Origin of the sequence: Serpens gallinarum, from assembly GCF_014836765.1 — a bacterium.
GTDB lineage: Bacteria > Pseudomonadota > Gammaproteobacteria > Pseudomonadales > Pseudomonadaceae > Serpens > Serpens gallinarum.
The window spans coordinates 878,070-924,928 of record NZ_JACSQG010000001.1 but is presented as its reverse complement, the minus strand read 5'-3'; the positions used below and the strand labels follow the sequence as shown (position 1 = coordinate 924,928).

Below are 46,859 nucleotides of genomic sequence, written 5' to 3'. Positions count from 1 at the left end.
AAGGTCGTAGGTTCAAATCCTGCTCCCGCAACCAGATACAGAAAAAGGCCACTCAATCGAGTGGCCTTTTTCGTTTCCGCCGATCGGTTTTCTGCGCAAGTTGTTGATTCGTAAAAACTATCGGTTGACACGTCCTCATCAATCAGTAGAATGGCCGGCGCGGGATGGAGCAGTCTGGTAGCTCGTCGGGCTCATAACCCGAAGGTCGTAGGTTCAAATCCTGCTCCCGCAACCAGATACAGAAAAAGGCCACTCAATCGAGTGGCCTTTTTCGTTTCTGGAGCTGCGGTCTTATGGCGCTCAAGAGCGCTCACGTCGCTTCGCCTCTCGCCTTAAAAAAAGCGGCGGAAGGCCTGGATGAATGGTGGAAAAGCTGAAAAGCTGCCGTTAACATTGCGCACTTTTTTTTCGCGCAGCGGCGCTTGTCAAGCACGCCCCTTGAGGTCATCCATGTCCACCACCGCTCCTAAAGTCGGCTTCGTTTCCCTGGGCTGCCCTAAGGCCACCGTCGACTCCGAACGCATCCTTACCCAACTGCGCATGGAAGGTTACGAGATCGTTCCCACCTATGAAGATGCAGATGTGGTGGTGGTGAACACCTGCGGCTTTATCGACAGCGCCAAGGCCGAATCCCTGGACACCATCGGCGAAGCCATCGCCGAAAACGGCAAGGTGATCGTCACCGGCTGCATGGGGGTCAATGAAGGCAATATCCGCGACGTACACCCCAGTGTGCTGGCGGTGACCGGCCCGCAGCAGTACGAGCAAGTGGTCAATGCCGTGCACGAAGTCATCCCGCCGAAGACCGACCATGATCCCTTCGTTGATCTGGTGCCACCGCAAGGCATCAAGCTCACCCCACGCCACTATGCCTACCTGAAGATTTCTGAAGGCTGCAACCACAGTTGCGCCTTCTGCATCATCCCCTCGATGCGCGGCAGGCTGGTCAGCCGCCCAGTAGGCGACGTGCTCAGCGAGGCCCAGCGCCTGGTCAAGGCCGGGGTCAAGGAGATCCTGGTGATTTCCCAGGACACCAGCGCGTACGGCGTCGACCTCAAGTACAAGACCGATTTCTGGGACGGCCAGCCGGTCAAGACACGCATGAAGGAATTGTGCGAGGCCTTATCGAGCATGGGCGTGTGGGTGCGCCTGCATTACGTCTATCCGTACCCGAACGTGGACGACGTGATTCCGCTCATGGCCGAAGGCAAACTGCTGCCGTACCTGGATATCCCCTTCCAGCACGCCAGCCCCAAAGTCCTCAAGGCCATGAAACGCCCGGCCTTCGAGGACAAGACCCTGGCGCGCATCAAGAAATGGCGCGAGCTCTGCCCGGAACTGACCATCCGCTCGACTTTCATCGTCGGTTTCCCCGGCGAGACCGAGGAAGACTTCCAATACCTGCTCGACTGGCTGAGCGAAGCGCAACTGGATCGCGTCGGTTGCTTCCAGTATTCCCCCGTGGACGGTGCGCCGGCCAACGACTTGGGCCTGGAGCCGGTGCCGGATGCAATCAAACAGGACCGCTGGGAACGTTTCATGGCGCATCAACAGGCCATTTCCGCTGCCCGTCTACAGCGCAAGATCGGTACCGTGATCGAAGTGTTGGTGGATGAAGTCGACCATGAAGGCGCAGTGGCCCGCTCTGCCGCCGACGCGCCGGAAATCGACGGCAGCGTCTTCATTGGCGATCCCAGCTTGCAAGCGGGCGAGAAGGTACGCGTGCGCGTGATTGACGCCGATGAATACGATCTCTGGGCGGAACGCGTGTAGGTCGGACTGCCAAAACCCGTGCGATGAGAGAGGCGGGATAACTCCCGCCCACTCTCAGTCGTTTGCCCGAGAGCCTTGATTCGCCTACTTGATATCGTTGATCAAATCCCGGCGCACCATGGACTTGATCTTCAGCAGGTGATCGTCTTCCTGGGTCTTGGCCTTTTCGAAGCTCTTGGCGATATTCGGATGACCGCCCGCCTCGGCCAGTTCTATAAGCAACTCCCAGGCTGCGTTGTCCTCCAGCTCTGCGGTCAGGAGCGCGCCGAGCCCCTGCGCAACGTTGGTCCTTGGGTCGGTCAGCACTTGCATCAAGCCCATTGATTTGACTGCGGCGACATCGGCGCATGGGGTCTGCGCCGTGGGGTCCGCACCCAGGGTCTTGATCGCATCCTCGACCAGCAGCATGTGCTCGAACTCTTCGTCACGGATGTGCTGGAGTACGCTCACCAGATCCGAACCGACGACATTCATGGCTTTGACCTTGGCGATCATCGCGTCGTACAGGCGAACCCCGCTACGCTCGAATGCCAGGCGCTCGCCAAGCTTGTCGACCAATAGCTCCGGGCTTTTACCCTTGATCATGTCGAAGGTCGATTTGAGCATGCCCTTGGCCGAGCCAGGAATCGGCACAGAACCAATACGCTCGGCCTCTTCATTACGTTTGACTCGCTCGGTCGCGAGCAGAGCGTCATCACCCGGTACATCGGGAAGGATTTGCTCAACGGCTTCCATCAGCCGCTCCGTATCTTTGGGGGACATCTGTATGCCGGTGAGATTGCTGCCCAACTTTGCTGCAGTCGCCATGTTCGTTCTCCTTCAAGAAATCTTGCGGAAAAGTTCGCCACCCGGTGCCCACTGATAGCCCGCAGACACGATGTCCGATGCGAGCCCTTCCGAGGCCAGGTGCTTGCGATAGTCGAGCGAGGACTTGGGCTCCTTGTCCTTATTGACGTAAACGGGGCCGGCTGTGCGCAGATCCACCTCGGCAGCCAGAACCTGGCGCACGAAGTCGCGCTGACTCTTGAACTCCACCATTTTCGGCAGCGGGCCGGCGAGAATCTCTGCTGGGTCGCGACCTTCAATTTTCTTGAACCATTCGCACGCGACATTCAGGTGTCCCAACTCGTAGTCGAGGAAACGCTCCCAGATGGCCTTGATCCGCGGGTTGGTCTCCTGCTCCGCACAGCTGGCGTACATGTAGACCTCCATCGCCTCATGCACGATCCACTTCTCGATATGACTCTCGGTGGGGTCGGACAATGCGCCATATTGAGTCACGTGCTGCTCTTCAACCGAGGCAATTTCAGCGTAGAGCTGGCGGGCCACGGGATCGGCAAACAATGGGCCAATGTTCATGTAGTAATCGTGGGTCTGGTACTCAGCTCCGGTGATCAGCGCGGCATGGATCTTGGTGATCAGCGCTGCGGTGTTCTTTTCGTAGTTGTCGCGAATGTCATTCTCGGGATGACGATGATGTTCTGAGGTTTTGCGCCCCGGAACGATGTCGGTATAGCCCTGCAGGATATTGTTGGCATCCTTGCCTTCCAGGCGATCGAGCATCGCCGAGTAGCGATACAGGTGATCGAAATCCTCAAGCAGACCGAAGCGATAGGTTTGCGCTTGGTAGGGGTCAGGTTCGACCTGGGCTACCGCTGCAGTGACTTCGATAGCCACCTGCTCATAGGCCACGGTTGTTTCCAGCGGTGAGTGGTCGGCACCGATTAGCCAGTTGATCATGGTGGCCTGGTGTTGTTCGGTGCGGCGCACCTGGGCCAGCGGCAGGCGCAGCTCCTTATTGAAGCGGGCAATGCCGTGCTTGAGGCGCAACGCGTCGATTTCTACACCATTCATGAGGATGATGCGCACACGGGTAAACGCATCGTCGTCAAGCTTGCTGATCGGCTTGCCAGCCAGTTCCTTCCACGTGAATTTCTGTTTTTCCAGGGGCGTGCCTTTGTTATCGAAGATACCGGCAATGGTATTCATGGAGCCTCCATATCATGCGTGGATCTCAGCATCAGGGTTGCCGCCCGTAACGGACGACGTCTTAAGGGGACTGGAAGCTCCCACGCTGAATTCAGTCAGCCCGACAGAAGAGCACCTAAAACAGCCATTACGGACCGACGGTCTTGGGCTGCTGGATAGAGCGAAGCCGACACAGAACTTTCGCAGCACAGCCAGTTGGGCAAAAAAAGCGATACCCTTTCACTCTCACGCGTTGCCACGTCGCCTCGTTCTACTCCTGGGCATAAAAGGGAACCCGTTCACGGCACCAATCGGTGAAGAAACTCCAGACTGCAGGCCCTGTGCTGACCGGCACGTGATTAACAAGGACGCTCCATGGAACACAACCTGATCCTCCAACCGCTGTTCGCTTTGATCATGCTGACCGCCATTGTCTGGATATTTATGTATGTACGCCGCCTCGCCTTCATACTGAATAACCGCATAGATCCACAACGTATTGCGACCCCCGAGCAACTAAATTCCGTCCTGCCTGCTGAAATCAACAATTCATCCAATAACCTGAAAAATCTGTTCGAACTGCCGACCCTCTTTTACATCCTTTGCCTGATACTTTTTGCAACGCAACATGTAGACATGATCTTTCTTTACTCAGCCTGGGCTTATGTAGGACTACGGGCGATTCACAGTCTGATTCACTGCACAACCAATGTGGTAAATCTCCGCTTTGCCGCCTATTTTCTGTCCAGCCTGGTGCTTTGGTTCATCACCGTCCGCCTTGCAGTCTCTGTGCTTTAATCCGCTGCGACGTTTTTGGGCCACCAACCTTAATCTGGAGTTCATTGATGGATTCGCATTACATTTTCTTCCCCATGCTGGCGCAAATAGCGCTTACGCTGGGAATGTACGTCCTATTGGCCTTGCGTAAGGCCCAGGCACTCAGGGCTAAAACGTTGAAAATCAAGGAAGCGGCTCTAGACAATAAGGCCTGGCCGGATGCCGTGGTCAAGGTGTCAAACAATATCGCTAACCAGTTTGAAACTCCGGTGCTCTTCTATGCCTTGTGCCTGATTCTTTTTACCATCAATGGCGTTACCCTTCTCAGCATTGCCCTGGCCTGGATATTCATTGCCTTGCGATATATGCATGCTCGCATACACATAGGCACCAACCATGTACCTAAACGCATGCGCGTATTTGTGATGAGTTGCGGTGTTCTTATGGCGATGACGGCTCTGGCAGCCTGGCAACTGGCCTCTCTGATTTCAACGTGATTGGCCTTTAAATCGGCTTATCAATTGGGTTACGCACAAAAGCGCCGCTTGGAAAACATAGGCAGTCGTGAAGTAATCCCATAGAAGCCAGATAACTGATTGAACCTGAATGCATCGATACGCTACCCTTCGGTGCATTTTTCAACATGAGGTCAGTATGAAAACCGTTCTTAAAGCCGCCGTTTTTGCAGTCGGGCTTGCGACACTTGCCAGCGCACAGGCTCAGATGGGGCCCTATGTTGGCGCCAACATTTCGAGAGTAGAAATCGATCACGCCGATCTCACTTCCCTCGGTTACAAGCTGGGCTATCAAGCCAATCAGAACTTTGCTGTCGAAGCGCGCCTGGGCACTGGCCTGTTTGATGACTCGGTAGATCATCGCACCTATGAGATCGACAATTATGCCGGCCTCTATGCCAAAGCCATTCTGCCGCTGAACCACAATTTTTCCGTATATGGTCTGGTCGGCTACAGCCGTGCCGAACTGAAAACCTATACCCGTTACGGCATGGTGAATGACTGGTCCGATCGGGACGTCAGCAGCGGCCTCGGACTGGATATTGGCATTGAGCGCAACCTGTCCATCAACCTGGAATGGATCAATCTGGTTGAGGATGTCGACCTGCTGTCGTTTGGTATCAATTACGGATTCTGACGTTGCGCCGGTTTTCCGGCGAGCTCCGGCTCATGCCGCCTCCCTTTGATAGGACCAGGCCATGAGCCGGTACCCCACCGCAGACACGTCGATTAAATGACCACGGTGACTACCATGCGCTTTGCTGGCTTATGCCTGATTGCCTTTATCCTGGCCGGTTGCGCCACCGTGCCCGTTCCCGCTCCGGTCCCGGGTGAGCCCGTGATCTATCGCGGCCACTTGGTCATGACACCGGAAATGCAGGTCATCGTGCCCTGCAATACCGAGGAGCCGCTTTGGGTGGTGGCCGACGAGAAGACTCAAGCGTATCTGCTGAGTCGTTACCCCAGTCTGGTCAACGAAGCCGATGAAGAAGCCTTCGCCGTCCTACAGGGGAAGCCTGGGCCTACCTTGGATTGCCCGCTGTGCCGCGATTTCCCGGGCAGTTTCCAGGTCCAAAAAGTGCTCGAATACCGCAAGGCGACCCCAGACGATTGTCATTAACAGCGTATGCGGTTGGTTGAGCCCGGTGCCGTAATTGACCAGACAGACCACCAGCCTCAAGTGCCAAACCCAGCGGCGCGCATGAATAGGCGAAGCAGATAAGCCAGCCCGCCCAGTGCCAGCACACTGGCACACCAAAGTCCCAATAACCAGGCCAGCCGCTGCCACAGTGGCCTGGCCTCATGGCTGTGCTCGTGCTTCATACGCCCTGGTCTCTGATGCTCAGTGATAGCCGCTCTCCGGGGTGACTTTGCCGCGGAACACGTAATAGCTCCACGCGGTGTAGACCAGAATCAGCGGAATGATGAACAGCGCGCCAACCAGCGTAAAGGCCTGGCTTTTCGGCGAGGCGGCGGCGTCCCAGATACTCACCGACGGCGGAATGATATTTGGCCACAGACTGATACCCAAGCCACTGTAGCCGAGGAAGATCAGCGCCAAGGTCAGCAAAAAAGGCGTGTAATGGGCATTTCTGCGAATAGCCCGCAGCAAGGCGTAGGTACAGAGCAGCACCAGAATCGGCACAGGTAGAAACCAGAACAGATTGGGCAGGCTGAACCAGCGGGCGGCGATCTCCTCATGGGCCAACGGGGTCCACACGCTGACAATTCCGGTCACCACCAGTACCGCCCAGACCAGAGGAGTCCCCAGGTCGTGCATGCGCTGCAGCAGCGCACCGCTGGTCTTGATCATCAGCCAAGTACAGCCCAGCAATGCATAGGCGACGATCAACGCCAAACCGCAAAACACCGAAAACGGCGTCAGCCAGTCCAGCGCGCCACCGGCGTAGGTGCGATCGACTACTGGCAAACCATCGATGAAGGCCCCCAGCACCACGCCTTGGGAGAAGGTGGCGAGCAATGAGCCGCCAATAAACGCCTTGTCCCACAAATGTTGCTGCTCCTCGCTGGCCTTGAAACGGAACTCGAAGGCGACGCCCCGGAAAATCAAGCCGATCAGCATGAAGATAATGGGCAAATACAGCGCCGACAGCACCACCGAATACGCCAGTGGAAACGCTGCGAACAACCCAGCGCCACCCAGCACCAGCCAGGTTTCATTGCCGTCCCAGACCGGCGCCACAGTGTTCATCATCACGTCTCGGTCACGGCTATCCGGGACGAAGGGAAAAATGATCCCGATACCCAGATCGAAGCCATCCATCACCACATACATCATCACCCCAAAGATGATGATCACCGCCCAGATCAGAGACAGATCGATGGCCATGGCTCAGTTCCTCGCGCCGAGTTGGTCGCTGCGTCCTTCCGGAAAACCTTCATCGGCCGCCGAAATCGGCCGGGCCGGCGTGCGCGGACGACCTGGGCCGCCGCTGCCGGTTTCACGGCCTTCATCGGGTACCGGTCCTTTGCCCACCAAACGCAGCACGTAATAGAAGCCGACGCCAAATACCGCGAAGTAGACCACCACGAACATCACCAGGGTCAGGCTCATTTGCGCCACACCATGGGCGGATACGGCGTCGGCGGTGCGCAACAGTCCATGCACCACCCAGGGCTGACGGCCAATCTCGGTGGTGAACCAGCCGGCCAGCAGCGCGATCAACCCGGACGGTCCCATCCACAGCACCAGGCGCAGGAAGGGGCGAGACGTGTACAAGCGTTCCTTACGGCGTAGCCACAGGCTCCATACGCCCGTGACAATCATCAGCAGGCCAAGCCCGACCATCACCCGGAAGGTCCAGAACACGATGGTCGAATTGGCGCGATCCTCGGGGGGAAAGTCCTTCAGGGCAGGCACCTGTTCAGTCAGGCTATGACGCAGGATCAGACTGCCCAGGTAAGGGATTTCCACCTTGAAGCGGGTTTCCTCGCGCTGCATGTCCGGCCAACCAAACAGGATCAACGGCGTTGCTTCGCCCGGCACGTTTTCCCAATGGCCCTCGATGGCGGCAATCTTTGCAGGCTGGTATTCAAGGGTGTTGAGGCCGTGATAATCACCCACCACCGCCTGGATCGGCGTGACGATCAGCGCCATCCACATGGCCATCGACAGCATCTTGCGCACCGCCGGATTGTCGCGCTCACGCAACAGGTGCCAAGCTGCCGAGGCGCCGACGAAGAACGCCGTGGCCAGAAATGCCGCGATCGCCATATGCGTCAGTCGGTAGGGAAAGGACGGGTTAAAGATCACCAGCAGCCAGTCCACCGGTACCGCCCGGCCATCGATGATTTCATGACCCTGGGGGGTATGCATCCAGCTGTTCGACGCGAGAATCCAGAAGGTGGAAATCAGCGTACCGAGGGCCACCATCAGCGTGGAAAAAAAGTGCAGGCCCGGCCCTACGCGATTCCAACCGAATAGCATGACTCCCAGAAAGCCCGCCTCCAGAAAGAACGCGGTGAGCACTTCATAGGTCAGCAAGGGGCCGGTGATATTGCCCGCGAAATCGGAAAATACGCTCCAGTTGGTGCCGAACTGGTAGGCCATGACCAGCCCCGAGACCACGCCCATGCCGAAGTTGACGGCAAAGATCTTCGACCAGAAATGGTAGAGATCGCGGTAGACGGTCTGATGCGTTTTCAGCCACAGGCCTTCAAGCACCGCCAGGTAACTGGCCAGGCCGATGGTGATGGCAGGGAACAAAATGTGAAATGAAACCGTGAAGGCAAACTGGATTCGCGCGAGCTCAAGAGCCTCCAGACCAAACATGGACTCATCCTCGTGTGTCCGGGAACCGGCATACAGCAACAGACCGCCGTTTTTTCAATCAGTGCAGTGTTTTCCCGGCATCGCCCGTCGAGAGCAGCCCTGGAGCGCGTCGGCAGCAAGGTCCGCCGGTGTACTTTTTTGTACAGGCAATGGTGTCGTGCCTGCTGAGCTCACCATCCTGACGGGCTTGGGGCGTCAATCTGATCCGGTTTTAAATGACAAATCTGGGTCTGTTATCCAATCAACGTGGCCTCCACTATTACCGCCCATCATTTACCTGATGGAAGTCGCCATGACCGAGCGCATCCCCGCCAAGATCGTCGAGACTCTCGACCCAAGCCAGCCCCTGCGCCTGCCCCCCGCCCAGTTGGGAGGTCCCATTCACACCCGCAGCTTTACGGGCCTGTTTCGCAATCTGCGCCTGTTCGGTTCAGGTTTCCTGTTTCTGTTGTTCTTCGGTACCGCCTGGCTGAATTGGGGTGATCGCCAGGCCGTGCTCTGGGACCTGGCTGAGCGCAAGTTTTATATTTTCGGCGCTACCGTCTGGCCGCAGGACCTGATCCTGCTGTCGGCGCTGTTGATCATCTGCGCCTTCGGCCTGTTCTTCATTACCGTGTTCGCCGGACGCGTCTGGTGTGGCTACACCTGCCCGCAAAGCGTGTTCACCTGGGTGTTCATGTGGGCAGAAAAAGTCACCGAAGGCGACCGCAACCAGCGCATCAAACTCGACGCTGCCCCCTGGTCAATCAACAAGCTGCTGCGTCGCTCGGCCAAGCACGGCCTTTGGTTGGCCATCGGCCTGTCGACGGGCATCACCTTTGTTGGCTACTTCACGCCGATTCGTGAACTGGTAAGCGAGCTGGTCACGCTGCAACTGGGTCTGACCACAGCCTTCTGGGTGGCTTTTTTCACCACTGCCACCTACCTGAATGCCGGCTGGCTGCGTGAAAAAGTGTGTCGCGACATGTGCCCCTATTCGCGCTTTCAGAGTGTGATGTTCGATGCCGACACACTGGTCGTCTCCTACGATGCCGCCCGAGGCGAGGCGCGTGGCCCGCGACGCAAGGATATCGATCATCGCGCAAGCGGCCTGGGCGACTGTATTGACTGCACGATCTGCGTACAGGTCTGCCCTACCGGGATCGATATCCGCGACGGCCTGCAACTGGACTGCCTGAGCTGCGGGGCGTGCATCGACGCATGCGACGAGGTGATGGACAAGATGGGGTATCCACGCGGCCTGGTGCGCTACAGCTCCGAACATGCGCTGGCTGGCGGCAAGACCCGCCTGCTGCGTCCACGGCTGGTCGGTTACGCCGCCATGCTGCTGGTGATGTGTGCGGCCTTCGTCTGGGCCTGGCAAGCCCGCCCGCTGCTGTCCCTGGACATCACCAAGGATCGCGGCCTGTATCGGGAAAACACCGCCGGACAGATCGAGAACATTTATCGTCTGAAGATCATCAACAAGACCCAGCAGCCGCACCGCTACGCCGTGTCACTGCTCGAGCCTGGACCTTTTGTCCTGCAGGGCACCCGTGAAGTGCAATTGAACGCGGGAGAAATCCTCGACCTGCCGGTGAGTGTGGCGCTGACCACCGAACGGGCCGCCAGCCCTACCCAGCCTGTGTATTTCCAGGTAATGGAGGTGGATCAGCCGGAACATAAGGTCAGCGCTAAAAGCACGTTTGTCGCACCCATGCATCGCTAGGCTGCGTTGTCGTTTCGCTATGCATCACCGGACGCTACCGATGCACGTCTAAAAGCCCGCTTGGCGCGGCCCTCGCTCAGGGGAATTAACCCACGTTCCTCTGAGCGTGCCTTGCGCGGCGTAAACAGACATCAGGAACGATATCGCATGGCAACGCATCAACCGGTAGAGTGGCAGCCTCCCTCCGCCATTCAGCAAGACACGATGAAGCGCTACGAACGGTTAGCCGATGAAATTGCCGGCCTGATCCGCAGTGGCGTATTAGCTCCCGGCGAAAGAGTGCCGTCGGTACGCAATGCCAGCCGCATCTATGGCGTCAGCCCCTCCACGGTGTTCCAGGCCTATTACCTGCTGGAAGACCGCGGGCTGATCCTTGCGCGGGCACGTTCGGGGTATTTTGTACGCGAACATGCCCAACGCCCGCTGCCAGAACCGGAGATCGGCCCACGTTCTACAGGCGCGACCGAAGTGGACGTCAGCGACCTGGTCTTTTCCGTACTGGATTCACTGAAAGACCCCAACACAGTGCCATTCGGCTCGGCCTTTCCGAGCCCTGACCTGTTTCCTCTCGCTCGCCTGGCCCGCTCGATGGCGCAGAGCATCCGCGCACTGCCCCCCCATGCGGTCATCACCGACATGACCACCGGCAATCCCGATCTGCGTCGTCAGTTGGCCCTGCGTTATATGGTCAGCGGCGTGATGTTGCCGCCCGAGGAACTGGTGATTACCACCGGGGCGATGGAAGCGCTCAATCTCTGTCTGCAGGTGGTGACCGAACCGGGCGACCTGGTGGCCATCGAAGCGCCGGCCTTTTATGCCACCTTGCAGGTATTAGAGCGCCTCAAGCTCAAGGCCGTGGAAATTCCCGTGCACCCGCGCGACGGCATCGATCTGGGCATCCTGGCCGACCGACTGGCCCAGCTGCCGATCAAGGCCTGCTGGTTCATGAGCAGTTTTCAAAATCCACTGGGCGCCAGCCTGGACGCTGAGAAAAAACGCCGGCTGTATGCATTACTGCAGCGCCATCAGGTGCCGATGATCGAAGATGATGTGTACGCCGAACTGTATTTCGGCATTCAGCCGCCACGTCCGGTGAAAAGTTTGGATGATGAGGGCCTGGTAATGCATTGCGGCTCATTTTCCAAATGCCTGGCACCCGGCTACCGAGTCGGCTGGGTGGCAGGCGGCCGCTACGCCGAGCAGATCAGCAGACTCAAGCTGATGACCACCATTTCCCCGTCTGTGCCAATCCAGGCCGCCTTGGCCGACTACCTGCAGCACGGCGGCTACGACCGGCATCTACGCAAGCTGCGCCACGCCCTGGAAACGCAACAGGCATCGATGCTGGCCTCGGCGGCTCGGCACTTTCCCCCCAACACGCGAGTGACTCGACCCGGCGGCGGGTATTTCCTCTGGTTCGAATTCCCCCAGCAGGTCGACTCACTGCAACTGTTCCAACAGGCGTTGGCCCAGGGCATCAGCCTTGCACCGGGGCCGATCTTTTCCGCCACCCGACGTTTCGGCAATTGTGCGCGCCTGAATTACGGCCATCCTTGGGATGTCCGCAGCGAACAGGCCATGGCCGTGCTGGGGCGCATCATCGCGTCGTTTTGAGTTCGCAGAACAGGTCGGCACAGAATGGGGCCCTCAGGCACCATCCTGTTGATTACGCCTTGGGCAGGGTGACGCCGGTCTGACCCTGATATTTGCCGCCGCGATCCTTGTAGGACACTTCGCACGGCTCGTCAGACTCTAGGAACAACATCTGCGCCACACCTTCATTAGCATAGATTTTCGCCGGCAGGGTGGTGGTGTTGGAGAACTCCAGGGTTACGTGACCTTCCCACTCCGGCTCCAGCGGCGTGACGTTGACGATGATGCCGCAACGCGCATAGGTGCTCTTGCCCAGGCAAATGGTCAACACATTGCGGGGAATGCGAAAGTATTCGACGGTACGAGCCAAGGCGAAGGAGTTCGGCGGAATGATGCACACCGGCCCCTTCACGTCGACGAAGCTTCGTTCATCGAAATTCTTCGGGTCGACCGTGGCCGAGTGAATATTGGTGAAAACCTTGAATTCGTCGGCGCAGCGAACGTCGTAGCCGTAGCTCGAAACACCGTAGGAAATCAGCCGCTCGCTGCCTTCGGTGCGCACCTGGCGCTCGACGAAGGGCTCGATCATGCCGTGTTCCTGGGCCATGCGGCGAATCCACTTGTCCGATTTGATACTCATGGTGCGATGCCTGCCACTGTCAATAAAGCGCGTATCGTAACCGGGCTGGGGCTTCTGCCGCAAAGCCGGGACATGCGAAACGGGTACTGCCTCAAACCGGCCCTGACCTGAGCGCTCAGCCGTGCGGTGTCTCCGTTGCCGCGGCAATAAAGGCGGACGAATTATCACTTCGCGCGGTCGATTGTCGATGAATGAAAAAAACACTGGTGTTCCCGTAAAAATCGGGTACTGTGTGTCCCTAGCTGCTGCTGCATGTGTCACCGCGAATCGCGACATGTTTAGATTTCGATCCATTCATTGCTTCGACTCCTTGTACTCCTTGCACACAGTTCCAGTTCGGGCTTTTCCGAGCATCTTTTCAAAATCCGTTCAAGGAGACATTCACATGTCCAATCGCCAAACCGGTACCGTTAAGTGGTTCAACGATGAAAAAGGCTTCGGCTTCATCACTCCGCAATCCGGTGACGACCTCTTCGTACACTTCCGCGCTATCCAGAGCGACGGTTTCAAGAGCCTGAAAGAAGGCCAGCAAGTCTCTTTCGTCGCTACCCGCGGCCAGAAAGGCATGCAAGCTGAAGAAGTCCAGGTTATCTAACCTGAGCTTTAACGCTTAAAAAAAACCCGCTTCGGCGGGTTTTTTTATGCCTGTCGTTCCATGCCTAGGCTTCGGGTGGCAGGCGCGCCGCCACCCGAAGCAGGTTTTCAGTCGTCGCTGATTTCGATCTTAGGCATCGACTGCGCAACGATCTGCCCACTTTGGGCGATACGGGCACCCACTGTGCGCGCCATCTGCTGGTAGATCATCGCGATCTGGCTTTCCGGATCGGCAATCACCGTCGGCGTGCCGGCATCCGACTGGCTGCGAATCGCCATGGACAGCGGTAGCGAGGCCAGCAGCTCGACGTTGTACTGCGTCGCCAGCTTCTCACCGCCACCTTCGCCAAACAGATGCTCGGCATGACCACAGTTCGAGCAAATATGCACGGCCATGTTTTCAACCACGCCCAGCACTGGAATGTTCACCTTGCGGAACATTTCCACCCCCTTCTTGGCATCCAGCAGCGCCAGATCCTGTGGCGTCGTGACGATTACCGAACCGGTAACCGGTACCTTCTGGGACAGGGTGAGCTGGATGTCGCCCGTGCCCGGCGGCATGTCGATCACCAGATAATCCAGATCGCTCCAGGCAGTCTGGGTGATCAACTGCAGCAGCGCACCGGAAACCATTGGCCCGCGCCACACCATGGGCGTCTTGTCGTCGGTCAGGAATGCCATGGACATGACCTGCACGCCATGGGCTTCCAGCGGCACGAACCACTGCTGATCCCTGACCTGCGGGCGTGTCCCCTCGGGGATGCCGAACATGATGCCCTGACTGGGACCATAGATGTCCGCATCCAGCATCCCCACACGTGCGCCTTCGCGAGCCAACGCCAGCGCCAGGTTGGCGGCGGTGGTGGACTTGCCCACCCCGCCCTTGCCCGAAGACACCGCGATGATGTTCTTCACGTGGGCCAACGCCGGCACCTGCTCCTGGGCTTTGTGCGCGGCGATCACGCAGTCGACCTGCACATCGGCGTGGGCGACGCCGTCCAGGTTCGCGAGGGCCATTTGCAGGAGCTGCGCCAGCCCGGTCTTGAACAGCGCCGCGGCATAGCCCAGCTCCAGATGTACACTGACGCGATCGCCATTGATATCGATCTGCTTGACGCAACCGGCACTCACAAGATCCTGATTAAGGTGCGGATCGATGTATTGACGCAGCGCGGCTTCAACCGCTTCACGGGTGACAGGCATGGGGGCTCCAGGAAAGACCGAGTAAAACAGGCAGTTATCTTAGCAGCAGCCGCCGGCTTGCGGCTCCAGCAGAAACGCTGATCGGCACAGCGCCAGACTCTAGCCTTGCCACACTTGCCTGCCGCCAGTGGCCTGTACCCGGCCGCTTCCTTTATAGTTGCCGCCTTCCTCGTTTTACCGGTGCAGCCATTCCCATGTCCGAAGCCCGCAAGATTCTCGTCACCAGCGCCCTGCCCTATGCCAATGGGTCGATCCACCTCGGCCATATGCTCGAGTACATCCAAACCGACATGTGGGTGCGCTACCAGAAATTGCGCGGCAATACCTGCACCTATGTGTGCGCCGACGATGCCCACGGCTCGGCTATCATGCTGCGCGCCGAGAAGGAAGGCATTACGCCGGAACAGCTGATCGCCAATGTGCAGACCGAGCATATGACCGACTTCGCCGATTTCCTGGTGGATTTCGACAACTTCCATTCCACCCACGCCGAAGAAAATCGCGAGCTGTCTACCGCCATCTACCTCAAGCTGCGCGACAACGGCCATATCGCCACCCGCTCGGTGACCCAGTATTTCGACCCGGAAAAGGGCATGTTCCTGGCCGACCGTTTCATCAAGGGCACCTGCCCGAAATGCGCGGCCGAAGATCAGTACGGTGACAACTGCGAAAAATGCGGCGCCACCTACGAGCCCACCGAGCTGAAGAACCCGCGCTCGGCCATCTCCGGCGCCACGCCGGTACTGAAAGACTCCAAGCACTTTTTCTTTAAGCTGCCGGATTTCGAGGCCATGCTGAAAGAGTGGACTCGCAGTGGCGCCCTGCAGGAGTCGGTCGCCAACAAGATCGCCGAATGGCTGGATGGCGGCCTGCAAGAGTGGGATATCTCCCGCGACGCGCCTTACTTCGGCTTCGAGATTCCCGATGAGCCGGGCAAGTACTTCTACGTCTGGCTGGACGCGCCGGTCGGCTACATGGCCAGCTTCAAGAATCTGTGCGCGCGCCGCCCGGAGCTGGACTTCGACGAGTACTGGAAGAAAGATTCCACCGCCGAGCTGTACCACTTCATTGGCAAGGACATCATCAACTTCCACGCACTGTTCTGGCCCGCCATGCTCGAAGGCGCCGGCTTCCGCAAGCCGACCGCGCTTAATGTGCACGGTTACCTGACCGTGAACGGCCAGAAGATGTCCAAGTCGCGCGGCACCTTTGTCAAAGCGCGCACCTACCTGGATCACCTGAACCCGGAATACCTGCGCTACTACTACGCATCCAAGCTGGGCCGTGGCGTCGACGATCTCGACCTGAACCTCGAAGACTTCGTGCAGAAGGTCAATTCCGACCTGGTGGGCAAAGTGGTCAACATCGCCAGCCGCTGCGCGGGTTTTATCCACAAGGGCAACGCCGGCGTGCTGGTGAGCACCGACATCGAGCCGGAGCTGCGCGCCAGCTTCAGCGAGGCCTTGCCGAGCATCGCCGACGCCTACGAGAAGCGTGACTTCGCCCGCGCCATGCGCGAGGTCATGCACCTGGCGGACCTCGCCAACGCCTGGATCGCCGACAAGGCGCCCTGGGCGCTGAACAAGGCCGAAGGCAAGCAGGCCGAAGTGCAGGCGATCTGCGCGTTGGGCATCAATCTGTTCCGCCAGCTCATCATCCTGCTCAAACCCGTGCTGCCGAACCTGGCCAAGGCCGCAGAAGATTTCCTTAACGTCGCGCCGCTGAGCTGGACGGATCTGGACACGCAGCTGGCCAATCATCAGCTCAACCCCTTCACCCCACTGATGACCCGCATCGAGCCAGCCAAGGTCGAAGCCATGGTCGAGGCGTCCAAGGAAGACCTGGCCGCCACTGCTGAAGCTTCGCAGGATAGCGCCCCAGGGGGTAACGGCGAACTGGTCAAGGAACCGCTGGCCGAGACCATCGATTTCAACACCTTCGCCGCTGTCGACCTGCGCATCGCTCTGATTGAAAAATGCGAGTTCGTCGAAGGCGCCGACAAGCTGCTGCGTCTGACCCTCGACATTGGTGATGCTAAGCGCAACGTGTTCTCCGGCATCAAGAGCGCCTACCCGGACCCGAGCAAGCTGGAAGGTCGACTGACCCTGTATGTCGCCAACCTGGCTGCGCGCAAGATGAAATTCGGCGTTTCTGAAGGCATGGTGCTGGCCGCCGGCCCCGGCGGTGAAGAGATCTACCTGCTCAGCCCGGACAGCGGCGCCAAACCGGGTCAGCGTGTGCACTAAGCGCTAGGCTCACGCAGCATATAAACAGGCGGACCTCGACAGAGCTCCGCCTGTTTCATTTTGGCTTGATGAGCATCAGCTGTTGCGCGGGACTGACTACTTTCCAGTCCACCCGGTGGCATCGCGCCGATACCCAATAAGGGGCAAGACCACGCGATGGGTATCGCTGCGCTCAGCACCCGACCGGTAAACACTAGCGCGTGCCCCGGTTGCGATTGAACCGGTTCGGGGCCACCCTGACAGTGGTTGCCTCGTCCGAGCGCCGCACAGCGCTCCCCAGCCGGGAGATGCCCCATGCCACAGCCCAAAGCCATGCCGCTTTTCGGCATCGAGTTCGAATACCTGCTGATCGACAGCGGCGGACCACAGGCCGGACGCATCCGCGACTTCACCAACCTGGACTTCCTTGAACTCAGCGCCCTGCTCGCTGACAAGCCCGGCCTGGACGATCCCGAGCTGGCCGCTGGCGACATGGGCATCCGCAGCGGCTACTGGTACCTGGAAGGTGACGAACGCGCCCATCCCGACGGCAGTTTCAGCACCCTGGCGGTGAAAGGTATCGAGATTCGCACACCGCCACGCCCGGGCGTCGAGGCGGCGCTGGCCTGTCTGCTGGATATCGAAACCCAACTGAGCCAGCGCCTGGCAGCCCATGGCCTTGGCCTGGCGATTGCCGCCCTCAACCCGCGCCATGCGCGTTACGACTTCGACACGCCACTGAATGCCTTCGAACACCAACTGCGTGCCGAGGACCATGAATACGACGGCAGCGAGATTGCCACCCTGACCTTCGGGCCGGATATCAACCTGTCCATGCCCGACTGGGATTTTGACCAGAACCTCAACGCCGCGCGCAAACTTAACTATTACGCACCGTTTATCGTGCCGTTCAGCTTCAATTCACCCTGGTACGCCGGCGCACCCTGGCACGGCTGGTCGCGGCGCACCTGGATGCGCTGCGCCCACCGACCCGCAGTCAAGCTCTTCGTCGATCCGGCAGACTTTCCGGTGCTGGCGCGAGAGTCGACACTCGTCCGCCCAGCGCGCCTGACCCGGGAAATTGGCCGCATCGAATTCAAGGCGTTCGATGCTATGCCATCACTGGAGCTTCTTGGCGCCTGTTGCCACCTCCTGATGGGCCTGTGCCTGGACGAGACGTTGCCCGGACGCAGCGAGCATGCCGATGTAGACCTGTACCGCATCGCGGCCGTAAAGGGCTTCGAGGAGGCGGAAGTTGCCCACGGAGCTCGCCGGACTCTGGCCGCAGCACAGCAGGCCCTCGCACAGGCAGGCGACCCTGTCTCTGCAAAGACCTTGGCGCCCCTGGAAAACACCCTGGCCAGCCACACCCTACCGGCCCATGCACTGCTCGCCAGCGGCCGGATGTACCAACCCGGCGGCCTCGCCCAGCGCGAATCGAATTACTCTTAACCTCAGGTGTGCCGACCTGCCACGAGGGCTGACTCGTTCCGCCTGCCCACGCGACATCCCGTCGCGCCTTGTTTGCCCCGTCCGGGTCCCGGATAATACCGGCCCCTTTTCAACGGCCCTGCCAGAGCGACGGACCCCTGCTATGACCGAACTCGCCCTGATCATGGTTAGCGCCATCCTGGTCAACAACTTCGTCCTGGTGCAGTTTCTCGGCCTGTGCCCCTTCATGGGCGTGTCGAAGAAAATCGAAACCGCCATCGGCCTCGCACTGGCCACCACCTTTGTGCTGACCCTGGCGGCCATGTGCAGCTACCTGGTGCAGGAATACATCCTCGAACCCCTGGACCTGGAGTTTCTGCGCACCATCAGCTTCATCCTGGTGATCGCCGTGGTGGTGCAGTTCACCGAAATGGTGGTGAACAAGACCAGCCCGCTGCTGTACCGCGTGCTGGGGATTTTCCTGCCGCTGATCACCACCAACTGCATCGTGCTGGGCGTGGCGTTGATCAACGCCAACAAGGCCGACTTCACGTTTATCACCGCCACCGCCCATGGCTTTGCCGCCGGCCTCGGTTTTTCCCTGGTGCTGGTGCTGTTCGCCGCCATGCGCGAGCGCATCGCCATCGCCGACGTGCCTCGAACCTTTCAGGGCGCCGCCATTGGCATGGTCACCGCCGGACTGATGTCGCTGGCGTTCATGGGCTTTACCGGGTTGATCAAGCTATGAGCCTGGTCCTGATTGCGGTGCTCGCCGTGCTGGCGCTGTGCCTGGTGTGCGGTGCGATTCTCGGCTTTGCCGCCGTGCACTTTCGTGTCGAGGGCGACCCCATCGCCGAACAGATCAACGCCCTGCTGCCGCAGACTCAGTGCGGCCAGTGCGGTTATCCCGGCTGCAAACCTTACGCCGAGGCCATTGCCGGCGGTGACAAGATCAACAAATGCCCTCCGGGCGGCGAAGCGACCATTGCCGCGCTGGCCGACCTGCTGGATGTCGAGGCCGAACCGTTGGACGCCGAGGGCGGCGAAAAACCGCAGATGGTCGCCTACATTCGCGAGGCCGAGTGCATCGGCTGCACCAAGTGCATCCAGGCCTGCCCGGTGGACGCCATCGTCGGCGCCGCGCGGCAGATGCATACCGTGATCGTCAGCGAATGCACCGGCTGCGACCTGTGCGTCGAGCCCTGCCCGGTGGATTGCATCGACATGCTCGAAGTAGGCGGCACGCCGCACAGCTGGAAATGGGAGTTGCCGCTGGCACCTGGCCAATTGATCGCCACTGACCGGGAGCAGGCCGCATGAGTTCGCTGAAGATTTGGGACATTCCCGGCGGCATCCATCCGCCCGAGTGCAAGGAACCCTCCACGCGCCTGCCGATCCAGCAGGCTCCGCTACCCGCGCGTCTGATCCTGCCGCTGAACCAGCATATCGGCGTGCCGGCCGAGCCCTGCGTGATAGTCGGCGAACGGGTGCGCAAGGGCCAGAAGATCGCCGATGCGCAGGGGTTCGTCAGCGCACCGGTGCATGCGCCGACCTCCGGCGTGGTCAGTTTCATCGGCCCGCAGCCCTACCCGCATGTGTCCGGTATGCCCGCTCCGGCCATCGTCATCGACAGCGATGGCCAGGACGAGTGGATCGAGCGCGAGCCCCATCCGGACTACCGCGACCTTGAACCCGCTGCGCTGCTGCAGATCATTCGTGACGCCGGCATCAACGGTTTGGGCGGAGCCGGTTTTCCCAGTGCGGTAAAACTCGGTGTGCGGCCCAGCCAGAAGATCCGCACGCTGATCATCAACGGTGCCGAGTGCGAGCCGTACATCACTGCTGACGATCTGCTGATGCGCGAAAAAGCTGTCGAGCTGGTCGCCGGCATCGAAATCCTTGCCTATTTGCTGCAGCCCGAAGAGGTGCTGATCGGCATCGAGGACAACAAGCCGGAAGCCATCGCCGCCGTGCGCGCCGCGGTGGGCGAACGGCCCTTTGTGGTCAAGGTGTTCCCCACCAAATACCCCTCCGGCGGCGAGCGTCAGCTGATCCAGATTCTCACCGGCGTGGAAGTGCCCAGCGGCAGCCTGCCGGCGGACATCGGCCTGCTCTGCCACAACGTCGGCACCTGCGTGGCCATCCACGATGCGGTACTGCTGGGCCAGCCGCTGATCTCGCGTATCACCACCTTGACCGGTGCAGCGCTGGCGCGGCCGATGAATGTCGAGTGCCTGCTCGGCACACCGGCCGGCGAGCTGCTGGAGTTTGCCGGCCTGGATACGACAAAGCTTCACCGACTGATCATGGGCGGGCCGATGATGGGCTTTACTCTGCCCGCCCTTGAGGTGCCGGTGATCAAAACCAGCAACTGCCTGCTGGCCAGTACGCTTGAGGAACTCCCACCGCCGCCCCCGGCGTTGCCCTGTATTCGCTGCGGTGAGTGCGCTGAGGTGTGCCCGGCCAGCTTGCTGCCCCAACAGTTGCACTTCTTTGCCCTCGGCCAGGAACACGAACAACTCAAGGCGCACAACCTGTTCGACTGCATCGAATGCGGCGCCTGCGCTTATGTGTGTCCCTCCAACCTGCCGCTGGTCCAGTACTACCGCGCCGCCAAGGGCGAAATTCGCCAGCTGGAGCAAAAACAGCAGAAAGCCGAACACTCCAAACAGCGTTTCGAACTGCGCCAGGAACGCCTGCGCCGCGCCGAAGAGCAGAAGGAAGCCGAGCGCCAGGCCCGTGCCGAAAAAGCCGCTCGCGCCAAGGCGGCACAGCCTAGGGCCAGCACGTCAGTAACAAGCACGACACCGGCCGATGAGCAGCTCAAGCGGCTGAAGATCGAAGCCAGTATGGCTCAGGTGGCGCTAAACAAAGCCGAGAAACAGCTGGCGCAGCACGACACGCCGGAGCTGCACGCCCAGGTTGCCGACTTGCGCAACGCGGCCGAAAGCGCACAGAAAGCCCTGGAGTCGGCCCTGGCCGCCGCGCCTGCGCCTGCCGCCAAACCGGCGGCTGACGAGGCCCTGAAAAAAGCCAAGATCGAAGCCGCCATGCTCAAGGTGCAAATCCGCAAGCTGGAAAAACTCGAGGTGCCGGATGACGATCAGCAGGCCGAATTGGCCCGTTTGCGCCAGGAACTCGAGGAAGCCGAAAAAGCCTTGAGCAGTGCCGAACAGCGCGCAGCCCAGCCTGCCGCCAAACCTGCCGCTGACGACGCCCTGAAAAAAGCCAAGATCGAAGCGGCCATGCTCAAGGTGCAAATTCGCAAGCTGGAAAAACTCGAGGCGCCGGATGACGATCAGCAGGCCGAATTGGCCCGTTTGCGCCAGGAGCTGGAAGTAGCGGACAAGGCATTGAGCGAGGCCACAAACAGCGCACCCACGGCGACGCCGCACACCGCCGGCGTGGAGGCGCTAAAAAAAGCCAAAATCGATCTGGCCATGAAGCGCGCGGAGTTGAAAAAAGCCGAGCGCGCGGGAGCGGAAGAAGCCGAACTGGCGCCTTTGCGGACTGCATTAAGCGCCGCTGAGCAGGCCTTGCACGCAGCCGAAGACGCCTCGGGCAAACCCGCGCCGGAGTTGGTGCGTACTGCCAAACCCGGCGTTGACGCTCGCCTACGCGAGCTGAAAACGGACCTGGCCTTCGCCCGCGCCGACCTGCGCAAGCTGCAGCACACCGTGAATGCCGATCCCGCTGCGCTGGAGGCCGCCCGCAAGCGCCTCGCCGAAATGGAGCGCATGCTTGCGGAGCATTCGTCTAGCTGACGTAGGGTGGATGTCGCTTTTCACACCCACCGTTTTCGCATGTCGACGGTGGACAGACAACGCGATGTCCACCCTACGCCACGGCGTCGCTACAAGGTCGATTCCGCACTGACAAAACAGGCCTTCGCCACGCCGGTGAAGGCACAAGACGCACAGGAACATCGGAGCCTATGGCCCTGCCCCGCATCACCTCGCCCCACGCCACGGGCACCAATCGCACCCAGCGCGTCATGCTGCTGGTGCTGGCCGCCACCCTGCCGGGTGTGGTCGTTCTCACCTGGCTATATGGCGCCGGCACGCTGATCAACCTGCTTTGGGCCAGTGCCCTGGCGCTGGGTTTCGAAGCCGCGATCCTGAAGATGCGCCAACGTCCGGTGCAGTTTTTCCTGCGTGACGGCAGCGCAGTGGTCACCGCCGTGCTGCTGGCCCTCGCCCTGCCGCCTTACTCGCCCTGGTGGTTGACGCTGATTGCCGTAGGCAGCGCCATCGTCTTCGGCAAACAGCTGTATGGCGGTCTCGGCCAGAACCCATTCAACCCGGCCATGGTCGGCTATGTGGTGGTGTTGGTGTCCTTCCCGCTGGAGATGACCAGTTGGCCCTTCCCCCACGCCGTGGGCCTGCTCGACGGCATCCAGCACATCTTCGGCCTCGCCCCGCTGGCGGATGGCTGGAGCCACGCCACCGCTCTCGACGTGCTGAAAACCAACAAAAGCCTGACCCTCGACGAGCTGTGGCAGAACCGCGCCTTCGGCCATTTCGGCGGTATCGGTGCGGAAGTGGTCAACCTGGCTTTCCTGGCAGGTGGCCTGTTCCTGCTCAGCAAACGGATGTTCACCTGGCACGCACCGGCCGGCATGTTGGCGGCCCTGGCAGTGATGAGCCTGCTGTTCTGGAACGGTTCCGGCTCCGATACCAACGGCTCGCCGCTGTTCCACCTGCTGTCAGGCGCGACCATGCTCGGCGCGTTCTTTATCGTCACCGACCCGGTGTCTGGCGCCACCAGCAACCGCGGCCGGCTGATCTTCGGCATCGGTGTTGGCATTCTGGTCTACGTAATTCGCGCCTGGGGCGGCTACCCCGATGGCGTGGCCTTTGCCGTGCTGCTGATGAACCTCGCCGCCCCCACCATCGACTACTACACCCGTCCGCGCACCTACGGCCATCGCAAGGCCGAGCGCGGCTTCAAGCTGGGCGAATGACCATGATCACTGCCGAAATCAGCCGCTCGATGTTCAAGAACAGCCTCGTGCTGGGCGTGTTCGCCATCGTCACCGTCGGCATCGTCGCGATTACGCAGCAGAGCACCGCCGAGCGCATCGTCGCCGCCGAACGCGAGGCCCGGGTCGCCGCGCTGGCGCAGATTCTCCCCGCGGGCAGCTACGACAACCACCTACTCGACAGCCAGGTCGAAGTACACGACCCGCTGCTCGGCAATCGCGCCCCGACCCCGGCCTATATCGCCACCCTCGACGGTCAGCCGGCTGCGGTGATCCTGCAAGCCACCGCGCCAGACGGCTACAGCGGCGCAATCTATCTGCTGGTCGGCGTGCTGGCTGACGGTCGCCTGAGTGGCGTTCGGGTAGTCGGTCACAAGGAAACCCCGGGGCTGGGCGACAAGATCGAACTGGCCAAAAGCCCGTGGATTCGCAGTTTCGATGGCAAATCGCTGGACGATCCCGACGAGAGCGGCTGGGCGGTGAAGAAAGACCAAGGTCAGTTCGACCAGTTCGCCGGCGCCACCATCACCCCGCGCGCAGTGGTCACGGCGGTGCACAATGCACTGCGTTATTTCGACGCCCACAAACATGAGCTGTTCACCACGGAGACCCCCAATGGCTAGCTACCGTGAAATCGCTGCTAATGGCCTGTGGAAGAACAACCCTGGCCTGGTCCAGTTGCTGGGTCTGTGTCCGCTGCTGGGCACCAGCAACTCGACAGTCAACGCCCTCGGGCTTGGCCTGGCCACCGCGCTGGTACTGGCCTGCTCAAACGCCGCCGTCTCGCTGATCCGCAACGCGGTGACTCCGGCCGTGCGTCTGCCGGCGTTCGTGATGATCATCGCCGCGCTGACTACATGCATCGAACTGCTCATGCAGGCGTTCACCTACGAGCTGTACCAGATCCTCGGCATCTTCATTCCGCTGATCACCACCAACTGCATCATCCTCGGTCGCGCCGAAGCCTTCGCGGCCAAAAACAACGTGGCTCGCGCCAGCTTCGACGGCGTGATGATGGGCATCGGCTTCGGCCTGGTGCTGGTGGCCATCGGCGCGGTGCGAGAGCTGTTCGGTACCGGCGCACTGTTCGCCAACATGCACCTGCTGTTCGGCCCGCAGGCGGCCGACTGGCAGATCACCTTCATCCAGGACTACAAAGGCTTCTTGTTAGCCATCTTGCCACCGGGTGCATTCATCGTCCTCGGCCTACTGATCGCCCTGAAAAATCGCATTGACCATGCCATGGCCGAACGGGCCAAGGTCGAAGAGCCCGAAACGCCAACGCCGAGCCGACGCGTGCGAGTCACCGGGGTGATCGAATAGCGCCGCTGCAAGCTGCCTGGACGGTGGGCTGGAGAAGATGCTCAGCCACCAGAATTTTCGCTCGGTGGGCCAACCGCCCGGAACCCCACCCTACGCCTGAAGCCTGAAATATGAATGCCGCCAAACGCCTGGAAATCTTCCGCCGCTTCCACGAAGACAACCCCAACCCGACCACCGAACTGGCCTACAGCACTACCTTCGAGTTGCTGATCGCGGTAATCCTCTCCGCCCAGGCCACCGACGTGGGCGTCAACAAAGCCACGGCAAAACTCTATCCGGTGGCCAACACCCCGGAAGCCATCTACGCCCTGGGCTACGACGGCTTGTGCGAATACATCAAGACCATCGGCCTGTACCCGAGCAAAGCCAAGAACGTGCTGGAAACCTGCCGCCTCTTGATTGAAAAGCACAACAGCCAGGTGCCCGATAACCGCGAGGACCTCGAAGCACTCCCCGGCGTGGGGCGCAAGACCGCCAACGTGGTGCTCAACACTGCGTTTCGCCAGCCGGCCATGGCGGTGGACACGCATATTTTCCGGGTCAGCAACCGCACCAACATTGCGCCGGGCAAGACTGTGCTAGAGGTGGAAAAGAAACTGCTGAAGTTCGTGCCGAAGGATTATCTACTCGATGCCCACCATTGGCTGATTCTGCATGGCCGCTATGTATGCCAAGCGCGCAAACCGCGTTGCGGCAGTTGCCGGATCGAAGATCTGTGCGAATACAAGCACAAGACCTCCGACGATTGAGAGATATAGCCTTTTCCACCGGTCATCATTGATAAAATCTTGTGTACCCGCCACGCCTTTGCCGCTATAAGGTGCGCCATCAGCACCCCGCAGCCTGGAGTGACACACATGACAGACAAAGCCGAACTTGAATTGGATGATGACTTTGTTGGAGAGGACGCGGATGACAGCGTGGAACCTCGCCACGAAGTGGCCAAGACCAACCTGACCAAGCGCCGCATCATCGACAATTTGCTGGACGAGCGCCGCCTGAAAAAGAACTTGGCCGAATACGACTTCGATCTTTGACGCGTTATCTCAACCTCAAAAAAACCGCTCGGCGAGCTGATCGCGAGCGGTTTTTTTATGGTTTCTAATTGCCCGGGAAGGCTCTGGACTGCGACTTTCCCCAGATTACCAAGGTTCCCTAAAGCAGAGCAGCGCAACTTCGTAAAAAACCGGCCACATCAGTGGCCAGTTAGGTACGCCTCAAGAGGGCAAAGGCGTACGACTCACTCAGGCGATTTCAGCGACCTGAGCTTTCGCCGTGCTCAAGCCTTGCACCGGCGCATCGCCACTCAGGGCCTGGCCTTCCGCGTGGATAAAGCGCACATCGGTGATACCGATGAAGCCCAGCGCCTGGCGCAAGTAGGGCTCCTGATGATCGAAGCTGCTACCGTCGCCACTGTAGACGCCGCCACGGGCGGTCAATACATAGGCACGCTTGCCGGTCAGCAGGCCTTGCGGGCCAGTTTCGGTGTACTTGAAGGTAACGCCAGCACGCAGCACATGGTCAATCCAGGCTTTCAGGGTGCTGGGAATAGCAAAGTTGTACATCGGTACGGCCAAGACCAGTACATCAGCGGCCTGCAGTTCGGCGGTCAGTTCGTTGGAGCGCACCAGCGCCGCCTGCTCGGCCGCGCTCTGCTCCTCGGCCGGCTTCATCCAGCCGCCCAGCAAATTGCCGTCCAGGTGCGGGACCGGCTGTTGGCCGAGATCCCGAACCTGAATGCTGTCGCCGGGATGAGCGATTTTCCATTGTTGGATAAAGGCTTCGGTAAGCTGACGGGATACCGAACCTTGTTGGCGGGCACTGCTTTCGATGACGAGTACACGGGACATGGCGAAACTCCAAAACAGGTGGACTACCTTGATGGCCCGCACGTTACTCAGGATGAAGTTGATTAAAAAGCGAGTAATATCGCTTAATCCAATCGACTAATTTGATCAAAAGGCCGGCTTTCGCTAGGCTGCCCAGCATTACTCATCGACTCGTCGCGCAGTCGATAAGCACTCAACATCGATACGCAAACGCACCACCTGGCGATGAAGCTTGACGGTGAGATGAGCCGTTTCCCCAGGCGCCAGCAACGTGCGACGTATGCGCGGCATTTCCGGTCCGTTATTGAACGTGACCGTACAGCGCGCAGGGTTTTCACCCGGGTTGACCAGGGTCAGGCTGGCAAGATCCGCCGCAATGTCATGTGCGCTGTAGCTGATCTGGGTATCACCGGGCACCATCTCGACGTCGATCGGATACGCCAGTGATGACAACGGCAACCCGGCCAGCAAGGCAACACACCACCTATTCATATTGAGCCTCCCGCGAGAGTGCCCAGCGTAAGACAAGAGGATTCGAGGATGAAAGCGCCCCGCGTAACCCTGGACCAATGGCGCACCCTGCAAGCGGTAGTCGACCAGGGCGGTTTCGCCCAGGCGGCCGAGGCTCTGCACCGTTCGCAGTCTTCGGTGAGCTACACGGTGGGTCGCATGCAGGAACAACTCGGCGTGCCGTTGCTGCGTATTGAAGGTCGCAAGGCGGTGCTCACCGATGCCGGTACCGTGCTGCTGCGGCGTTCACGGCAATTGATCAAGCAGGCCAGCCAGTTGGAAGACCTGGCCCACCATATGGAACAGGGTTGGGAAGCTGAAGTGCGCCTGGTGGTGGATGCTGCCTACCCGAGCGGTCGCATCGTTCGCGCGCTCGCCGATTTCATGCCGAAAAGCCGGGGCTGCCGGGTGCGCTTACGCGAGGAAGTGTTGTCTGGAGTGGTCGAAGTGCTGCAGGAAGGCACCGCCGATCTGGCGATCACTGGCCTGGAAATTCCTGGCTACCTGGGCAGCGAGCTGGGCAGCGTTGAGTTCGTTGCCGTGGCCCACCCCGAGCACGCCTTGCACCAGTTGGCGCGCAGCCTGAATGCCCAGGACTTGGAAAGTCAGATGCAGATCGTGATTCGCGACTCCGGTCGCGAGCAACCTCGCGACATCGGCTGGCTCGGCGCCGAACAGCGCTGGACCGTCGGCAGTCTGGCCACCGCCGCCACCTTCGTCAGCCGGGGTTTGGGTTTCGCCTGGCTGCCGCGCCCGCTGATCGCCCGCGACATGCATGAAGGCCGGCTCAAGCCCTTGCCATTGGAACAGGGCCGTACACATACGCCGCGTTTCAAGCTGTTCGCCAACAAGGACAAGCCCCTCGGCCCGGCGACTCAGATACTCGTGGACTCGATCAGAAATTGTGCCGCACCCGACCCCAGCGAGGAATGCACGGAATGACCCTGCGTGCCTCTTCGCATAACAGGTCGTAACCACTATCCTCGCCCCGGATCTTTTCCCCTTATCAAGGATTGCCAGACCATGCTGAAAAAACTTGTCCTCACCACCTGCGCCCTGCTGTTCGCCACCAGCCTGCTGGCTGCGGAAAAACCCCGCGTGCTGCTGACCACCAGCCTGGGTGAAATCGAAATCGAACTACAGGACGACAAGGCGCCGATCAGCGTGCAGAACTTCCTCTCCTATGTGGACAGCGGCTTCTACAACGACACCATTTTCCACCGGGTGATCCCCGGTTTCATGGTCCAGGGCGGCGGCTTCGATGCCACCATGAAGCAAAAGCCCACCCAGGCACCGATCAAGAACGAAGCCGACAACGGCCTGCGCAATGAGCGCGGCACCCTGGCCATGGCCCGTACCCAGGCACGCGACTCGGCCACCAGCCAATTCTTCATCAACCACAAGGACAATACCTTCCTCGACCACGGCAGCCGCGACTTCGGTTACGCCGTATTCGCCAAGGTGGTACGCGGCATGCCGGTGGTCGACCAGATCGCCCAGGTGCCGACCGGCAACCGTGGCATGCACCAGGACGTGCCGCGCGAGGCGGTGGAAATTATCAGCGCCAAGCGGTTGTAAGAGCAGGTGCGGGTGAGGCAGCGCTTGACCCGCACATACGCCAGGCAATGAATTCGCCCCACCGGCGTACTGAGCGTCGATAGGCTTATCCCTGCCGATACGGCAGCATCTCCCGCGCCTCTTCGGCATAGGCCAGTACGCCTTGTTTTTCCTCGGCGAGGAAATCCGCCACCGCCGCACGCAGACCCGGATGGCGCAAGTAATGCCAGGAGCGCGTGATCACCGGCTCGAAACCGCGGATCAGCTTGTGTTCGCCCTGGGCACCGGCATCGAAACGTTTTAATCCCAAGGTGATCGCCTGCTCGATGCCCTGATAGAAACAGGTCTCGAAGTGCAGCCGGTCGTATTCGGCCAGGCATCCCCAATAACGGCCATACAGGCTGTCGCAATCCATCAGCGAAAACGCCATGGCTACCGGACGCATGCCTTGCAGTGCCAGCACCACACGGATCGCTTCAGGCATGCGTTCGGCCAACAGGCTGAAAAACGCCCGGGTCAGATAAGGCGCCTGGCCGCGCACCTGATAGGTGTTGGCGTAACAGGCGTAGACAAAATCCCACTCCGCCTCGCTGAGCTGATGACCTGCGCGCCAGTCGAAGTCGATACCCTGGCCGGCAACTTGCTCGCGCTCCTTGCGCAACTGCTTGCGCTTGCGTGAGGTCAGCGCATCGAGAAAATCCTGGAAATCACGATAGTCCCGATTGAACCAATGGAACTGGCAGTCCAGGCGTTCCAACCAACCCTCGCGGCCGCGCAGTAGGGCATCCTCCGCCGGCGTGGTGAAATTGATATGCCAGCCGGACAGCCCTCGCTCCGCCAGAGAGCCAGTCATCGCGTCCAGCACATCGGACAATGCCGCCGGCTCGCCCAGCAAGCGCGCGCCGGCTACCGGCGTAAAAGGCACACCGGTAAGCCACTTGGGGTAGTAGGCGATGCCGGCCCGCTGGCATGCATCGGCCCACCCCCAGTCGAACACATACTCACCATAGGAATGCGCCTTGCTATACAGGGGCAGCGCAGCCAGCAGGCGGCCCTGCCCGTCTTCCAGCAGGCGATGCACCGGTTTCCAGCCAGTACCCGGACCGACACTGCCACTGTCTTCGAGGCAACTGAGAAAGGCATGACGCAGGAAGGGCTGGGCGTCGGGCAGCAACGCGTCCCAGGTGGCGGGCGGACATTCAGCGAGACGAGACAAAATTTTGATAGGCATGTCGGCAGTCTGGCGAAAGCCGGACACAAATAAAAGCGATCAGGCAGGCTCCGGTAAGTGCTCAGCGGTCGAGACATAAAAAACCCCGCCGAAGGCGGGGAAAGGAGCATAGGATCAGAGCCTACTGCAGGCCCATGACGATGGCGTGACCGCCATCGTTACTGTTTCCTGCGGTGATGTTCGCGAGAAGGCTTACTGCTGCGCCCACTCCAGGAACGCCGCACGGCTTTCTGGGCTGAGCAACAGCCACAGTTGCTGCAAGGTGTTCAGAGTCGCGTCGTTGTGTGGCAGGTTCTGGGTGGGCTTAGCCGCCCGGGAGGGTGCAGGCATCGCAGCGGCTGTTTTTGCCGGTGCACTGTTAAGCGGTTCAACGATGGATTGTGTATCGGTAATGGCAGAACCACCGCCCAACAACTGGTTGATCGCCGAAACAGGCTTTGGGCCCGCCTCGGTGACAACACGCTCTCCGGTACGCTGATTGATTGCCCATCCCGCGAAGGTATCCACCATGGCCTGGGCCTCTTGCAGGTTGGCCGGCTCGTTGTATTCCAGTTTCCACACATCACCCGCGTGACCGTCCAGGCTGTACACCGCACTGCGCGTGCGCACGACTTCATGGCTCAGGCCACCCCCGATGTCGAAGCCGTTCTTGTAATAGGTGTTGATGCGGTATTCGCCTGGCTGCAGATGCAACGTCTTGTTTTCGGTGCCGAACAGGGCATTGGCTGAAGGTACTTGCTGACCGTTGATGCTCAACACTTCCAGCTCGTTGGGCACTTCAACCACCATCACCTGTGCCGGGGGCAGCTCGGAGCCCGCATACAGTTTCACGTGAGACTGCTGGGCACAACCTGATAACAGCCCCACTACAAGAGCAACCCCGAAAAAACCGCGCATGAAGACTCCTTGAAACGATAAGCGAACCGGGTTGCACGAACTGAAATGGCAACCATCTTGGGAAACAAATTGAGAAGCCAGAATAAGTACAAATAATTTCAGTTCGATGACAAAAAGCCGGGTTGCTCAAGGAGAGCAACCCGGCTTGATGTTTCTGATCCCGCTAGGCGCAATTAGAAGTCGTAGCGCAGACCCACGGAGAAGCCAGTGGCTTCTTCACCTGCAGCACCACCTGGCGTAGCAGTGCGAGCTTGGCCCCACGGAGTCAGAGCAACGTTGTCGTCATTGTCGACCACCGCATAGTTGGCGTAGATACGTACGGCCTTGTCCAGCTTGTGCTCCACACCCACGACCCACATGTCGGAGTCATAGCTGTCAGCGTCTGCATCACGTGTCATCCACATCGCCTTGACGGCCGTGTTAGCCGCAACCTTGAACTCGCCGCCCACACCGTATACATCGGAGGTCAGCAGATCACGTGTGGCATCAGACGTAGCATCGGTGCCGGTGTAGTCCAGCGTCTGGTAGAAGCCGACCATTTTGAAAGCGTCGGTCAGCTTGTAGGCGGCAGCGGCACGAATGCCATCACGCTCTCCACGACCCGTGTCCTCCTCGGCCTGCTCGTAAGCCAAGGAAGCCTCGAACGGGCCACCAGCGTAGTTCAGCGACATGCTCATGGAGTCGGTTTTCAGCGAATCGCCGTCAGCATCAACTTGAGCCGACTCACCTTCATGTACCGAGTAAGCCAGCTTGGCATTGAAGCCGCCGAAGCTCGGCGTGGTGTACTGAACCGTGTTGTCATAACGCTCGTCAAAACGCGCATTGCCAACGCGAGTCAGGTTACGCATATCACCGACCTGATCACCGAACAGGTTGGCCGGACCACGGGCGACCTTGAACGGGCTGTCAAAACGGCCCAGCTGCACGGCACCGAATTTTTTGCCGCTCAGACCCACGAAGGTATCGCGGGTGTTGAAACCGTTGCCATCACCACCATTGGTGAAGTTGATTTCCTGCTCGATCTGGAAGAATGCCTTCAGATCCGGGTTGATTTGATGATCGCCCTTGAAACCCAGGCGAGAAGAGTTGCTGGAGATGTTGGTTTCGGAATAATCAGCACCGTCGTCCAGGAAATCGGTTGATACATGAGCGCGACCATAAACAGTGATATCGGCCATCGCCACGGCAGGCAATACGGCTGCAGCACTTACAACAATCGCAATCAACTTCTTCTTCATCTGAAAAGCTCCATCGGGTTTGTATAACGTCCCAGCGACCTGAACGTTTCGTTGTTGGACTGAAGCGAAGTATGGAAACCCGATGTGACAGAACTCTTGCTGAATTATGAAGATTTGAAGTCAACGGAACTTTTCGAGAAAAACCGGAAAAACAAAGGGTTGCAGTCGATTCATTCCGAGAAAAGCCTTTCTTGCTCTTATTATGTTACGAGGCGAGGAAGGCAACAGATATTGCATCTGTACATTGCAGGAGGAATTATTCGACACAAAAAAAAAGGGGCGACCGAAGTCGCCCTAAATGCCTTGCGTGCTCTTGAAACTGGAAAGATCAGTTCGCTTTGGTTTTCTTGGCATCTTTCCAGATGAAATATCCAAATCCGGCGCAGAACACGACGCAAAGTCCAACAATCAGGACTCCTGCAACAACTACTTCGTCGATGTACATATCCTGTCTCCTGGGCTGGCGCTGTTGCTTTGAATAACTGCAGATTGCCACAACCCTGTGGCCAGCCATTGACGTGGGTCAACTTTCGGCCCCGGACGGCAACCGAGTACAGCGCAAACTGATCTGAATCAAGAGATAAGAGTGTGTGAGGAAGACGGGCCAGGTCGTCGCCCAAGCCAGCAGCCGTTCGCGGCGAAGGCGCTGCCCAACGGAAAATCGAGCTCCCGCATCTACCTATGAGAGGCGGCTCGCCCTCGGGCATAGCTTCGAAACTTCACCGCTTCTTCGGGGTGCCCTTGGGCTTCTTCGTGGCCTTCTTGCCCTTGGGCAGCGGCAGTGCCTGCTCGAAGGCCTGACGCACATCATTCAGGCGCTTTTCGTGCAGATCATGGATGCGCTTGCCGCGTTCGGCGGTAAAGTCGATCAGCTTGTCGTCTGGATTCATGGTCAGCTTCAATCGGGTCGGAATCGGTGATGCACACCCTAGAGGGGATGCGCCTGGACAATAATGATGCGGCGTCAGAGCGCTGATGACCAGCGCAACCACCTACTCAGGCCTTGATGTCCACCCATAGGCCCTTGCGCGGCAGGTTTTCATCCAGACCGTACTCCTCCTCAAGCGCCTCGCCAGAGGCTTCGCCCTCGGCCCGGGCTCGTTCGCGCTGCTGCTGGCGGCGGCGCTGCTCCTCGCGCAGGCGCATGGCGGTCTCTTCTGGATCACGCTTATCCAGAGCCACTGAATTGTCGGCTGAGGTTTCCTCAACCGGTACCACAGGTGGGACATCGGGACGGGCTTTGGGCGGGTCCTGCTGACTGGTCACCGCAACCTGACTGGGCAAGATTGGCGGAAGCATGGCTGATTCTCCTTGTTATCCACTCTGTCGGCAGCCGCCAGTCGGGCTTGAGGGGTCACTACACTACTCGGAAACCCTCCGCGCTTCCGGTACCATACCCGGCTTTTTCACTCGACGGAGACACGCATGGCGCAGCAGCAGTATCAACCGGGGCAACGCTGGATCAGCGACAGCGAAGCAGAGTTGGGGCTCGGCACCATCCTCGCTCAGGACGGCCGCCTGCTTACCGTGCTCTACCCTGCCACCGGCGATACGCGTCAGTACGCTCTGCGCAGTGCTCCGCTGACCCGCGTGCGCTTTGCTCCCGGCGATGAAATCACCCATTTCGATGGCTGGAAACTGATCGTTCGCGAAGTCGAGGATGTTGACGGCCTGCTGGTCTATCACGGCCTCAACGCCGACAACGAAGAGTGCACGCTGCCTGAAACCCAGCTGTCCAACTTCATCCAGTTCCGTCTGGCCAGCGACCGCCTGTTTGCCGGCCAGATCGACCCCTTTTCCTGGTTTGCCCTGCGCTATCACAGCCTGACGCACCGCAGCCGCATCCTGCAGTCGCCGCTGTGGGGGCTCGGCGGCGTACGCGCGCAGCCGATCCCGCATCAATTGCACATCGCCCGCGAAGTGGCCGACCGCATGGCGCCGCGCGTTTTGCTGGCCGACGAAGTGGGCCTGGGCAAGACCATCGAAGCCGGCTTGGTGATCCACCGCCAGTTGCTTACCGGACGCGCCAACCGCGTGCTGATCCTCGTGCCGGAAAACCTCCAGCACCAGTGGTTGGTGGAAATGCGCCGGCGCTTCAACCTGCAGGTCGCGCTGTTCGATGCCGAGCGCTTCGCCGAGAGCGATGCCGATAACCCCTTCGAGGACACTCAGCTGGCGCTGGTCGCCCTGGAGTGGCTGAAGGACGACGACAAGGCACAGAATGCCCTGTTCGCCGCTGGCTGGGATCTGCTGGTGGTCGACGAAGCCCACCACCTGGTCTGGCACCCGGAGCAGGCCAGCCCGCAATACGTGCTGGTCGAACAACTGGCCGCCGCCATCCCCGGCGTTTTGCTGCTCACCGCCACACCGGAACAGCTGGGCCAGGACAGCCACTTCGCCCGCCTGCGCCTGCTCGACCCGAGCCGGTTCCACGATCTGAAAGCGTTCCGTGCCGAAAGCGCGAACTACAAGCCCGTGGCCGAAGCGGTGCAGGAACTGCTCGACGAAGGTCGTCTGTCGGACCAGGCACACCGCACCATCCACGAATTTCTCGGCGATGAAGGCGAAGCGCTGCTGGCTGCCGTCACGGATGGCGATATCCAAGCCAGTGGTCGTCTGGTGCGCGAACTGCTCGACCGTCATGGCACCGGCCGCGTGCTGTTTCGCAACACCCGCGCCGCGGTGCGCGGTTTCCCCGAACGTGAGCTGCATGCCTACCCGCTGGCCAGCCCCGACGAATACATGGAGCTGCCCGTCAGCGAGCACGCCGAGCTGTACCCGGAACTCGGCTATCAGGCCGGGGCGCAAGAAGAGGAGCCGCGCTGGTGGAGTTTCGATCCGCGCACGGAGTGGCTGATCGATACCCTGAAGATGCTCAAGCAGTTCAAGGTACTGGTGATCTGTGCCCATGCCGAAACGGCACTGGACCTGGAAGAAGCCCTGCGCGTGCGCTCCGGCATCCCGGCTACGGTATTCCATGAGGGCATGAGCATTCTCGAACGCGACCGCGCCGCCGCCTACTTTGCCGATGAAGAGTTCGGCGCACAGGTGCTGATCTGTTCGGAAATCGGCAGTGAAGGCCGCAACTTCCAGTTCGCCCATCATCTGGTGCTGTTCGACCTGCCGGCCCACCCGGACCTGCTCGAACAGCGTATTGGCCGCCTCGACCGCATCGGCCAGCAGCATCGCATCCAGCTGCATGTGCCCTACCTGGAAAACAGCGCCCAGGAGCGGCTATTTCAGTGGTACCACCAGGCCTTGAATGCCTTCCTGAATACCTGCCCGACCGGCAACGCCCTGCAGCATCAGTTCGGTCCCCAGTTGCTGGAGCAGCTCGAAGGCGGTGATGACCATCAATGGGAAACCTTGCTGAGCAATGCCCGTACCGAGCGCGAACGGCTTGAAGCCGAGATGCACAGTGGCCGCGACCGTCTGCTGGAGCTCAACTCCAGCGGCGCCGGCGAAGGCCAAAGCCTGGTCGAAGCGATCCTTGAACAGGACGATGAATACGCCCTGCCGATCTATATGGAAGAGTTGTTCAACGCGTTCGGTATCCACAGTGAAGACCATTCGGACAACGCGCTGATCCTGCGCCCCAGCGAGAAAATGCTCGACGCTAGCTTCCCGCTTGGCGACGACGAAGGCGTCACCATCACCTACGATCGCAACCAGGCACTGGCTCGCGAAGACATGCAGTTCCTCACCTGGGAACATCCCATGGTGCAGGGTGGCATGGACCTCGTGCTCTCCGGCGCGATGGGCAACACCTCGGTAGCACTGATCAAGAACAAGGCGCTCAAGCCCGGGACCGTATTGCTCGAACTGCTCTTCGTCAGCGATGTGGTCGCTCCGCGCGCCCTGCAGCTGAGCCGCTACCTGCCGCCCGTGGCACTGCGTTGCCTGCTGGATGCCAAGGGCAACGACCTGGCGGCCAAGGTCGGTTTCGAAACCCTCAACGACCAGCTGGAAAGTGTGCCGCGCATCAGCGCCAACAAGTTCGTTCAGGCCCAGCGCGACGTGCTCGCCACGCAGTTCAACCTGGCCGAAACCAAGATTCAGCCGCGCCATGCCGAACGTGTCGCCGATGCCAAGCATCGCCTGACCGCAGAACTGGACGAGGAGATCGCCCGTCTCACCGCGCTGCAAGCGGTTAACCCCAGCGTGCGCGACAGCGAGATCGATGCCCTGCGCCACCAGCGCGAAGACGGCCTGAGCTACCTCGACAAGGCCTCGCTGCGTCTGGAAGCCATCCGCGTACTGGTGGCCGGCTGATCCATTCAGGACCTGAGAACAGGGACGCTCTCAGGTCTGTCTGGTTATCGCTAGCATAAGCAAAAGAAATAAGCATTTTGCCATCACGCCCTTTTCTTATTAAGCTCTGCTTAAACTAGAAAAGAGCCTGCGTGCATGGATGTATTTAGCTCGAAACTGGTGTCCAGTCTGCCACCGGATGACCAGTTCATTGTCTTGCAAACCAGTCATGATGCTGGGTTGGTGCTGTTGTCGCTGTTGGTGGCGATTGCCACCAGCTTCACCACACTCAGCCTGATTGAACGCATGGCCCATGCGTTCGATCCCCTGCGCCGCGCTTTCTGGGCCACCGCAGCCACGTTGTGCCTAACCAGTGGAATCTGGTCCATGCATTTCGTTGGCATGCATGCCTTCCAGGCGCCGGTCGAGCTGCACCATGAACTCCCGCTCACCCTGGTATCGCTGGTGGTCGCCCTCGCGGCTTCGGCTCTGACTATCTATACACTGGGCCCGCGCTGGCTGCGCTTGTCACACGTCGGCCTGGCCGCGTTGATCATCGGGCTGGGTATCAGTGCCATGCACTACACCGGCATGGCCGCCATGGCCACCCCGAAGGCCACCGCCTATTACCACGGCGAACGGGTTCTGCTATCGGTACTGCTGGCAGTCGCCGCCGCCATAGCCAGCCTGCTGCTTGCCCGCCACGCCCATCGCCTGCGCTACGACCTCGGGCGGCTGATCAAATTTCTGGCCAGCTTGTTGCTGGGCGGCGCAATCCTGGCCATGCACTACTGTGGCATGTGGGCTTTGGTACTGATCCTGCCCATTGACGCGTCCCTGCCGACGATCCCCCCCCTTCATGACCCTGCACGGGGACAGGTCATTGGCCTGGCCATGCTGCTGTTTGCCGCTCTGTGCCTAGGCGCGACTTGGGTCGATCGCACGTTGATCCAGAAGGAGCGTGCCCTGCGCCGTGCCAATGCACGCCTCAGGGAGTTGGACCAGGCCAAGGACTCCTTGCAGGCAATTGCCCATCGCGACGCGCTGACTGACCTGCTCAATCGCCGAGGCTTCGAGGAGCAGTTCGCCTGCCGCCTGGATTCGTATAGCCGGCGCGATCAATCACTGGCATTGATGTTCCTCGATCTGGATAACTTCAAGCAGATCAATGACAACCTCGGCCATGCGGTCGGCGATGAGCTGCTCAAGATCGTTGCCCAGCGTCTGCGCCAAGTGTTGCGAGATGATGACGTGATCGCCCGTTTCGGCGGTGACGAATTCTGCGTGCTCATCGGCCTGCCTCGTCAACGCGATCCGGTATTTTTAGCCCAGCGCATCGTGCAAGACCTCACCCAGCCGGTCCGGCTCGTCGGGCAGCGCGTGGAAATCTCCACCAGCATCGGCGTCAGCCTGTTCCCCCGTGACGGCAGCAACGTTGGCGAGTTGCTCGAACATGCCGACATGGCCTTGTACGAAGCCAAGGAAGCGGGGCGAAACCAGGCTTATTTCTTCAACCAGGAGTTGCGCACGCGCTCGGTGGACGTTCGCCACCGAGAAGGTGAACTGCTACAAGCCCTGAAGCAGGATCGCGGGTTGCTTTTGCACTATCAGCCCATCATCGATCTGCACAGCGGCAAGGTCGTCAAGCTGGAAGCCTTGCTCCGCTGGGAGCATCCCCAGCTGGGCCTGCTGATGGCCGAGGACTTCCTGCCTCTGGCCTCAGCGGCCCTGCGCGCGAACCTGGATGCCTGGTGTCTGCGCCGCGCCCATCATGATCTGGCTCGACTGGGGCTGCCGCAGCAACTGACAATAGCCTTGGACGCCGCGATTCCGCAGCTGGGCCAGAACCTTTGGCTCGATGGTTTGCGGGGCATTCTTGAAGCGCAGGCAATTAACCCCGCGCAGGTCGAGTTGGAAGTGTCGGCCGCTAATCTGAACAAACTGCAGGTCACCACCTTGCTCATACAGATACGAGCCTTGGGGGTGAACCTGTCCATCGATCATTTTGGCGCTGCGCCCTTCGCACTGGAAGTACTGCAGCGTCTGACGCCGAGCGGACTGAAAATAGGCCCTGGCCTTGCCCAGTCGGCGCAGGGGCATAAGCAAATGGCAGCCGTCGTTGCCGTGGCCCATGCCCTGGAATTGCAGATCACCGCACTGGATGTGGAAAACGAAGAGCAGCTTCAACTGTTACGTCAGCAGGGCTGTAATCTGGCCCAAGGACCGTATTTCGCTCCGGCCATGTCGCTGCAGAGCCTTCACGATTACCTGACGAACCCGTGCTACCTGCTCGAACCGGCGTTGATCTGACAAGCGCTTCAGCCACATCTGTGCGGAATCGCTAGAACGCCTTCTGCCGCCAGCGCAACAACCAGTCAAGATCGGCGCAAGTACCCGCGTCTGCCGGCACGTACTCAGCCGCCAGCCACCCCTGATAACCACTGCGCTCGAGCGCCGCCAATGCGGCGGCGAAATCTACGCGACCACTACCCGGCGCCCCGCGGCCCGGGCAGTCGGCAAATTGCACATGGCCGATACGCCCGGCCAGCCGTTCGATGGCCAGGGGCAGGTCCACGCCCTGACGGGCCATATGATAGAAATCCAGCTGGGCCGCAAAGTTGGGATGATCCACCGCACGTAACAGCTCATCGAGGTGCTCAGGCGTGTTGATAAGGAAGCCCGGCATGTCCAATGGGTTAATCGCCTCGGCCAACACGCGAATCCCCAGCGCATCGAACGCCTCGGCGCTCTTTTGCACGTTGCCGACCAAGGTGCGCATCGCCTCGCCACGACTGACACCCTCCGCCAGGCGCCCGGCCAGCAGGTTCACGCAGCGTGGCCGTACCATGGCCGCATAGCTCAAGGCTCCTTCCAGCGCAGCATCGAATTCGCCCTGGCGCTGCGGCACGCCAGCCAACCCCGCACCACCCTGCATGAAATCGCCAGCCGGCAAGTTGATCAACACCAAGGGCAGGCCGGCTCGCTCCAGCTCCTCTTTGAGGCGTATGGCAGGCAGCTCGTAGGGAAACTGGATTTCTACCCCATCGAAGCCCGCTACACTTGCGCCGCGAATACGGTCGATCAACGGTAACTCGGTAAACAGTAAGGAAAGATTGGCGGCGATTTTCATTTTTGCTCCTCGCGATACATCTGCACCAGCGTCGCCGGGTCTTGCGCAAGGTGACCCTGACTGCCATGCAATCGCATCAATTGGGCGGCCAGGCCACTCATCGGCGTGGCACTGCCCTGCTCGCGGGACAGTTTCACTGCGGTATCCACATCCTTGAGCAAGGTGCGCACATGCCACTTGATCGGGTCAAAGCGACTTTCAGCCATTTGCGGTGCAAGGATCTGCAACGGCTTGGAATCGGCAAAACCACCGGCCAACGCCGGCGCAATCAAGCTGGCATCTACCCCGGCGCGCTCAGCCAGCGCCACCACCTCGGCAATCACCAATGCATTGCAGGCGACAATCATCTGGTTGCACACCTTGGTGACCTGGCCCGCGCCGACCTCGCCCATGCGCGTCAGACGCTGGCCCAAGTGGGCCAACACCGGGCGCACTCGCTCGATATCCGCGGCATCCCCGCCGGCCATGATTGCCAGCGTACCGGCCTCGGCGCCGGGGGTGCCGCCCGATACCGGCGCATCGATCCAGCGCATGCCGGTACGCGCTTCCAACTCGGCGGCCATTTCGCGGGTTGCCGCTGGTTCCAGGCTGGAAAAATCCACCAGCAGTTGACCGACGCGCGCACCCTCGACGATGCCGCCCTCGCCGAACACCACGTCTCTCACCGCCGCCGTGTCGGCCAGGCAGAGCATGACGATCTCGGCATCGCTGCATAGATCAGCCGGTCGCGGCGTTGCACGGGCACCCAGCTCCACAAGCGGCGCGCACTTGTCCGCCGAGCGGTTCCAGACAGACAACGGATAGCCGGCGGCCAACAGGCGTCGGGTCATTGGCAGACCCATCAGGCCGATACCGGCGAAGGCGAGGGAAGGCAAAGGCTGCATACCTGGCTCCAGGGCAAAAAAAGAGTGGCATCCTAACAGGCGGTACACTGGTCGAAATTGGCCGACGCTCCGCCTTTCCCGACGATCAAAAACTGCCTACGGACGATCTTTCTCCACATGATCCAGATTGATTGGATCACCGGCCTGCGTTTCCAGCTTTTCGCGAATATCGTCGAACATTCGGTCATATTCATCGTGGTGCGTCAGGATCAGTCCTTGCTCGGAAGGCAGGCCATGACGCGAGGCAAGTCGGGAGGCAACGCTGGCAAAGTTGAACGCGGTGTCACGGTGCAGGGTAAAACGTTCCTCGAAAGGCCGCTTCTCCACCACGCCACTCATGCGCAGCTCAAGCACCTTGCCTTCAACGGGATCGCTGCGCACCTCGTAATAAAGATCAATGGCATAACACGGCTCATCACCAGGCAGGCTGGCGCGGTGAAGGTGTCCGGGCTCGAACATGTGGGCGTACCTGTTGAACAGCAACGCTCAGCTTAGTTGTTTTGAGCCGTTTCAGTGCAGCGCCGAGCGCTCTGCCTTTTCTTGCACCAGTACCCAAGGGGCTACGACCACCGCCCAGAGCTGTGGATCACGGGACAGCAGATCGCTCGCGCGCTCTTCCTCGACCTTGCCTAGCGAGCCTTCGGCCAGCCAGCCGGAAACCTTGCTCGCCTGGTTTTCCGCCACCGCCTCGGCCACGGCAATCAGATCAAGGCCTTCATTGACCCACAGCAACGCGCCACGGGCAAAGAACGGCTGCAATTCCTGCCACGTGATGGAAGCAGTTTCGCCCAGCAGCTTGGCATAAAGGGTGCTTGGTGATTGCGACATGAACAGAACTACCGGTTGCGTTGGGCCGAATATGATAACGCCCTCGCCGGCAACACAACACCTGACTCCGGTTAATGGCCAGCAGAGGGATCGGGACAACTCATCAGGCGCCTATCGCTGCGATTTGGCGACAGGTTCTCGGGATTCACCCCCGCCGGCTTTCCAAGCGATCAAACAGCGCTCTACACTGAGTTCGATACGGTTTGGAATCCAGTACGCCAATCGCCCGGGCTCCCCGTCCGGGATACAACAACAATGAGACGAGTGGACATCATGACCAATACGACCCAACACCTGTGCAAACTGTTCTCTGCCATTGCCCTGGCCGGTTGCGCCAGTTACTCGATGGCCGCGGACACCATCAAGATCGCCCTTGCCGGCCCGGTGACCGGTGCCGTGGCGCAGTACGGCGAAATGCAGTTCGTTGGCGCCAACATGGCCATCGAGCAGATCAACAAGGCCGGTGGTGTAGACGGCGCCCAGCTCGAGGGCGTGGTCTACGACGACGCGTGCGACCCGAAACAGGCCGTGGCGGTGGCCAACAAGATCGTCAACGATGGCATTTCCTTCGTAGTCGGCCACCTGTGTTCCAGCTCGACCCAGCCGGCCTCCGATATCTATGAGGACGAAGGCATCCTGATGATCACGGCGGCATCCACCAGCCCGGACATCACCGCGCGTGGCTACGAGCTGATTTTCCGCACCATCGGTTTGGATAACATGCAGGGCCCGACTGCTGGCAACTACATTGCCGATCACGTCAAACCCAAGGCTGTTGCGGTCGTGCATGACAAACAGCAGTACGGCGAAGGCATCGCCACGGCGGTGCGCGACACCTTGAAGGAAAAAGGCATCAATGTCGTCGCCTTCGAAGGCATCAACGCCGGCGACAAGGACTTCTCCGCGCTGATCGCCAAGCTCAAGCGCGCCAACGTCGATTTCGTTTATTACGGCGGTTACCACCCCGAACTCGGCCTGCTGCTGCGCCAAGCCAAGGAAAAGGGCCTGACTGCACGCTTCATGGGTCCCGAAGGTGTCGGCAATAAGGAAATTTCCGCCATCGCCGGCCCGGCCTCCGAAGGCATGCTGGTCACCCTGCCGCGCTCATTCGACCAGGACCCGAAGAACCAGGCATTGGTCGAGGCGTTCAAGGCCAAGAAGCAGGACCCCAGCGGTCCGTTCGTGTTTCCGGCCTATGCCGCGGTACAAGTGATCGCCGAGGGCATCGAGAAAGCCGGCAGCACCGACACCGAGAAAGTCGCCGCCGCGCTACGCGCCAATACCTTCGACACGCCCACCGGCTCCCTGGCCTTCGACGAGAAGGGCGACCTGAAGGACTTCAGCTTCGTCGTCTATGAGTGGCATCAGGACGGAACCAAGACCGAAGCTCAATAACCTGCCGCGCAAGCCCCCGCCGCATACCCGCGGGGGCTTTTATCCGAGTATCCCGAGGCATTGGCCGTCCACCGGGCGGTGCCGGCGCGTACCCGAGGAGACAGGTAAATGCCTGAGATTTATCACTACCTGCAACAGTTGGTGAACGGCCTGACCATCGGCAGCACCTATGCGCTGATCGCCATTGGCTACACCATGGTTTACGGCATTATCGGCATGATCAACTTCGCCCACGGCGAGGTGTACATGATCGGCTCGTACATCGCCTTCATCGCTATTACCCTGCTGGCCATGGCCGGCATCGACAGCTTGATGCTGATCATGGTCGTCGCCTTTGCCGCCAGCATGATCGTCACCAGCGCGTTCGGCTACAGCATCGAACGGGTCGCCTACCGTCCCCTGCGTGGCGGCAATCGGCTGATCCCGCTGATCTCGGCCATTGGCATGTCGATTTTCCTGCAAAACGCCGTGATGCTCTCGCAAGACTCCAAGGACAAGGCCATCCCCAACCTGCTGCCCGGCAATTTCGTGTTCGGCGAAAGCACCATGAGCGGGGTGACCATTTCCTACATGCAGGTGCTGATTTTCGTCGTCACCTTCCTGGCCATGCTCGGCCTGACCCTGTTCATTTCCCGATCACGCTTGGGTCGCGCCTGTCGCGCCTGCGCCGAAGACCTGAAAATGGCCAACCTGCTGGGCATCAACACCAACAACATCATTGCCCTGACCTTTGTGATCGGCGCTGCCCTGGCCGCCGTGGCAGGCGTACTGCTGGGCATGCAATACGGGGTAATCAACCCCTATCTGGGCTTCCTCGCTGGGATCAAAGCCTTCACCGCCGCGGTACTCGGCGGTATCGGCAGCATTCCCGGTGCGGTACTGGGCGGCCTGGTACTGGGTGTGGCGGAAGCCATTGGCGCCGATATCTTTGGCGATCAATACAAAGACGTGGTGGCCTTCAGCCTGCTGGTGCTGGTGCTGCTGTTCCGTCCGACCGGGATTCTCGGCCGTCCGGAGGTGGAAAAGGTATGAGTCGGAACCTCAAGACCGCAATCTTCAGCACCGTGCTCCTGCTGCTGATTTCCTACCCCCTTCTCGGCCTCAAGCTCAGCGTAATCGGCATCGGTTTGCAGGTCGAAGGCGCCTCGCCCCGCACCCTGTGGACCATTGCCATCGCCGCCGCGCTGGTGTTCGTCTGGCAGTTGTTTCGCGACCGTTTGCCCGGCAGCGGCCGATTCACGGCGTTGCTGCCGTCCATGCCAAGCAGCGTCACGCACCGTCTGACTTTGCCCTCGACCCAGCGCTGGATCATTATGCTGCTGGTGGTGGTCGCGCTGGTCTGGCCGTTCTTCGGTTCGCGGGCGGCAGTGGACATCGCCACGCTTATTCTCATCTACGTGATGCTGGCCATCGGCTTGAACATCGTCGTCGGGCTGGCGGGGTTGCTCGATCTCGGTTATGTCGGCTTCTACGCGGTGGGTGCCTATACCTATGCACTGCTCGCTGAATACGCCGGCTTCGGCTTCTGGACCGCACTGCCGATTGCCGGGCTGATGGCCGCCACCTTCGGCTGCGTGCTCGGTTTTCCTGTGCTGCGCTTGCGCGGTGACTACCTGGCCATCGTCACCCTGGGCTTTGGCGAGATCATCCGCATCATGCTGCGCAACCTGACCAGTATCACCGGCGGCCCCAACGGTATCAGCTCGATTCCCAAACCGACGCTGTTCGGCCTGTCCTTCGACCGCCGCGCGCCGGATGGCATGCAGACCCTGCACGAGTTCTTTGGCTTCGCGTACAACTCCACCCACAAGGTGATCTTCCTTTACCTGATCGCCCTGCTGCTGGTGCTGTTGGCTTTGTTCGTCATCAACCGGCTGATGCGCATGCCCATCGGCCGGGCCTGGGAAGCGCTACGCGAAGACGAAATCGCCTGTCGTGCCCTCGGACTCAATCCCACCGTAGTGAAGCTTTCCGCCTTCACCCTTGGCGCCACCTTCGCCGGGTTCGCGGGCAGCTTCTTCGCCGCGCGCCAGGGGCTGGTGACACCGGAGTCCTTCAGCTTCATCGAGTCGGCCATGATCCTTGCCATTGTCGTGTTGGGCGGCATGGGCTCGCAGCTGGGCATCATCTTTGCCGCCGTGGTCATGGTGTTGCTGCAGGAAATGCGCGGGTTCAACGAGTACCGCATGCTAATCTTCGGCCTGACCATGATCGTGATGATGATCTGGCGCCCACAGGGTCTGCTGCCCATGCAGCGGCCGCACCTGGAGCTGAAGCCATGAGCCGCGCAATTCTCGAGGTCAGCGGCCTGTGCATGCGCTTTGGCGGGCTATTGGCGGTCAACGGGGTGAACCTGACCGTCAAGGAACAACAGGTGGTGTCGATGATCGGCCCCAATGGGGCCGGCAAGACCACGGTGTTCAATTGCCTCAACGGTTTCTATCAGCCTACCGCGGGGGAAATCCTGCTCGATGGCGACCCCATCCAAGGCTTGCCTGGCCACAGGATTGCCTGCAAAGGCGTGGTCCGAACGTTCCAGAACGTGCGCCTGTTCAAGGAGATGACCGCGGTAGAAAACTTGCTGGTGGCCCAGCATCAACACATCAACACCAACTTCTTCGCCGGCCTGTTCAAAACGCCCGGGTATCGAAAGAGTGAACAGGAAGCCATGCGCCACGCCGCTGAATGGCTGGAACGGGTCAACCTCACTGAGGTCGCCAACCGCCCGGCCGGCACTCTCGCCTATGGCCAGCAGCGACGTCTGGAAATCGCCCGTTGCATGATGACCCGTCCGCGCTTGCTGATGCTCGATGAACCCGCCGCCGGCCTCAACCCACGAGAAACTGAAGGCCTCAAGGCCTTGATTGGCCAGCTACGGGACGAACATGGCGTCACCGTATTGCTGATCGAGCATGACATGAAGCTGGTGATGAGTATTTCCGACCACATTGTCGTGATCAACCAGGGTGCGCCCCTGGCCGAGGGCACGCCGGAGCAGATCCGCAGCAACCCGGATGTGATCAAAGCCTACCTGGGGGAAACCTGATGCTGCAGTTCGATAATGTTTCCACCTTCTACGGCAAGATCCAGGCGCTGCATGGGGTCAGCCTGGCCGTGCAACGGGGCGAGATCGTCACCCTGATCGGCGCCAACGGCGCCGGCAAATCCACCTTGCTGATGACGCTGTGCGGCTCACCGCGGGCCGCCAGCGGCAGCATTCGTTACGAGAATGAAGAACTGGTCGGCCAGGACACCTGCGACATCATGCGCAAAAGCATTGCGGTGGTGCCCGAGGGACGTCACATCTTTGCCCGCCTGACGGTGGAAGAAAACCTGGTGATGGGCGCCTATTACCTGGCCAAGCAGGACTACCAGCAGCAGTTGGATAGGGTGCTGGAACTGTTTCCTCGCCTCAAGGAACGCTTCACCCAGCGCGGTGGCACCATGTCCGGCGGCGAACAACAAATGCTCGCCATCGCACGGGCACTGATGAGCCAGCCCAAACTGCTGCTACTCGATGAACCTTCGCTGGGCCTGGCGCCGATCATCATCCAGCAGATTTTTGAGATCATTGAGCAATTGCGCAGCGCCGGCGTGACCATTTTTCTGGTCGAACAGAACGCCAACCAGGCGCTCAAGCTCGCCGACCGAGGTTATGTGCTGGAAAACGGCCACATTGTCACCCAGGGCACTGGCGAGGAATTGCTCGACGACCCCAAGGTTCGCGATGCGTATCTGGGCGGTTGACTGCGCTCTGTATGCCGGCAAGACATCTTGCCGATACGAATAAACCAAAGCCCGGCGAGCCGGGCTTTAATTATGGAGCGAATAGTAGAGAACCTGTAGCTGACGGCAACGCTCATCACATCGGGGGTTCGGTACATTAATTAGCGTCGGAGCGCCCGCAAAATGCCGGGGACTGCGTGATGGGTGAAGCGGCGACAGCCTGGTTTCAACGGGCCAGGGGGCAAGAAGGCATCTACAGTAAAACCACCGGCGGCTATCCCTGCTCCGCCCTGTCACCGGGAGATTTAAGATGCATGGCCCGTCACGCCTCGCCTCGCTGCGCACCCTCGCCAGCCTGCTGCTCGTCACTTTGCTGAGCGGCTGCGGAATCAACAACATTCCCAGCTATGACGAGCAAGTCAAATCCGCCTGGGCGCAGGTGGAAAACCAGTACCAACGCCGCGCCGACCTGGTTCCCAACCTGGTGGAAACCGTCAAAGGCTACGCCCGCCAGGAACAAGAAACCCTCACAGCAGTGATCGAGGCACGGGCCAAGGCGACCTCGATCCAGGTGGATGCCAATACCCTCGACGATCCTGCCAAACTGCGTCAGTTCGAACAGGCCCAGGATCAGCTGAGCGGCGCCTTGAGCAGGCTGATGGTGGTGGTGGAACGCTACCCGGACCTCAAGTCCAACCAGAACTTCCTCGCCCTGCAATCCCAGCTCGAAGGTACCGAGAATCGCATCGCCGTGGCGCGGCGCGACTTTATCGCCGCCGTGCAACGTTACAACACCGAGATCCGCACCTTCCCAGGCCGCATCTGGCATACCTTGATGTACAGCGACATGCCGATCCGC

47 protein-coding genes and 2 tRNA genes (2 of these 49 cut by a window edge) are annotated in these 46,859 nt (G+C 60.1%); 30 read left to right on the top strand and 19 right to left on the bottom strand.

Annotated features, from left to right (window positions below; all coding sequences use genetic code 11):
- The 3 genes from H9642_RS04305 to rimO all read left to right on the top strand — a co-directional run.
- Window positions 1–34, top strand: a tRNA-Met gene (locus H9642_RS04305) (it extends 143 nt beyond the left edge of the window).
- 124 nt (window positions 35–158) lie between these two features.
- Window positions 159–235: transfer RNA gene (locus H9642_RS04300), tRNA-Met, on the top strand.
- A 215-nt stretch (window positions 236–450) separates the two neighbouring features.
- Window positions 451–1,773 (top strand): 30S ribosomal protein S12 methylthiotransferase RimO, encoded by a 1,323-nt coding sequence (gene rimO / locus H9642_RS04295; protein ID WP_251835157.1) that lies wholly within the window; start codon window positions 451–453, stop codon window positions 1,771–1,773.
- A gap of 84 nt (window positions 1,774–1,857) precedes the next feature.
- Here the strand turns inward: rimO and H9642_RS04290 are convergent, their stop codons facing one another.
- Both H9642_RS04290 and H9642_RS04285 read right to left on the bottom strand, forming a co-directional pair.
- Entirely contained in the window at window positions 1,858–2,580 is a 723-nt protein-coding gene (locus H9642_RS04290) for a ferritin-like domain-containing protein (protein WP_251835156.1), read from the bottom strand.
- Between the two features lie 12 nt (window positions 2,581–2,592).
- Entirely contained in the window at window positions 2,593–3,762 is a 1,170-nt protein-coding gene (locus tag H9642_RS04285) for a hypothetical protein (protein WP_251835155.1), read from the bottom strand.
- A 354-nt stretch (window positions 3,763–4,116) separates the two neighbouring features.
- On the opposite strand from H9642_RS04285, the gene H9642_RS04280 reads away from it, so the two are divergent.
- The 4 genes from H9642_RS04280 to H9642_RS04265 all read left to right on the top strand — a co-directional run bounded on the left by H9642_RS04280 (window position 4,117) and on the right by H9642_RS04265 (window position 6,153).
- On the top strand, window positions 4,117–4,539 hold the full coding sequence (locus tag H9642_RS04280) for an MAPEG family protein (protein ID WP_251835154.1): 423 nt from the start codon (window positions 4,117–4,119) through the stop codon (window positions 4,537–4,539).
- Between the two features lie 47 nt (window positions 4,540–4,586).
- Window positions 4,587–5,015, top strand: a complete 429-nt coding sequence (locus H9642_RS04275) for an MAPEG family protein (RefSeq protein ID WP_251835153.1) — start codon at window positions 4,587–4,589, stop codon at window positions 5,013–5,015.
- Between the two features lie 157 nt (window positions 5,016–5,172).
- Window positions 5,173–5,670 (top strand): outer membrane beta-barrel protein, encoded by a 498-nt coding sequence (locus tag H9642_RS04270; RefSeq protein ID WP_251835152.1) that lies wholly within the window; start codon window positions 5,173–5,175, stop codon window positions 5,668–5,670.
- A gap of 96 nt (window positions 5,671–5,766) precedes the next feature.
- Window positions 5,767–6,153, top strand: a complete 387-nt coding sequence (locus H9642_RS04265) for a hypothetical protein (protein ID WP_251835151.1) — start codon at window positions 5,767–5,769, stop codon at window positions 6,151–6,153.
- Window positions 6,154–6,209: 56 nt separating this feature from the next.
- Here the strand turns inward: H9642_RS04265 and H9642_RS04260 are convergent, their stop codons facing one another.
- Genes H9642_RS04260 through H9642_RS04250 form a run of 3 tightly spaced genes read right to left on the bottom strand, consistent with a single transcriptional unit; the run spans window position 6,210 to window position 8,826 of the window.
- Entirely contained in the window at window positions 6,210–6,356 is a 147-nt protein-coding gene (locus H9642_RS04260) for a DUF2474 domain-containing protein (protein WP_251835150.1), read from the bottom strand.
- 19 nt (window positions 6,357–6,375) lie between these two features.
- The gene (gene cydB / locus H9642_RS04255) at window positions 6,376–7,383 is read right to left on the bottom strand and encodes a cytochrome d ubiquinol oxidase subunit II (protein ID WP_251835149.1); all 1,008 of its coding nucleotides are present in this window, start codon (window positions 7,381–7,383) and stop codon (window positions 6,376–6,378) included.
- Between the two features lie 3 nt (window positions 7,384–7,386).
- Window positions 7,387–8,826 carry a cytochrome ubiquinol oxidase subunit I gene (locus tag H9642_RS04250; RefSeq protein WP_251835148.1) on the bottom strand — a complete coding sequence of 480 codons (1,440 nt, stop codon included), beginning with the start codon at window positions 8,824–8,826 and terminating at the stop codon, window positions 7,387–7,389.
- A gap of 292 nt (window positions 8,827–9,118) precedes the next feature.
- On the opposite strand from H9642_RS04250, the gene ccoG reads away from it, so the two are divergent.
- Window positions 9,119–10,534 (top strand): cytochrome c oxidase accessory protein CcoG, encoded by a 1,416-nt coding sequence (gene ccoG / locus H9642_RS04245; RefSeq protein WP_251835147.1) that lies wholly within the window; start codon window positions 9,119–9,121, stop codon window positions 10,532–10,534.
- 204 nt (window positions 10,535–10,738) lie between these two features.
- Window positions 10,739–12,148 (top strand): GntR family transcriptional regulator MpaR, encoded by a 1,410-nt coding sequence (gene mapR / locus H9642_RS04240; RefSeq protein ID WP_251835365.1) that lies wholly within the window; start codon window positions 10,739–10,741, stop codon window positions 12,146–12,148.
- 52 nt (window positions 12,149–12,200) lie between these two features.
- Here mapR and dcd read toward each other — a convergent pair whose 3' ends face one another.
- Complete coding sequence (gene dcd / locus H9642_RS04235) at window positions 12,201–12,767, bottom strand: dCTP deaminase (RefSeq protein ID WP_251835146.1); 567 nt, start codon at window positions 12,765–12,767, stop codon at window positions 12,201–12,203.
- 385 nt (window positions 12,768–13,152) lie between these two features.
- Here dcd and H9642_RS04230 point away from each other — a divergent pair, with 385 nt between their 5' ends.
- A complete protein-coding gene (locus H9642_RS04230; RefSeq protein WP_251835145.1) occupies window positions 13,153–13,362 on the top strand; it encodes a cold-shock protein in 210 nt (69 codons plus the stop codon).
- Window positions 13,363–13,469: 107 nt separating this feature from the next.
- Here the strand turns inward: H9642_RS04230 and apbC are convergent, their stop codons facing one another.
- Window positions 13,470–14,564: an iron-sulfur cluster carrier protein ApbC gene (gene apbC / locus H9642_RS04225; RefSeq protein ID WP_251835144.1), complete on the bottom strand. Its 1,095-nt coding sequence runs from the start codon at window positions 14,562–14,564 to the stop codon at window positions 13,470–13,472.
- 194 nt (window positions 14,565–14,758) lie between these two features.
- Between apbC and metG the strand changes: the two genes are divergently transcribed.
- The 10 genes from metG (at window position 14,759) to H9642_RS04175 (ending at window position 25,561) form a co-directional block, all read left to right on the top strand.
- Window positions 14,759–16,810, top strand: a complete 2,052-nt coding sequence (gene metG, locus H9642_RS04220; protein ID WP_251835143.1) for a methionine--tRNA ligase — start codon at window positions 14,759–14,761, stop codon at window positions 16,808–16,810.
- A gap of 294 nt (window positions 16,811–17,104) precedes the next feature.
- Window positions 17,105–18,241 carry a glutamate-cysteine ligase family protein gene (locus tag H9642_RS04215; RefSeq protein ID WP_251835142.1) on the top strand — a complete coding sequence of 379 codons (1,137 nt, stop codon included), beginning with the start codon at window positions 17,105–17,107 and terminating at the stop codon, window positions 18,239–18,241.
- Between the two features lie 142 nt (window positions 18,242–18,383).
- Window positions 18,384–18,968, top strand: a complete 585-nt coding sequence (rsxA, locus tag H9642_RS04210; protein ID WP_251835141.1) for an electron transport complex subunit RsxA — start codon at window positions 18,384–18,386, stop codon at window positions 18,966–18,968.
- Complete coding sequence (rsxB, locus tag H9642_RS04205; RefSeq protein WP_251835140.1) at window positions 18,965–19,540, top strand: electron transport complex subunit RsxB; 576 nt, start codon at window positions 18,965–18,967, stop codon at window positions 19,538–19,540. The genes rsxA and rsxB overlap by 4 nt, the downstream gene beginning before the upstream one ends.
- Window positions 19,537–21,984 (top strand): electron transport complex subunit RsxC, encoded by a 2,448-nt coding sequence (gene rsxC, locus H9642_RS04200; protein WP_251835139.1) that lies wholly within the window; start codon window positions 19,537–19,539, stop codon window positions 21,982–21,984. Before rsxB ends, rsxC begins: the two co-directional genes overlap by 4 nt.
- A gap of 170 nt (window positions 21,985–22,154) precedes the next feature.
- Window positions 22,155–23,183: an RnfABCDGE type electron transport complex subunit D gene (locus tag H9642_RS04195; protein ID WP_251835138.1), complete on the top strand. Its 1,029-nt coding sequence runs from the start codon at window positions 22,155–22,157 to the stop codon at window positions 23,181–23,183.
- A gap of 5 nt (window positions 23,184–23,188) precedes the next feature.
- Complete coding sequence (rsxG, locus tag H9642_RS04190) at window positions 23,189–23,824, top strand: electron transport complex subunit RsxG (RefSeq protein ID WP_251835364.1); 636 nt, start codon at window positions 23,189–23,191, stop codon at window positions 23,822–23,824.
- Window positions 23,817–24,524 (top strand): electron transport complex subunit E, encoded by a 708-nt coding sequence (locus H9642_RS04185; RefSeq protein WP_251835137.1) that lies wholly within the window; start codon window positions 23,817–23,819, stop codon window positions 24,522–24,524. The genes rsxG and H9642_RS04185 overlap by 8 nt, the downstream gene beginning before the upstream one ends.
- Window positions 24,525–24,634: 110 nt before the next feature.
- Window positions 24,635–25,273 carry an endonuclease III gene (gene nth / locus H9642_RS04180; RefSeq protein ID WP_251835136.1) on the top strand — a complete coding sequence of 213 codons (639 nt, stop codon included), beginning with the start codon at window positions 24,635–24,637 and terminating at the stop codon, window positions 25,271–25,273.
- Between the two features lie 108 nt (window positions 25,274–25,381).
- Entirely contained in the window at window positions 25,382–25,561 is a 180-nt protein-coding gene (locus H9642_RS04175) for a PA3496 family putative envelope integrity protein (protein ID WP_251835135.1), read from the top strand.
- Window positions 25,562–25,768: 207 nt separating this feature from the next.
- Here the strand turns inward: H9642_RS04175 and H9642_RS04170 are convergent, their stop codons facing one another.
- Together H9642_RS04170 and H9642_RS04165 are read right to left on the bottom strand one after the other, a co-directional pair.
- Window positions 25,769–26,374, bottom strand: a complete 606-nt coding sequence (locus H9642_RS04170) for an FMN-dependent NADH-azoreductase (RefSeq protein WP_251835134.1) — start codon at window positions 26,372–26,374, stop codon at window positions 25,769–25,771.
- 138 nt (window positions 26,375–26,512) lie between these two features.
- Window positions 26,513–26,845: a 3-phosphoglycerate kinase gene (locus H9642_RS04165; protein WP_251835133.1), complete on the bottom strand. Its 333-nt coding sequence runs from the start codon at window positions 26,843–26,845 to the stop codon at window positions 26,513–26,515.
- 48 nt (window positions 26,846–26,893) lie between these two features.
- Between H9642_RS04165 and H9642_RS04160 the strand changes: the two genes are divergently transcribed.
- Both H9642_RS04160 and H9642_RS04155 read left to right on the top strand, forming a co-directional pair.
- A complete protein-coding gene (locus H9642_RS04160; protein WP_251835132.1) occupies window positions 26,894–27,805 on the top strand; it encodes a LysR family transcriptional regulator in 912 nt (303 codons plus the stop codon).
- Between the two features lie 81 nt (window positions 27,806–27,886).
- Complete coding sequence (locus H9642_RS04155; RefSeq protein WP_251835131.1) at window positions 27,887–28,441, top strand: peptidylprolyl isomerase; 555 nt, start codon at window positions 27,887–27,889, stop codon at window positions 28,439–28,441.
- 85 nt (window positions 28,442–28,526) lie between these two features.
- Here the strand turns inward: H9642_RS04155 and H9642_RS04150 are convergent, their stop codons facing one another.
- The 6 genes from H9642_RS04150 to H9642_RS04130 all read right to left on the bottom strand — a co-directional run bounded on the left by H9642_RS04150 (window position 28,527) and on the right by H9642_RS04130 (window position 33,085).
- Entirely contained in the window at window positions 28,527–29,651 is a 1,125-nt protein-coding gene (locus H9642_RS04150) for a GNAT family N-acetyltransferase (RefSeq protein ID WP_251835130.1), read from the bottom strand.
- A gap of 192 nt (window positions 29,652–29,843) precedes the next feature.
- Window positions 29,844–30,482 carry a DUF2057 family protein gene (locus H9642_RS04145; protein WP_251835129.1) on the bottom strand — a complete coding sequence of 213 codons (639 nt, stop codon included), beginning with the start codon at window positions 30,480–30,482 and terminating at the stop codon, window positions 29,844–29,846.
- A 239-nt stretch (window positions 30,483–30,721) separates the two neighbouring features.
- Window positions 30,722–31,786: a porin gene (locus tag H9642_RS04140; RefSeq protein WP_251835128.1), complete on the bottom strand. Its 1,065-nt coding sequence runs from the start codon at window positions 31,784–31,786 to the stop codon at window positions 30,722–30,724.
- 328 nt (window positions 31,787–32,114) lie between these two features.
- Complete coding sequence (ccoM, locus tag H9642_RS18315) at window positions 32,115–32,231, bottom strand: cytochrome c oxidase subunit CcoM (RefSeq protein ID WP_286010174.1); 117 nt, start codon at window positions 32,229–32,231, stop codon at window positions 32,115–32,117.
- A gap of 274 nt (window positions 32,232–32,505) precedes the next feature.
- Entirely contained in the window at window positions 32,506–32,676 is a 171-nt protein-coding gene (locus H9642_RS04135) for a hypothetical protein (RefSeq protein WP_251835127.1), read from the bottom strand.
- A 106-nt stretch (window positions 32,677–32,782) separates the two neighbouring features.
- Window positions 32,783–33,085 carry an aspartate-semialdehyde dehydrogenase gene (locus tag H9642_RS04130; protein WP_251835126.1) on the bottom strand — a complete coding sequence of 101 codons (303 nt, stop codon included), beginning with the start codon at window positions 33,083–33,085 and terminating at the stop codon, window positions 32,783–32,785.
- Between the two features lie 126 nt (window positions 33,086–33,211).
- Here H9642_RS04130 and rapA point away from each other — a divergent pair, with 126 nt between their 5' ends.
- The gene (gene rapA, locus H9642_RS04125; protein WP_251835125.1) at window positions 33,212–36,058 is read left to right on the top strand and encodes an RNA polymerase-associated protein RapA; all 2,847 of its coding nucleotides are present in this window, start codon (window positions 33,212–33,214) and stop codon (window positions 36,056–36,058) included.
- Window positions 36,059–36,193: 135 nt separating this feature from the next.
- Window positions 36,194–38,347 (top strand): putative bifunctional diguanylate cyclase/phosphodiesterase, encoded by a 2,154-nt coding sequence (locus H9642_RS04120; RefSeq protein WP_251835124.1) that lies wholly within the window; start codon window positions 36,194–36,196, stop codon window positions 38,345–38,347.
- A gap of 31 nt (window positions 38,348–38,378) precedes the next feature.
- Here the strand turns inward: H9642_RS04120 and H9642_RS04115 are convergent, their stop codons facing one another.
- From H9642_RS04115 to H9642_RS04100, 4 genes are all read right to left on the bottom strand, one after another.
- Window positions 38,379–39,167 (bottom strand): hydroxypyruvate isomerase family protein, encoded by a 789-nt coding sequence (locus tag H9642_RS04115; protein ID WP_251835123.1) that lies wholly within the window; start codon window positions 39,165–39,167, stop codon window positions 38,379–38,381.
- Window positions 39,164–40,051 (bottom strand): NAD(P)-dependent oxidoreductase, encoded by an 888-nt coding sequence (locus H9642_RS04110; protein ID WP_251835122.1) that lies wholly within the window; start codon window positions 40,049–40,051, stop codon window positions 39,164–39,166. Before H9642_RS04110 ends, H9642_RS04115 begins: the two co-directional genes overlap by 4 nt.
- Before the next feature lie 96 nt (window positions 40,052–40,147).
- Window positions 40,148–40,510, bottom strand: a complete 363-nt coding sequence (locus H9642_RS04105) for a DUF5064 family protein (RefSeq protein WP_251835121.1) — start codon at window positions 40,508–40,510, stop codon at window positions 40,148–40,150.
- A gap of 51 nt (window positions 40,511–40,561) precedes the next feature.
- Window positions 40,562–40,879 carry a DUF2288 domain-containing protein gene (locus H9642_RS04100; RefSeq protein ID WP_251835120.1) on the bottom strand — a complete coding sequence of 106 codons (318 nt, stop codon included), beginning with the start codon at window positions 40,877–40,879 and terminating at the stop codon, window positions 40,562–40,564.
- A gap of 273 nt (window positions 40,880–41,152) precedes the next feature.
- Between H9642_RS04100 and H9642_RS04095 the strand changes: the two genes are divergently transcribed.
- The 6 genes from H9642_RS04095 to H9642_RS04070 form a co-directional block, all read left to right on the top strand.
- Window positions 41,153–42,274: a branched-chain amino acid ABC transporter substrate-binding protein gene (locus H9642_RS04095; RefSeq protein WP_251835119.1), complete on the top strand. Its 1,122-nt coding sequence runs from the start codon at window positions 41,153–41,155 to the stop codon at window positions 42,272–42,274.
- Window positions 42,275–42,382: 108 nt separating this feature from the next.
- The gene (gene livH / locus H9642_RS04090; RefSeq protein WP_251835118.1) at window positions 42,383–43,306 is read left to right on the top strand and encodes a high-affinity branched-chain amino acid ABC transporter permease LivH; all 924 of its coding nucleotides are present in this window, start codon (window positions 42,383–42,385) and stop codon (window positions 43,304–43,306) included.
- Entirely contained in the window at window positions 43,303–44,556 is a 1,254-nt protein-coding gene (locus tag H9642_RS04085) for a high-affinity branched-chain amino acid ABC transporter permease LivM (protein ID WP_251835117.1), read from the top strand. The genes livH and H9642_RS04085 overlap by 4 nt, the downstream gene beginning before the upstream one ends.
- On the top strand, window positions 44,553–45,320 hold the full coding sequence (gene livG, locus H9642_RS04080) for a high-affinity branched-chain amino acid ABC transporter ATP-binding protein LivG (RefSeq protein WP_251835116.1): 768 nt from the start codon (window positions 44,553–44,555) through the stop codon (window positions 45,318–45,320). The genes H9642_RS04085 and livG overlap by 4 nt, the downstream gene beginning before the upstream one ends.
- Entirely contained in the window at window positions 45,320–46,021 is a 702-nt protein-coding gene (locus H9642_RS04075) for an ABC transporter ATP-binding protein (RefSeq protein WP_251835115.1), read from the top strand. The genes livG and H9642_RS04075 overlap by 1 nt, the downstream gene beginning before the upstream one ends.
- A gap of 289 nt (window positions 46,022–46,310) precedes the next feature.
- Window positions 46,311–46,859 carry the 5' portion of a LemA family protein gene (locus H9642_RS04070; RefSeq protein ID WP_251835114.1) on the top strand. The gene runs 57 nt beyond the window's last position, so the window shows 549 of its 606 coding nt (coding positions 1–549); the start codon lies at window positions 46,311–46,313; its stop codon lies beyond the right edge, outside the window.

Bases quoted from the DNA above. Each gene is read 5' to 3' on its own strand.
- rimO (WP_251835157.1), top strand. From the start codon at position 451: ATGTCCACCACCGCTCCTAAAGTCGGCTTCGTTTCCCTGGGCTGCCCT.
- H9642_RS04290 (WP_251835156.1), bottom strand. From the start codon at position 2,580: ATGGCGACTGCAGCAAAGTTGGGCAGCAATCTCACCGGCATACAGATG.
- H9642_RS04285 (WP_251835155.1), bottom strand. From the start codon at position 3,762: ATGAATACCATTGCCGGTATCTTCGATAACAAAGGCACGCCCCTGGAA.
- H9642_RS04280 (WP_251835154.1), top strand. From the start codon at position 4,117: ATGGAACACAACCTGATCCTCCAACCGCTGTTCGCTTTGATCATGCTG.
- H9642_RS04275 (WP_251835153.1), top strand. From the start codon at position 4,587: ATGGATTCGCATTACATTTTCTTCCCCATGCTGGCGCAAATAGCGCTT.
- H9642_RS04270 (WP_251835152.1), top strand. From the start codon at position 5,173: ATGAAAACCGTTCTTAAAGCCGCCGTTTTTGCAGTCGGGCTTGCGACA.
- H9642_RS04265 (WP_251835151.1), top strand. From the start codon at position 5,767: ATGACCACGGTGACTACCATGCGCTTTGCTGGCTTATGCCTGATTGCC.
- H9642_RS04260 (WP_251835150.1), bottom strand. From the start codon at position 6,356: ATGAAGCACGAGCACAGCCATGAGGCCAGGCCACTGTGGCAGCGGCTG.
- cydB (WP_251835149.1), bottom strand. From the start codon at position 7,383: ATGGCCATCGATCTGTCTCTGATCTGGGCGGTGATCATCATCTTTGGG.
- H9642_RS04250 (WP_251835148.1), bottom strand. From the start codon at position 8,826: ATGTTTGGTCTGGAGGCTCTTGAGCTCGCGCGAATCCAGTTTGCCTTC.
- ccoG (WP_251835147.1), top strand. From the start codon at position 9,119: ATGACCGAGCGCATCCCCGCCAAGATCGTCGAGACTCTCGACCCAAGC.
- mapR (WP_251835365.1), top strand. From the start codon at position 10,739: ATGAAGCGCTACGAACGGTTAGCCGATGAAATTGCCGGCCTGATCCGC.
- dcd (WP_251835146.1), bottom strand. From the start codon at position 12,767: ATGAGTATCAAATCGGACAAGTGGATTCGCCGCATGGCCCAGGAACAC.
- H9642_RS04230 (WP_251835145.1), top strand. From the start codon at position 13,153: ATGTCCAATCGCCAAACCGGTACCGTTAAGTGGTTCAACGATGAAAAA.
- apbC (WP_251835144.1), bottom strand. From the start codon at position 14,564: ATGCCTGTCACCCGTGAAGCGGTTGAAGCCGCGCTGCGTCAATACATC.
- metG (WP_251835143.1), top strand. From the start codon at position 14,759: ATGTCCGAAGCCCGCAAGATTCTCGTCACCAGCGCCCTGCCCTATGCC.
- H9642_RS04215 (WP_251835142.1), top strand. From the start codon at position 17,105: ATGCCACAGCCCAAAGCCATGCCGCTTTTCGGCATCGAGTTCGAATAC.
- rsxA (WP_251835141.1), top strand. From the start codon at position 18,384: ATGACCGAACTCGCCCTGATCATGGTTAGCGCCATCCTGGTCAACAAC.
- rsxB (WP_251835140.1), top strand. From the start codon at position 18,965: ATGAGCCTGGTCCTGATTGCGGTGCTCGCCGTGCTGGCGCTGTGCCTG.
- rsxC (WP_251835139.1), top strand. From the start codon at position 19,537: ATGAGTTCGCTGAAGATTTGGGACATTCCCGGCGGCATCCATCCGCCC.
- H9642_RS04195 (WP_251835138.1), top strand. From the start codon at position 22,155: ATGGCCCTGCCCCGCATCACCTCGCCCCACGCCACGGGCACCAATCGC.
- H9642_RS04185 (WP_251835137.1), top strand. From the start codon at position 23,817: ATGGCTAGCTACCGTGAAATCGCTGCTAATGGCCTGTGGAAGAACAAC.
- nth (WP_251835136.1), top strand. From the start codon at position 24,635: ATGAATGCCGCCAAACGCCTGGAAATCTTCCGCCGCTTCCACGAAGAC.
- H9642_RS04175 (WP_251835135.1), top strand. From the start codon at position 25,382: ATGACAGACAAAGCCGAACTTGAATTGGATGATGACTTTGTTGGAGAG.
- H9642_RS04170 (WP_251835134.1), bottom strand. From the start codon at position 26,374: ATGTCCCGTGTACTCGTCATCGAAAGCAGTGCCCGCCAACAAGGTTCG.
- H9642_RS04165 (WP_251835133.1), bottom strand. From the start codon at position 26,845: ATGAATAGGTGGTGTGTTGCCTTGCTGGCCGGGTTGCCGTTGTCATCA.
- H9642_RS04160 (WP_251835132.1), top strand. From the start codon at position 26,894: ATGAAAGCGCCCCGCGTAACCCTGGACCAATGGCGCACCCTGCAAGCG.
- H9642_RS04155 (WP_251835131.1), top strand. From the start codon at position 27,887: ATGCTGAAAAAACTTGTCCTCACCACCTGCGCCCTGCTGTTCGCCACC.
- H9642_RS04150 (WP_251835130.1), bottom strand. From the start codon at position 29,651: ATGCCTATCAAAATTTTGTCTCGTCTCGCTGAATGTCCGCCCGCCACC.
- H9642_RS04140 (WP_251835128.1), bottom strand. From the start codon at position 31,786: ATGAAGAAGAAGTTGATTGCGATTGTTGTAAGTGCTGCAGCCGTATTG.
- ccoM (WP_286010174.1), bottom strand. From the start codon at position 32,231: ATGTACATCGACGAAGTAGTTGTTGCAGGAGTCCTGATTGTTGGACTT.
- H9642_RS04135 (WP_251835127.1), bottom strand. From the start codon at position 32,676: ATGAATCCAGACGACAAGCTGATCGACTTTACCGCCGAACGCGGCAAG.
- H9642_RS04130 (WP_251835126.1), bottom strand. From the start codon at position 33,085: ATGCTTCCGCCAATCTTGCCCAGTCAGGTTGCGGTGACCAGTCAGCAG.
- rapA (WP_251835125.1), top strand. From the start codon at position 33,212: ATGGCGCAGCAGCAGTATCAACCGGGGCAACGCTGGATCAGCGACAGC.
- H9642_RS04120 (WP_251835124.1), top strand. From the start codon at position 36,194: ATGGATGTATTTAGCTCGAAACTGGTGTCCAGTCTGCCACCGGATGAC.
- H9642_RS04115 (WP_251835123.1), bottom strand. From the start codon at position 39,167: ATGAAAATCGCCGCCAATCTTTCCTTACTGTTTACCGAGTTACCGTTG.
- H9642_RS04110 (WP_251835122.1), bottom strand. From the start codon at position 40,051: ATGCAGCCTTTGCCTTCCCTCGCCTTCGCCGGTATCGGCCTGATGGGT.
- H9642_RS04105 (WP_251835121.1), bottom strand. From the start codon at position 40,510: ATGTTCGAGCCCGGACACCTTCACCGCGCCAGCCTGCCTGGTGATGAG.
- H9642_RS04100 (WP_251835120.1), bottom strand. From the start codon at position 40,879: ATGTCGCAATCACCAAGCACCCTTTATGCCAAGCTGCTGGGCGAAACT.
- H9642_RS04095 (WP_251835119.1), top strand. From the start codon at position 41,153: ATGACCAATACGACCCAACACCTGTGCAAACTGTTCTCTGCCATTGCC.
- livH (WP_251835118.1), top strand. From the start codon at position 42,383: ATGCCTGAGATTTATCACTACCTGCAACAGTTGGTGAACGGCCTGACC.
- H9642_RS04085 (WP_251835117.1), top strand. From the start codon at position 43,303: ATGAGTCGGAACCTCAAGACCGCAATCTTCAGCACCGTGCTCCTGCTG.
- livG (WP_251835116.1), top strand. From the start codon at position 44,553: ATGAGCCGCGCAATTCTCGAGGTCAGCGGCCTGTGCATGCGCTTTGGC.
- H9642_RS04075 (WP_251835115.1), top strand. From the start codon at position 45,320: ATGCTGCAGTTCGATAATGTTTCCACCTTCTACGGCAAGATCCAGGCG.